At 70.5% G+C, this 57,671-nt stretch carries 48 protein-coding genes and 2 tRNA genes (2 of these 50 running past the window's edge); 10 read left to right on the top strand and 40 right to left on the bottom strand.

Annotated elements, in window-relative coordinates; translation table 11 throughout:
* The 4 genes from AB0G47_RS07730 to leuS form a co-directional block, all read right to left on the bottom strand.
* Positions 1-632: the 5' portion of a ComEA family DNA-binding protein gene (locus AB0G47_RS07730; RefSeq protein ID WP_360766518.1), read on the bottom strand. The gene continues 244 nt to the left of window position 1, outside the view; the window shows 632 of its 876 coding nt (coding positions 1-632); the start codon lies at positions 630-632; its stop codon lies beyond the left edge, outside the window.
* Positions 633-961: 329 nt separating this feature from the next.
* Entirely contained in the window at positions 962-1,807 is an 846-nt protein-coding gene (locus AB0G47_RS07735; protein WP_360765282.1) for a DegV family protein, read from the bottom strand.
* 62 nt (positions 1,808-1,869) lie between these two features.
* Positions 1,870-2,613, bottom strand: coding sequence for a hypothetical protein (locus AB0G47_RS07740; protein ID WP_360765285.1), 744 nt, complete (start codon positions 2,611-2,613; stop codon positions 1,870-1,872).
* A 119-nt stretch (positions 2,614-2,732) separates the two neighbouring features.
* Entirely contained in the window at positions 2,733-5,633 is a 2,901-nt protein-coding gene (gene leuS, locus AB0G47_RS07745) for a leucine--tRNA ligase (protein WP_360765288.1), read from the bottom strand.
* Between the two features lie 423 nt (positions 5,634-6,056).
* Between leuS and AB0G47_RS07750 the strand changes: the two genes are divergently transcribed.
* The gene (locus AB0G47_RS07750) at positions 6,057-7,346 is read left to right on the top strand and encodes a ferric reductase-like transmembrane domain-containing protein (RefSeq protein WP_360765291.1); all 1,290 of its coding nucleotides are present in this window, start codon (positions 6,057-6,059) and stop codon (positions 7,344-7,346) included.
* Positions 7,343-8,932, top strand: a complete 1,590-nt coding sequence (locus AB0G47_RS07755; protein ID WP_360765294.1) for an NADH-ubiquinone oxidoreductase-F iron-sulfur binding region domain-containing protein — start codon at positions 7,343-7,345, stop codon at positions 8,930-8,932. The genes AB0G47_RS07750 and AB0G47_RS07755 overlap by 4 nt, the downstream gene beginning before the upstream one ends.
* 49 nt (positions 8,933-8,981) lie before the next feature.
* Here the strand turns inward: AB0G47_RS07755 and AB0G47_RS07760 are convergent.
* Positions 8,982-9,054: transfer RNA gene (locus AB0G47_RS07760), tRNA-Ala, on the bottom strand.
* A gap of 113 nt (positions 9,055-9,167) precedes the next feature.
* Here AB0G47_RS07760 and AB0G47_RS07765 point away from each other — a divergent pair.
* The gene (locus AB0G47_RS07765; RefSeq protein WP_360765296.1) at positions 9,168-10,418 is read left to right on the top strand and encodes a glycosyltransferase 87 family protein; all 1,251 of its coding nucleotides are present in this window, start codon (positions 9,168-9,170) and stop codon (positions 10,416-10,418) included.
* Here the strand turns inward: AB0G47_RS07765 and AB0G47_RS07770 are convergent.
* The 3 genes from AB0G47_RS07770 to AB0G47_RS07780 form a co-directional block, all read right to left on the bottom strand.
* Positions 10,387-10,620, bottom strand: coding sequence for a hypothetical protein (locus tag AB0G47_RS07770; RefSeq protein WP_006137425.1), 234 nt, complete (start codon positions 10,618-10,620; stop codon positions 10,387-10,389). The genes AB0G47_RS07765 and AB0G47_RS07770 overlap by 32 nt on opposite strands.
* A 3-nt stretch (positions 10,621-10,623) precedes the next feature.
* Entirely contained in the window at positions 10,624-10,815 is a 192-nt protein-coding gene (locus tag AB0G47_RS07775; protein ID WP_266867040.1) for a hypothetical protein, read from the bottom strand.
* Between the two features lie 86 nt (positions 10,816-10,901).
* Positions 10,902-12,410 (bottom strand): MFS transporter, encoded by a 1,509-nt coding sequence (locus AB0G47_RS07780; protein ID WP_360765301.1) that lies wholly within the window; start codon positions 12,408-12,410, stop codon positions 10,902-10,904.
* A gap of 112 nt (positions 12,411-12,522) precedes the next feature.
* On the opposite strand from AB0G47_RS07780, the gene AB0G47_RS07785 reads away from it, so the two are divergent.
* Positions 12,523-13,416 (top strand): helix-turn-helix transcriptional regulator, encoded by an 894-nt coding sequence (locus tag AB0G47_RS07785; RefSeq protein ID WP_360765303.1) that lies wholly within the window; start codon positions 12,523-12,525, stop codon positions 13,414-13,416.
* Positions 13,417-13,477: 61 nt separating this feature from the next.
* On the opposite strand, the gene AB0G47_RS07790 is transcribed toward AB0G47_RS07785, so the two are convergent.
* The 7 genes from AB0G47_RS07790 to AB0G47_RS07820 form a co-directional block, all read right to left on the bottom strand.
* Positions 13,478-13,550, bottom strand: a tRNA-Ala gene (locus tag AB0G47_RS07790).
* Positions 13,551-13,654: 104 nt separating this feature from the next.
* Positions 13,655-14,296, bottom strand: a complete 642-nt coding sequence (locus tag AB0G47_RS07795) for a histidine phosphatase family protein (protein ID WP_360765306.1) — start codon at positions 14,294-14,296, stop codon at positions 13,655-13,657.
* Positions 14,293-14,736 carry a ribosome silencing factor gene (gene rsfS, locus AB0G47_RS07800; protein WP_266867032.1) on the bottom strand — a complete coding sequence of 148 codons (444 nt, stop codon included), beginning with the start codon at positions 14,734-14,736 and terminating at the stop codon, positions 14,293-14,295. Before rsfS ends, AB0G47_RS07795 begins: the two co-directional genes overlap by 4 nt.
* Before the next feature lie 145 nt (positions 14,737-14,881).
* On the bottom strand, positions 14,882-16,624 hold the full coding sequence (locus tag AB0G47_RS07805; RefSeq protein ID WP_360765308.1) for an LCP family protein: 1,743 nt from the start codon (positions 16,622-16,624) through the stop codon (positions 14,882-14,884).
* Positions 16,625-16,640: 16 nt separating this feature from the next.
* Positions 16,641-17,279 carry a nicotinate-nucleotide adenylyltransferase gene (nadD, locus tag AB0G47_RS07810; protein ID WP_266867029.1) on the bottom strand — a complete coding sequence of 213 codons (639 nt, stop codon included), beginning with the start codon at positions 17,277-17,279 and terminating at the stop codon, positions 16,641-16,643.
* A gap of 62 nt (positions 17,280-17,341) precedes the next feature.
* Complete coding sequence (locus AB0G47_RS07815; RefSeq protein ID WP_266867027.1) at positions 17,342-17,506, bottom strand: hypothetical protein; 165 nt, start codon at positions 17,504-17,506, stop codon at positions 17,342-17,344.
* An 86-nt stretch (positions 17,507-17,592) separates the two neighbouring features.
* Positions 17,593-17,880 (bottom strand): hypothetical protein, encoded by a 288-nt coding sequence (locus AB0G47_RS07820; RefSeq protein ID WP_360766622.1) that lies wholly within the window; start codon positions 17,878-17,880, stop codon positions 17,593-17,595.
* Positions 17,881-17,979: 99 nt separating this feature from the next.
* Between AB0G47_RS07820 and AB0G47_RS07825 the strand changes: the two genes are divergently transcribed.
* Positions 17,980-19,092 carry a M48 family metallopeptidase gene (locus tag AB0G47_RS07825; protein WP_360765311.1) on the top strand — a complete coding sequence of 371 codons (1,113 nt, stop codon included), beginning with the start codon at positions 17,980-17,982 and terminating at the stop codon, positions 19,090-19,092.
* Positions 19,093-19,128: 36 nt separating this feature from the next.
* Here AB0G47_RS07825 and AB0G47_RS07830 read toward each other — a convergent pair whose 3' ends face one another.
* From AB0G47_RS07830 to proB, 5 genes are all read right to left on the bottom strand, one after another.
* A complete protein-coding gene (locus AB0G47_RS07830; RefSeq protein WP_360765314.1) occupies positions 19,129-20,217 on the bottom strand; it encodes a hypothetical protein in 1,089 nt (362 codons plus the stop codon).
* A gap of 66 nt (positions 20,218-20,283) precedes the next feature.
* Positions 20,284-20,862 (bottom strand): hypothetical protein, encoded by a 579-nt coding sequence (locus tag AB0G47_RS07835; RefSeq protein ID WP_360765316.1) that lies wholly within the window; start codon positions 20,860-20,862, stop codon positions 20,284-20,286.
* Positions 20,863-20,938: 76 nt separating this feature from the next.
* Positions 20,939-22,231 carry a glutamate-5-semialdehyde dehydrogenase gene (locus AB0G47_RS07840; protein WP_360765319.1) on the bottom strand — a complete coding sequence of 431 codons (1,293 nt, stop codon included), beginning with the start codon at positions 22,229-22,231 and terminating at the stop codon, positions 20,939-20,941.
* A 74-nt stretch (positions 22,232-22,305) separates the two neighbouring features.
* Entirely contained in the window at positions 22,306-22,812 is a 507-nt protein-coding gene (locus AB0G47_RS07845; RefSeq protein WP_360765322.1) for a hypothetical protein, read from the bottom strand.
* A 227-nt stretch (positions 22,813-23,039) separates the two neighbouring features.
* On the bottom strand, positions 23,040-24,146 hold the full coding sequence (gene proB / locus AB0G47_RS07850) for a glutamate 5-kinase (protein WP_360766521.1): 1,107 nt from the start codon (positions 24,144-24,146) through the stop codon (positions 23,040-23,042).
* 334 nt (positions 24,147-24,480) lie between these two features.
* Here proB and AB0G47_RS07855 point away from each other — a divergent pair, with 334 nt between their 5' ends.
* Positions 24,481-26,574, top strand: coding sequence for a hypothetical protein (locus AB0G47_RS07855; RefSeq protein ID WP_360765325.1), 2,094 nt, complete (start codon positions 24,481-24,483; stop codon positions 26,572-26,574).
* A gap of 123 nt (positions 26,575-26,697) precedes the next feature.
* Here the strand turns inward: AB0G47_RS07855 and obgE are convergent, their stop codons facing one another.
* The 18 genes from obgE to AB0G47_RS07945 all read right to left on the bottom strand — a co-directional run bounded on the left by obgE (position 26,698) and on the right by AB0G47_RS07945 (position 50,133).
* Positions 26,698-28,137: a GTPase ObgE gene (gene obgE, locus AB0G47_RS07860; RefSeq protein WP_360765328.1), complete on the bottom strand. Its 1,440-nt coding sequence runs from the start codon at positions 28,135-28,137 to the stop codon at positions 26,698-26,700.
* Positions 28,138-28,280: 143 nt separating this feature from the next.
* Entirely contained in the window at positions 28,281-28,535 is a 255-nt protein-coding gene (gene rpmA / locus AB0G47_RS07865) for a 50S ribosomal protein L27 (protein WP_030362615.1), read from the bottom strand.
* Positions 28,536-28,549: 14 nt separating this feature from the next.
* On the bottom strand, positions 28,550-28,870 hold the full coding sequence (rplU, locus tag AB0G47_RS07870) for a 50S ribosomal protein L21 (RefSeq protein ID WP_223774625.1): 321 nt from the start codon (positions 28,868-28,870) through the stop codon (positions 28,550-28,552).
* A gap of 183 nt (positions 28,871-29,053) precedes the next feature.
* Positions 29,054-30,403 (bottom strand): phospholipase D-like domain-containing protein, encoded by a 1,350-nt coding sequence (locus AB0G47_RS07875; protein ID WP_360765331.1) that lies wholly within the window; start codon positions 30,401-30,403, stop codon positions 29,054-29,056.
* Positions 30,404-30,671: 268 nt separating this feature from the next.
* On the bottom strand, positions 30,672-34,553 hold the full coding sequence (locus AB0G47_RS07880) for an Rne/Rng family ribonuclease (RefSeq protein WP_360765334.1): 3,882 nt from the start codon (positions 34,551-34,553) through the stop codon (positions 30,672-30,674).
* A 236-nt stretch (positions 34,554-34,789) separates the two neighbouring features.
* On the bottom strand, positions 34,790-35,593 hold the full coding sequence (locus tag AB0G47_RS07885) for a TIGR03936 family radical SAM-associated protein (protein WP_360765337.1): 804 nt from the start codon (positions 35,591-35,593) through the stop codon (positions 34,790-34,792).
* A 48-nt stretch (positions 35,594-35,641) separates the two neighbouring features.
* Positions 35,642-36,949, bottom strand: coding sequence for a hypothetical protein (locus tag AB0G47_RS07890; RefSeq protein WP_360765340.1), 1,308 nt, complete (start codon positions 36,947-36,949; stop codon positions 35,642-35,644).
* Positions 36,950-36,964: 15 nt separating this feature from the next.
* A complete protein-coding gene (locus AB0G47_RS07895; protein ID WP_360765343.1) occupies positions 36,965-37,564 on the bottom strand; it encodes a GNAT family N-acetyltransferase in 600 nt (199 codons plus the stop codon).
* Positions 37,565-39,487, bottom strand: a complete 1,923-nt coding sequence (locus AB0G47_RS07900; RefSeq protein ID WP_360765345.1) for a TIGR03960 family B12-binding radical SAM protein — start codon at positions 39,485-39,487, stop codon at positions 37,565-37,567.
* Between the two features lie 52 nt (positions 39,488-39,539).
* Positions 39,540-41,096 carry a CYTH and CHAD domain-containing protein gene (locus AB0G47_RS07905; RefSeq protein ID WP_360765348.1) on the bottom strand — a complete coding sequence of 519 codons (1,557 nt, stop codon included), beginning with the start codon at positions 41,094-41,096 and terminating at the stop codon, positions 39,540-39,542.
* A 60-nt stretch (positions 41,097-41,156) separates the two neighbouring features.
* On the bottom strand, positions 41,157-42,362 hold the full coding sequence (gene rodA, locus AB0G47_RS07910; protein ID WP_360765350.1) for a rod shape-determining protein RodA: 1,206 nt from the start codon (positions 42,360-42,362) through the stop codon (positions 41,157-41,159).
* Positions 42,362-44,536 carry a penicillin-binding protein 2 gene (gene mrdA, locus AB0G47_RS07915; protein WP_360765352.1) on the bottom strand — a complete coding sequence of 725 codons (2,175 nt, stop codon included), beginning with the start codon at positions 44,534-44,536 and terminating at the stop codon, positions 42,362-42,364. The genes rodA and mrdA overlap by 1 nt, the downstream gene beginning before the upstream one ends.
* A 46-nt stretch (positions 44,537-44,582) precedes the next feature.
* Positions 44,583-45,251: a rod shape-determining protein MreD gene (mreD, locus tag AB0G47_RS07920; protein WP_360765355.1), complete on the bottom strand. Its 669-nt coding sequence runs from the start codon at positions 45,249-45,251 to the stop codon at positions 44,583-44,585.
* A gap of 13 nt (positions 45,252-45,264) precedes the next feature.
* A complete protein-coding gene (gene mreC / locus AB0G47_RS07925; RefSeq protein WP_360765357.1) occupies positions 45,265-46,218 on the bottom strand; it encodes a rod shape-determining protein MreC in 954 nt (317 codons plus the stop codon).
* Positions 46,219-46,423: 205 nt separating this feature from the next.
* Positions 46,424-47,443 (bottom strand): rod shape-determining protein, encoded by a 1,020-nt coding sequence (locus AB0G47_RS07930; RefSeq protein WP_030362602.1) that lies wholly within the window; start codon positions 47,441-47,443, stop codon positions 46,424-46,426.
* Between the two features lie 315 nt (positions 47,444-47,758).
* Entirely contained in the window at positions 47,759-48,172 is a 414-nt protein-coding gene (gene ndk / locus AB0G47_RS07935) for a nucleoside-diphosphate kinase (protein WP_360765360.1), read from the bottom strand.
* Positions 48,173-48,244: 72 nt separating this feature from the next.
* A complete protein-coding gene (locus AB0G47_RS07940; protein ID WP_266866989.1) occupies positions 48,245-48,607 on the bottom strand; it encodes a DUF4233 domain-containing protein in 363 nt (120 codons plus the stop codon).
* A 5-nt stretch (positions 48,608-48,612) separates the two neighbouring features.
* Positions 48,613-50,133: a folylpolyglutamate synthase/dihydrofolate synthase family protein gene (locus AB0G47_RS07945; protein ID WP_360765363.1), complete on the bottom strand. Its 1,521-nt coding sequence runs from the start codon at positions 50,131-50,133 to the stop codon at positions 48,613-48,615.
* Between the two features lie 143 nt (positions 50,134-50,276).
* Here AB0G47_RS07945 and AB0G47_RS07950 point away from each other — a divergent pair, with 143 nt between their 5' ends.
* Positions 50,277-51,290 (top strand): rod shape-determining protein, encoded by a 1,014-nt coding sequence (locus AB0G47_RS07950; protein WP_360765366.1) that lies wholly within the window; start codon positions 50,277-50,279, stop codon positions 51,288-51,290.
* A 268-nt stretch (positions 51,291-51,558) separates the two neighbouring features.
* On the opposite strand, the gene AB0G47_RS07955 is transcribed toward AB0G47_RS07950, so the two are convergent.
* Positions 51,559-52,713 carry a histidine kinase gene (locus AB0G47_RS07955; RefSeq protein WP_360765368.1) on the bottom strand — a complete coding sequence of 385 codons (1,155 nt, stop codon included), beginning with the start codon at positions 52,711-52,713 and terminating at the stop codon, positions 51,559-51,561.
* 211 nt (positions 52,714-52,924) lie between these two features.
* Here AB0G47_RS07955 and AB0G47_RS07960 point away from each other — a divergent pair, with 211 nt between their 5' ends.
* Entirely contained in the window at positions 52,925-53,506 is a 582-nt protein-coding gene (locus tag AB0G47_RS07960) for a hypothetical protein (RefSeq protein ID WP_360765370.1), read from the top strand.
* 95 nt (positions 53,507-53,601) lie between these two features.
* Here the strand turns inward: AB0G47_RS07960 and AB0G47_RS07965 are convergent, their stop codons facing one another.
* On the bottom strand, positions 53,602-56,226 hold the full coding sequence (locus tag AB0G47_RS07965; protein ID WP_360765372.1) for a valine--tRNA ligase: 2,625 nt from the start codon (positions 56,224-56,226) through the stop codon (positions 53,602-53,604).
* A 136-nt stretch (positions 56,227-56,362) separates the two neighbouring features.
* On the opposite strand from AB0G47_RS07965, the gene AB0G47_RS07970 reads away from it, so the two are divergent.
* Positions 56,363-57,286 (top strand): hypothetical protein, encoded by a 924-nt coding sequence (locus tag AB0G47_RS07970; protein WP_360765375.1) that lies wholly within the window; start codon positions 56,363-56,365, stop codon positions 57,284-57,286.
* A 105-nt stretch (positions 57,287-57,391) separates the two neighbouring features.
* Positions 57,392-57,671 carry the 5' end (the start) of a hypothetical protein gene (locus tag AB0G47_RS07975; RefSeq protein WP_360765378.1) on the top strand. 710 nt of this gene lie beyond the right edge of the window, so only the first 280 of its 990 coding nucleotides appear in the window; the start codon lies at positions 57,392-57,394; its stop codon lies beyond the right edge, outside the window.

Here is a 57,671-nt window from a genome sequence, read left to right on the forward strand (position 1 = left end):
GGTGGTGCCGTCGCCGGTGCGCCCACCACCACCTGTTCGCCGTCGATGAGCAGCCGGGCGCGATTGAGGCCGTCCAGGTCCGCGCCGGGGCGGACCCCGCCCGCCGCCTTCAGCGCGTCGGCGACCCTGGATCCCGCGGGCAGCCGCAGAATGCCGGGACTGCGGACCTTCCCGCTGACGTCCACGACGACGCCGCCACCGACCTCGCCGTCCGCCGCGCCCCCTGAGCCAGCCGCCGGTGGACCGCCGCCCTCCGGAGGCGGAACCCCGGGGGACGGAGACGGCTCCGCCTCGCCGCCCGACGCCGCCCGCACCACCTCCGGCGCCCGCACCGGCAGCGTGCGCCCCGCCCAGAAGTGCTGGGCGGCGAGCACTGCGGCGAGGACGAGCACGGCCACCAGCGCGATCAGGCTCCGCCGCTCAAGCCCACACCTGAGTTGCAGCCACAGCGGAAGCCGCTCCCGCACGGCAAGACCCACCCGCCCCCGCACCGGCGACTCCGCAACAGGCCCCACCGGTTCGGCGACAGGCCGCCCCGCCGGCCGCGCATCCGGAGGCGCTCCCGACCTCAACCCGACGCCGCCGCCCGCCCGTTCAGGCTCGGCGAACAGCGCCTCCGCGCGCAGCCGCAGCGCCTCCGCCGAAGCATGCCGCCGGACGGCCCGTCTGCGGGCGTGCCGCTGACCCCCGCGACCATCCGAAGCGCGACCGTCGGAACCACGACCCCGCCCCGGCCCACTCGTAGCGCCAGACGCCCGCGGAAGAGACGACCGCGAGAGTGATGTCCGCGAAGGTGAGGCCTGTGAAGGTGAGGTCTGCGAACGTGATGCCTGTGAAGGTGATCGAAGTGCCATGCCGACGACGCTAGGCAGTGCACCAAAATTATGTTGATCTTGGTCAATTCCCGTGGATTACCCACGAGTTGTGGATAACTCCGTCACCCACAGGCGCACCGACCGCCTCAGCGAGGCGAGACCACGGCCCCCAACAGCCCCGGCCCCGTGTGCGCCCCGATCACCGCGCCCACCTCGCTGACATGCAGTTCGGCCAGGTCCGGCACCCGTTCCCTGAGCCGCTCGGCGAGCGCCGCGGCCCGCTCCGGCGCCGCCAGGTGATGCACCGCGATGTCGACGCGGTTCGCCCCGGCCCGCTCGACCACGATCTCCTCAAGGCGGGCGATCGCCTTCGACGCCGTCCGTACCTTCTCCAGCATCTCGATGCGTCCGCCGTCCAGCTGGAGCAGCGGCTTCACGGCGAGCGCGGAGCCGAGCAGCGCCTGTGCCGCACCGATCCGCCCGCCCCGGCGCAGATAGTCCAGCGTGTCGACGTAGAAGTACGCGGACGTGCCCGCGGCCCGCTTCTCCGCGGCGGCCACCGCATCGTCCACCGAACCGCCGGACTCGGCCGCCTCCGCCGCCGAGAGCGCACAGAACCCCAGGGCCATCGCGACCATCCCGGTGTCCACCACCCGCACCGGCACCGGCGCGTCCTGCGCCGCGAGGACCGCCGCGTCGTACGTGCCGGAGAACTCGGCGGACAGATGCAGTGAGACGATCGCCGTCGCGCCCGCCTCCGCGACCTTGCGATAGGTCTGGGCGAAGAGTTCGGGGCTCGGCCGGGAGGTGGTCACCGGCCGCCGTTTCTGCAGCGCCAGGGCGAGCGAGCGGGCGGAGATCTCCGTGCCCTCTTCAAGCGCCTGATCGCCGAGGACCACGGTCAGTGGCACCGCTGTGATGCCGTGCCGCTCCATCGTCCGCTGCGGCAGGTAGGCCGTTGAATCCGTGACGATCGCGACATGACGGGACATGCGCTGGAGATTACCTGCCTGGACCCGGAGGCGGCAGCCCGACCCCTTTGTAGACGGGCCCGTCAGGTCGTGCTCTCGGGCCTGGCCTTCTTCTGCCAGGGGTAGACCGGCTGCGGCGCCGGCGGGTTGATCGCGGGCTGCTCGGGCTCCTGTTCGGACGTCTTGGACGGCTCCGCCCAGGTCTGCTCGGCGTCCTGGTCCGCGCCGGCCTGCGGCTCGGGCCAGGAACTCTCAGAGGCCGGGGTCTGCGTCGACGACGGCTCCGTCGTCCAGTGCCGCAGCGCACCCGCCTCCATGTCGATCTGCGTGCTCAGCGAGTCCAGGTCGTCGTCGGCGAACCTGCGGGCGCGGTCGCGCGCCGACCACCGCAGGGAGTCCGCCGCCTTGGTGATCTGTTCCGTGCGCTCCCGCAGCCCGGGGAGCCGCTCGGCCAGGCTGCCCTTGTCCGGGTCCCGCTCGAGCCGCCTGAGTTCGTCGTCCAGCTCATGGCCATGGGCGCTCAGCCGCTCGAAGAGCCCCAGGGACTCCTTCAGCGAGGCGTCCTCGACCACGCCCGCCTGCAGCGTCTCCTGCGTGGCGCGCATCGAGGTGCGCAACGAGAGCCGCAGCTGGGCCAGTTCGCCCGCGGGGCCGATCTGTCCGAAGCTCTTCGCCCGGAGCGTCGTGTCCTCCACCGTCCGGCGCGCCTGCGAGATCGTGCGGTCCACGCCGCGCTTGGCCGCGCCGACCACCTTCACCGTCGCGTACGCACCCAGGGCCAGGAACAGCACGACGAGCAGCGCCACGACTGCGATCACGGCTTCCATGACGCTCCTCTCAGGTCCTGCGGCGGGTTCCGCACCGACCCTTCAACGGTAAACGCAAAGGGCAGGCCGAGGGTTCCAGCAGAACCCCCAGCCTGCCCGTAAGGGAAGACCCCTATGTGCTACGCCGGGACGATGTTCACCAGCTTCGGCGCCCGCACGATGACCTTGCGGATCCCGGCGCCGTCCAGCGCCGCCAGTACCCGCTCGTCGCCCAGGGCCACCTTCTCCAGCTCATCGTCCGAGATCGACGGGGAGACCTCCAGGCGCGCCTTGACCTTGCCCTTGATCTGCACGACACAGGTCACGGTCTCGTCCACGACGAACGCCGGGTCGGCGACGGGGAAGTCCTGGTGGACCACCGAGTCGGTGTGGCCCAGCCTGCGCCACAGCTCCTCGCCCACGTGCGGGGCCAGCGGCGCGATCAGCAGCACCAGGCGCTCGGCGACCGAGCGCGGCAGCGCGCCGCCCTCCTTGGTCAGGTAGTTGTTCAGCTCGGTGATCTTGGCGATGGCAGTGTTGAACCGCATGCCGCCCAGGTCCTGGCGCACCCCGTCGATCGCCTTGTGCAGGGCGCGCAGGGTGCCCTCGGCGATCTCGGTCTCCGCGACGTCCGCGACCGTGACCTCACCGGTCGACTCGTCGACGATCAGGCGCCACATGCGCTGCAGCAGGCGGTACTGGCCGACCACCGCGCGGGTGTCCCACGGGCGTGAGACGTCCAGCGGGCCCATCGCCATCTCGTACAGACGCAGGGTGTCCGCGCCGTACTCCTCGCAGATCTCGTCCGGAGTGACCGCGTTCTTCAGGGACTTGCCCATCTTGCCCAGCTCGCGCTTGACCGGCTCGCCCTCGAAGAAGTACCGGCCGTCGCGCTCCTCGACCTCGGCGGCCGGGACCGGGAAGCCACGGCTGTCGCGGTACACGTAGGCCTGGATCATGCCCTGGTTGAACAGCTTGTGGAACGGCTCGGCGGACGAGATGTGCCCCAGGTCGAACAGCATCTTCGACCAGAAGCGGGCGTACAGCAGGTGCAGCACGGCGTGCTCGGCGCCGCCCACGTACAGGTCGACACCGCCGGTCGGCTGGCCCGCGCGCGGGCCCATCCAGTACTGCTCGATGGCCGGGTCGACCAGCTTCTGGTCGTTGTTCGGGTCCAGGTAGCGCAGCTCGTACCAGCAGGAACCGGCCCAGTTGGGCATGGTGTTGGTCTCGCGGCGGTACTTCTTGGGCCCGTCGCCCAGGTCCAGGGTGACGTTGACCCAGTCCTCGTTGCGGGACAGCGGCGTCTCCGGAGAGGTGTCCGCGTCGTCCGGCTCGAAGGTGCGCGGGCTGTAGTCGTCGACCTCCGGCAGCTCCAGGGGCAGCATCGACTCGGGCAGCGCGTGGGCGATGCCGTCCTCGTCGTAGACGATCGGGAAGGGCTCGCCCCAGTAGCGCTGGCGGCTGAACAGCCAGTCGCGCAGGCGGAAGTTGACGGTGCCCTCACCGATGCCCTTGCGGGCCAGCCACTCCGTGATGCGCGCCTTGGCGTCGACGACCCCCAGGCCGTCCAGCGAGATGCCTTCTCCGGAGGAGTTGACCAGCTTCGCTTCGTACGAACCGAACGCGTCCTCCCACGTCGACGCGTCGGTCCCGCGGTCGTCCGAGGGCTGGACCACGCACCGCATGGGCAGCTCGAAGGCGCGGGCGAAGGCGAAGTCGCGGCTGTCGTGCGCCGGAACGGCCATGATCGCGCCGGTGCCGTAGCCCATCAGTACGTAGTCGGCGATGAAGACCGGGACCTGCTCGCCGCTGACCGGGTTGGTGGCGTAGACGCCGGTGAAGACGCCGGTCTTCTCCTTGGCGTCGGCCTGGCGCTCCACGTCGGACTTGGCGGCGGCGAACGCGCGGTACTTGGCGACGGCCTCGGCCGGCGTCGCGTGCCCGCCGGTCCACACGTCGTGGGTGCCCTCGGGCCAGGCGGCCGGGATCATCTTGTCGACCAGCTCGTGCTCGGGCGCCAGGACCATGTAGGTCGCGCCGAACAGGGTGTCCTGACGGGTCGTGAAGACGGTGATCGCGTCGTCGCCGGAGCCGACCGGGAAGTCGACGCGGGCACCTTCGGAGCGGCCGATCCAGTTGCGCTGCTGCAGCTTGATGGCCTCGGGCCAGTCCAGGGCGTCCAGGTCGTCCAGCAGCCTGTCGGCGTACGCGGTGATGCGCATGTTCCACTGGCGCAGCTTGGCCTTGAAGACGGGGAAGTTGCCGCGCTCGGAGCGGCCGTCGGCGGTGACCTCCTCGTTCGCCAGGACGGTGCCCAGGCCGGGGCACCAGTTGACGGGGGCGTCGGAGGCGTACGCCAGGCGGTACTCGCTCAGGACGTCGGCGCGCTCGTTGGCGCTCAGCTCGTGCCACGCGCGCGTGGAGTTCGGTACGGCGCGCTCACCGGTCTCGAACTGCGCGACCAGGTCCGCGATCGGACGGGCCTTCTTCGCCTCGTCGTCGTACCAGGAGTTGAAGATCTGGACGAAGATCCACTGGGTCCACTTGTAGTAGTCCGGGTCGATCGTCGCGAAGGAGCGGCGCTTGTCGTGGCCCAGGCCCAGACCGCGCAGCTGCGACTTCATGTTCTCGATGTTGGCCTCGGTGGAGACCCGGGGGTGGGTGCCCGTCTGCACGGCGTACTGCTCGGCGGGCAGGCCGAAGGCGTCGAAGCCCAGGGTGTGCAGGACGTTGTGGCCCGTCATGCGCTGGAAGCGCGCGTAGACGTCCGTGGCGATGTACCCCAGGGGGTGACCGACGTGCAGGCCCGCACCGGAGGGGTACGGGAACATGTCCATGATGAACTGCTTGGGCTTGGCGACCAGTGCGGCCTGCGCGGCGTCGCCCGCTGCCATGTCGCCGCTCGGGTTCGGCGCCTCGTACGTGCCGTCGGCGTCCCAGAAGTCCTGCCAGCGTGCCTCGATCTCGGCGGCCAGGACGGCCGTGTAGCGGTGCGGCGCGGCCACCTCGGAGGCGGCAGCAGAATTCGTCTCGCTCATGATCCTCAAAGCTCCATCGATCGTCTCTGCCTGCGGAATTGACCGTCCCGGCCAAATAAAAATGCCCCTCGCACAGGAGGGGACGCCGCGCCGATGCCGACCGCGAATTACCGGCGGTCGGGACTGATCAGCGCGGCCCGCTAAGCAGAAGGCGTACGGCACGCATGGCGTCAGGGTACCGCAGCCCCCGCGCGGCCCGCGACGAGCCGGGCCGTGACGCTCGATCACGCCTCATGACGCTCCGGAGGCCCACCGGAAGCCCGGACTCCACCTTTGGCCAAGGGTTACTCCGCGTACCGACCACTATCGGGGCAACACCAAGATCGCGTCGCGGTTTTATAACAACGCAATAACTCAAACCCCGTACTCGCTGGTATGAGGCGACTTAGCATGCGGCGATCGAGCCATCTCGGAGTCGCCCCCATGAACCCTCTGAATCCTCATCACAAGAGCCGCGCAAGCCGCACCGATCGCAAGAGCCGCACCACTCGCACTCGCACGGCCCGTTCGCCCCGTTCGGGCCGCAAGAGCCGCACTGATCGCGAAAGCCGCACGTTCCCGGCGTTCCCCGAACCCAGCAGAGCCACCCGCGGAGTCCTGTCCACGGCGGCGCTGCTGCTGATACCCCTGCTCGTCATAGCCGGGAGCGACGCCTTCCGCGCCGCCCTCGACTTCACCACCGGCGTCCTGTCCCTGGTCAGCCTGACCGCCGCCGTGGTCTGGGGCCTGGTCGCCACGGACCGCCTTTTCCTGCACTCCCGTCAGCGACTGCTCGCCCAGGCCGTGCACCGGGCCACGGCGGTCGCCTCCATCGGCTTCCTGCTGCTGCACGTCACCGTCAAACTCGCGCTCGACCATGTGTCGCCGGTCGGCGCGCTCATCCCCTTCGGCCTCGGCTTCTCCGGAAGCGACGGGCTCATCGGCCTCGGCTCGCTCGCCGGGCTCCTCATGGTGACCACGGGCATCACCGGGGCCCTGCGCAGCGCCTTCGCGTCACCGGCCCAGATCGCCTCGCGCTGGCGTGCGCTGCACATGCTCGCCTACCCCGCCTGGTGTTCGGCGCTGATCCACGGCCTGTACGCGGGACGCGCGCCCAAACCGTGGGTGATCGCCCTCTACTGCCTGTGCCTGATCGCCGTCGCGGGAGCCGTCGCGCTGCGCGCCGCCCCGCTCCCGGTCAAGCGGAAGGTCGCCGCCCGGATCCTGGCCGTCCTCGAACCGGATGAGCGGAGCAGGCCCGCCCGCAGGGACACCGCCGAATCGCCGCTCCCCGGCACGACCGCCGCTCCCGGCCGTGCCCCCTACCCCGAAGCCGAGCCCGATCCGACCCCCGTGGTCGGCATCGCCGCGGCCTACCGCGTGCTCGCATCCGACAACAGGCCCACGGAGGTCCTGCCCGTCACCGACCCGCCGCCCCGCTGGCCGTCCCCGTCTCCACCGCCTCCCGCCGAGGCTCCCCGTATGCCGTACGACTCCTCCCATGACTCCTATGACACCTACGACACCACGCACGACACGGCGTACGTCTCCGAAGAGGCCGCCTATCGCTCCCACGACACCTCGTACGGCTCCACGTACGAACCGGCGTACGACCCCACGCCCACGTACGAAGCCCCGTACGACAGCGGTCCCGCCACCGAACCGCTGCCCCACACCTTCCAGGCGCCGAGTCCTGGCGAACCCTGGAACGCCGCCACCGGAGGCCCCAAGTGAACGCGTCGCTGCCCGATGTCCCCGAAGTCCGCGTGGTCGGACTTCCGCTCCTGACCTCGGGCTTCGACCTGGTCGAGCGTCTTGATCTGGCGATGCACCTGAAGGTGCACGGGCCCCTGGAACCCATGGCAGGCGAGTCCCTGGCCACCCTCTCCGAAGACATCTCCTTGCGCGGCAGGGGCGGCGCGGGCTTCCCCTTCGCCCGGAAGCTGCGCGCGGTCGCCGACTCCGCGATACGTCGTGGGGTGCGCCCCGTGGTCGTCGTCAACGGAAGCGAGGACGAACCGGCCTGCCGCAAGGACACCGTCCTGATCAACCGCGCCCCCCACCTCATCCTGGACGGCGCGCTCCTCGCAGCCGAGGCGCTGGGCGCCCGCACCCTCGTCATCGGCGTGACCCGCGACTCCACGGAGTCCTCCATGCGGTCGGCGCTCGCCGAGCGCGGCCTGACCAACCGGCGCGGATCGGGCATCCGCGCGCGCGTGCAGCGCAATCCGGTGCGCATGGTGACCGGCGAGTCGTCGGCCCTGGTCCGCTCGGCGGACGGCGGCCCGCCGCTGCCCCCGGGGCGCAAACTGCGGACCTCCGACTCCGGGGTCGGCGGCGCGCCCACGCTGCTGTCCAACGCGGAGACCTTCGCCCAGCTCGCGGTCGCCGCCCGGATCGGCGCCGACCGCTACCGCCGCACCGGCCTGCGGGACGAGCCGGGCACGGTGCTGCTCACCGTCTCCGGAGCGGTCGCCCGCCCCATGGTGGTGGAGGTCCCCACCGGAGTGCCCTTGCGGTACGTCCTGCAGCTGGCCGGCGCGCCGCCGCTCCCCCAGGGCGTCCTGACGGGCGGCTATCACGGCAAGTGGCTCGACGCGATCACCGCCCATGACGCGGTCGTCTCACGCGCCTCCCTGGAGGCCTGCGGGGGCGCGCTCGGCGCGGGCGCCATCCTGCCCATCGGCCCGGGCACCTGCGCCCTCGGGGAGTCGCTGCGCGTGGCGCACTGGCTGGCCGCCGAGAGCTCGGGCCAGTGCGGCCCCTGCTATCTGGGGCTTCCTGCGGCGGCGCGCGGCCTCGCGGACATCCTGGACGGCGGCGGGCCGACGGCCCTTGAGGCGCTGCGCGAGGTGACCCGGGCCGTGAAGCGGCGCGGCGCCTGCAAACACCCGGACGGCTCGGCGGCCTTCCTGGACTCGACGATCTCGGCGTTCACGGACGACCTCGCCGCGCATGTCCTTGGCGGCGGCTGCGGCCGCCCCGTGGAGGGTGTCCTGCCGCTCCAGGCGGAGGCTCCCCAGGGAGAGGTGCCGAGCGGCCGCAAGCTCGCCGTCGACTGGACGCTCTGCCAGGGCCACGGCCTGTGCGCGGACATCGTCCCGGAGCTGATCCAGCTGGGCCCCGACGGCTTCCCCGGCGTCGCGGAGGCGCCCGTACCGCAGTACTCCGAAGCGCGCGCCGCGCGTGCCGTACGCCGCTGCCCGGCGCTCGCGCTCCGCATCGAGGAGGACCCCTCGGTGGCACCACCGCGCCCGGCACTGCCGCCCGCACTGCCGCCGGGCCGCGGCCGCAGGGCACTGGGAAGCGGGCGCTCCTAGACACACGAAAGCGGGCCACCCGATCCGGGTGGCCCGCTCTCATCTTCTGTGGAGCTAAGGAGAATTGAACTCCTGACCTCCTGCATGCCATGCAGGCGCTCTACCAACTGAGCTATAGCCCCTTGCTTGCTTCCGCCCGGTTCCCCCGGCGGCTCCGCCAACATTACACGGTCCTCCCCGTGCTCCACCAAATCGTTTCCCTTCTGTACGGATACGGCCGGTACTGTCTGCCTTCGTGACCGTGATCGCGCTCGCCGCCGCCCGTCGCCGCGTTCCCCCCGCCGCCTGGGGCTGCCTGCTGTCCTTCACGGCCTTCTGGCTCGCGCAGCGTGCCGCCGACGTCTCGATGATCGACCTGATGGTCTACCGCGCCGAGGGCGAGACCGTGCGCGCGGGCGGCGACCTCTACGCGCTGCGCACCACCGAGGCCCATCTGCCCACCACCTACCCGCCGTTCGCCGCCCTCCTCTTCACGCCGCTGACGCTCCTGGACACGGCGGACATGCGCACCCTGGCGACGCTGGGGAACCTGCTGCTGCTCGTGGTGCTCGTCCGCCTCTCCCTGCGCCTGATCGGAGATCCGCGGCACGCGGGCGTGGAGAGCGCGTTGTGGGTGGCGGCGCTCGCGATCTGGGCGGAGCCGGTGTGGACGACGCTGCGGTACGGCCAGATCAATCTGCTGCTCGCCGTCCTGGTCCTGTGGGACCTGTCCCGGCGACCGGGCCACCGCTGGGCGGGCGTGGGCATCGGCATCGCGGCGGCGATCAAGCTCACGCCCGCGCTCTTCGCGGTGTTCCTGCTGCTGACCGGTGCCACCGAGGCCGTGCGGCGGGGGCAGTGGCGGGTACCCGTGCGGCACGCGTGCGTGGCCGCCGCCTCGTTCGCCGGCGCGACGCTGCTCGCGGCCGCCGTCCTGCCGTACGACTCCTGGCGCTTCTGGACCCGGATGGTCTTCGAGGCGGGCCGGGTCGGGCTCGCCGAGGACACCGCGAACCAGTCGCTGCGCGGGGTCATCGCACGGCTTCTGCACACCGAGGAACCGGGCCTGCGGTGGGCGGTGACCGCGGCAGCGGTCGGCGCGCTCGGCCTCGCCGTCGCCGTCGCCGCCGAGCTGCGCGGCGAGCGCGCCCGCGCGGCGGTGACCTGTGCGGCGACGGCACTCCTGGTCAGCCCGGTGTCGTGGTCGCACCACTGGGTGTGGTGCGTACCGATGGCGCTGCTTGCGTGGACGGCGGCGGTGCGCCGGGGCGGCCGGGCCAGATGGGCGGCGACCGGAGCCGTCACGCTGGTCTTCTGCTCGTACGCCCTGTGGTGGGTGCCGCATGGCGTGGGACGGCTTGAACTCGGCCAGAATTATGGCCAGATGACGCTGTCCGCCCTCTACGTAGTGACCGCTTTCGCGTTCCTCCTGCAAGGGATGCTGCAAGGGATCGGACGCCGGGCCCGACCGGCGGTCAAGCCGTGGCGAAGGAGTAGAAGCGCTTGAGCGTGCAGTGCTCGTCGAGCAGCCGACCGTAGATCGGCTCCCCTTCGAGCTCGCGGTACGTCTCGATGGGGTCGCCTTTTATGATCAGCGCCCGCGCGCATTCCTCGCACCAGTACTGGTAGTCCTGGTTGACCGGTTCCATGTCGCGGACGATCGGCGTACCACTGCCGCACCAGTCGCACTTCCGCCTGTGTGCACCCATCGATCAGCTCCAGCTGTGGCCGCAGGCCGTGCACACGTACGAGACACCGCCGTTGTCGCCGAGCACTTGGGCGACATGGGACGAACCGCAGGACGGACAGGTCAGGAGGGCGATCGCCGCGAAGGGAGCGGCAGCGCGGCGCGGCGCGGCCACATCGATGAGGCCTTCGGCCCCTTCGAGGATGCTCGCAGGCATCGCTCTCCCTTCCGTCGGGTCACATTCGGTGATCTGGTGCGGTCCCCTTCCGGCCGTCCGATTCTGCCACGGTCTGAGCGAACCGGTCAGCGACGCATTCGTACCAGTCCGGACACGGCGCCCAGTGCGGCCGCCCCTGCCAGTGCGTACGAGCACACCAGGAGCGCGTCCGCGGATGAATACGCCCCCGGAGCCCCTTGTGACTCAAGCCGGTTGAGGAAAAGTGCGCCGAAGGCCGCGACACCGGTCAGCTGGCCGAGCTGAGCGACCGTCGAGAGCAGGCCGCTGGCGTCCGCGGCGTCCTCGGGCCGCACCGTGGAAAGCGCCCGGGTGAGCGTCGGGCTGAAGCCGAGGGCGAGGCCCACGCCAATGCCCACGAAGGCCGCATACAGCCACGGGCTGCCCTCCCCGCCGTCGCGAAGGACCAGGCCCACGGCGAGCGCCGACACCGCGGTGAGCGCGAACCCACCGGGAATCAGCGCGCGTTGGGCCGCCGCGGGCCAGCGCCGCCAGGTCAGGCCGACCGCGCCGAACACCACGGCGGTCGGCGCGAACGTGAGCCCGGCACGCAACGCGCTGTAGCCGAGACCGCCCTGGATGTGCAGGGTGAGAACGAAGAGGAAGCCCGCGTTGACCGCCATCACCACCGCGATCCGGAAGACCGCGAGGCCCATGCCCGGGATGCGCAGGACCCGCGGCGCGATCAGCGGCGCCCCGCCACCGCGGGAGATCCGGGACTCGTAGCCGCAGAAGAGCGCGAAGACGACCGCTGCCGCACCGAGGGAGAGCCATGACCACAGCGGCCAGCCCTTCTCCTGGCCGAGCACCAGCGGCACGGTGAACAGCGAGACCGCGGCGCCAAGCAGCACAAGCCCCGGCAGATCGAGCCCGCGGGCCCGCTCCGCCGCCGCCTCCCCGGCCCGCTCCCTCGCCGTCTCCCCGGCCCGCCCGGCGCCACCGCCGCCGTCGCGCGGCAGCACCCGCCCCGCCACGACGAGCAGGGCCACGCCGACCGGCACGTTCACCAGGAACACCGGGCGCCAGCCGGTGCCGAACAGATCGGCGCTGACCAGGATTCCGCCGAGCACCTGGCCCGCCGCGGCCCCGATCGCGAGGACCGCCGAGTACGCGCCGAGGGCCCGCGTGCGCGCCTCGCCGGTGAAGTTGCGCTGGATCAGGCTGAGCACCTGCGGGATGAGCAGCGCCGAGCCCGCGCCCTGCAGCAGCCGGAAGGCGATCAACTCGCCCGTGCCCTGGCTGAGTCCGCAGGCGAGTGAGGCGACGGTGAAGACCGCGAGCCCCACGAGATACATCCGCCGGTGACCGACGCGGTCGCCGAGCCGCGCGCCGGTGATCAGCAGCACCGCGTACGTGATGGTGTAGCCGGCGATCACCAGCTGCAACCCGGCGCCGGACGCGCCGAGTTCGTCGCGGATGGTGGGGGCGGCGACATTGACGATGAAGACGTCGAGCAGCGCCATGAACTGGGCCGCGATGACGACCGCGAGCAGCCGTCCGGGGCGGTTGTCAGTGCCAGGGGCTTTACTGAGTAGGTGACTTGGACCAGTGGGATCGGTCGGAGTTGCCGTTGCCATGGCAGCGAGCCTGCGTGCGGCTCGGTACGGGTAACGAGAGCCTGCCGATGCTGGTACTGACAGCACCTGGCAGCGCTCGGCGCGGGCACGGACGATGGGGGATGTGACGACGATGGGGACGACTCAGCGACGGCGGCCGGAGCTCGCCGCCTTCCTGCGCAGCCGCAGGGCCCGGGTGACACCGGCCGATGTGGGCATGCCGCCCGGCCTGCGCCGCCGCACCCCGGGCCTGCGCCGCGAGGAGGTCGCGCAGCTCTCCGGGGTGGGCGTCACCTGGTACACGTGGCTGGAGCAGGGCCGCCCCATCAACGCCTCCGCGCAGGTCCTGGACGCCGTGGCGCGCACGCTGCGTCTGGAGCAGCCCGAGCGCGAGCATCTCTACCACCTGGCCGAGGTGCCCTATTCGCCGGACCCGGAGTGCGCCGCCAAGGCCGTCGGCCCGGAGATCCAGGGCATCATCGACGCCCTCGATCCGCACCCGGCGGTGGTCTACAACGCGCGGTACGACATCCTCGCCACCAACCCCGCCTACCGCGACCTCTTCTTCGTCCCGCAGGTCGCGGCCCTCGGCGTACCGAACGTGCTGTGGACGCTGTTCATCGTGCCCGACCCCGTGTGCCCGCTGGTGTACCGGGAGACGGAGCTGCCGGTGATGGTGGCGACGCTGCGCAGTGCGTACGGCCGGCATGTGGGCGAGCCCGCGTGGGAGGCGTTCATCCGCCGCCTGTCCTCCGCGAGCCCGCTCTTCGCCGAGTTGTGGGAGAGCGGGAACGTGGCGCCGCCGGGACCCCGTGTGAAGACGTTCCGGCACGAGGCGGTCGGCGAGCTGCGGATGACGTCGGTCTCGCTGTCCATCAACGGCATGCCGGAGTGCCGGATCGTCGCGTACACACCGGACGACGAGGAGAGCAGGCAGCGGACGGCGCGACTGCGCGAGATGCGGGAGCCGCTGTGGCCCATAGAACCGATAGAACCGATGGGCCCCATGGAACCGACGGACCGATAGCGGCCCCAGGGGCCCCGGGAACGGAAAATCCCGCCCTCTGATGAGGACGGGATCCGGATTGTGGAGCTAAGGAGAATTGAACTCCTGACCTCCTGCATGCCATGCAGGCGCTCTACCAACTGAGCTATAGCCCCTTGCGTTCTCCCCGCTCGGCGGGCGAACAAGAAGAACTTTAGCCTGCGACCAGCCGGAATGTGAAATCCGGGTCCGGCCGCCCGCCGAAGCGGCTCCGGGGCGCTCAGTCGTCGTCGCCGAGCACCGGTTCCGGCAGCGTTCCCGCGTTGTGTTCCAGGAGGCGCCAGCCGCGCGCGCCCTGGCCGAGGACGGACCAGCAGCAGTTGGAGAGCCCGCCGAGGCCCTCCCAGTGGTGGGACTCCAGGCCGAGGAGGCGGCCGATGGTGGTGCGGATCGTGCCGCCGTGACTGACCACCACGAGCGTGCCGTTGTCCGGCAGCTTCTCGGCATGGCGCAGGACGATGGGCGCGGCCCGGTCGGCGACCTCGGTCTCGAGCTCGCCGCCGCCGCGGCGCACCGCTTCGCCGCGCTTCCACGCGGCGTACTGGTCGCCGAAGCGGGCGATGATCTCGTCGTGCGTCAGGCCCTGCCACTCACCGGCGTACGTCTCCTGGAGACCCTCATCGTGCGTGACGGGGAGGTCGGTGATGGCGGACAGCTCATCCGCCGTGGCCGCGGCCCGCTTCAGGTCGGACGCCACGATCGCGTCCGGCTTCAGCGAGGCGAGCAGCCGGGCGGCGCGCCTGGCCTGCGAGACGCCGGTGTCGGTCAGCTCGATGTCCGTGGAGCCCTGGAAGCGACGCTCCAGGTTCCACGCCGTCTGGCCGTGCCGCCACAGGATGATCCGGCAGCCGCGGTTGCTCACCGAAGCTCACCGTCCAGGTCGGCCTCCTCCGCGGCCCGCTGCTCGGCGTGCTCGGCGGCCTTGCCGCGGGTCGCCTTGGCGTCCTCGGGCAGGTCGATCTCGGGGCAGTCCTTCCACAGCCGCTCGAGGGCGTAGAAGACACGCTCCTCGCTGTGCTGGACGTGCACCACGATGTCCACGTAGTCGAGGAGGATCCAGCGGGCGTCGCGGTCCCCCTCGCGGCGGACCGGCTTGGCGCCGAGCTGCTTGTTCAGCTGCTCCTCGATCTCGTCGACGATCGACTTGACCTGGCGGTCGTTGGGCGCGGATGCGAGCAGGAAGGCGTCCGTGATCGACAGCACGTCGCTGACGTCGTACGCGATGATGTCGTGCGCGAGCTTGTCGGCCGCCGCCTGCGCGGCGGTGGTGATGAGCTCGATGGAGCGGTCCGTGGCGGTCACAGTTGAGCTTTCCTTCGGAGGGCAATACCTCCCCAAGGGTCTCACGGACCGCCGACAGCACCCCCGGCGTTTTTTCGATCACCCTGTCTGCTGCGTCACCCCGGCGGTGTTCCCGGCCGGGGCGACGCAGCGGACAGCGCTCGTCTCAGCCCGTCTTGTAGTCCTGGCCGAGCACCACCGAGACATCCGCGTTCGGTGCGGTCTTGCCCTTGCGGACCGCGCTCTCCGGCAGGCCGAGGGTCTTGGCGACCTCGGCGGCCTGCGCCTTCTTGGCCGCGTCGGCGTACGTGACCTGCGACGCCGCCTGGGCGACCGAGCCCGCGCCGCTGTCGACGAAGGTGTAACCGCCGTTGACCAGGGAGATCCGTGCGTCCTGTCCCGCGCCCTTGGTCCCGGAGGCGTTCTTGACGCCGACCCGCAGGGCCGCGTCCTTGTCCGGGCTCTTGACCGCGCCGCCCAGGACGTTCTCGACGACGCTCTCGCCGGCCTTCTCCGACAGCGTCCCGTCCTGCTGGACCGGGAGCAGCTGCGTGGCGTAGTCGCCGCCCTTGGCGCGGTCGGCGAGCTTGGCGAGGAAGGCGCCCAGGTCCTTCTCCTTGAGCGAGGGGTCCAGGATCTGGGCGAGGGACTGCACAGTGGTCGTCGCGGCCTGCGGGTCGGAGGACAGCTTCCGCAGGACGCCCTGCATGACCGCGCCGAACCGGCCGAGCTGGTCCGTCTCGGACTCGCCGGATGCCCGGTAGGTGGCGTACGCGACGGCCATCGGGCCGCTCAGGGTCTGCTGCTCGCCCTTCTTGACGAGCGGGGCCTCGCCCTTCTTCGCCTTGGGGTCGGGCACATTGGCGTTCGTGTCGATGTCGATGTTGCCGACGAGCTCGACGAGGTTGTTCAGGTAGGGGGTGTCGAGGCGCCAGGTGCCCTCGACCCGGGTGCCGAGCAGCGCGTCGATCGACTCGCGCGTACCGGTCGAACCGTCGTCGTCGACCGACTTGCCCAGGGTCGTCCCCGTACCGTCGTCGTCCGTCACGGAGAGGGAGTTGGGCAGCAGCACGGTGGTGCCGCGCTTGGCGGTGGTGTTGTTCACCAGGAGCGCGGTTGAGGTGCCGCCGCCCTTGGTGTTGTGCAGGTGGACGACGATCACGTCGCGGTTCTGCGGTCCTGCCGCGGCGCCGCCGCCACCGGTCTTGTCGTCCGAGAGGCCGGGCAGCTTGCCCGCGTACCAGAGATAGCCGACGCCGCCCGCGATGACGAGCGCGAACACCACGATCAGCACGACGACCCGGGAACGCCCGCGCCGCTTGGCCTCCTCGCGCCGCTCGGTGCGGCTCTCGGTGAACTTCAGCCAGTCGATGACGTCTTCGGATTCCTCGTCCGGCTCCTCGATGAACGAGAACTGCTGCGTCTCGTACGCAGGCTCGCGCTCGCGCTCGGGCGCCGGCTCCCGCTCGGGCACCGGCCGCCGCGGCTGCGGCGGTACGGCCTCCGGGGGCTGCCGCGGAGGCTGTTGCTGCTGCGGGATCCAGCCGGTCTGGGTCTGCTGGGGGGCCTGCTGCGACTGCGGCTGCTGCTGCGGCGCCTGCCGCTGGTCGTACGGCGGGTACGAACCGGTGTCGTACGCCCCGGAGTCGTACGGCGGCACGGGAGGCTGCTGCCCCGTCGCGTACGGGTCGTAGCCGTAGCCCTGCGGCTGCTGTTGCTGGTGTTGCTGCTGTTGCCGCGGAGGCTGTTGCTGCTGAGCCCCGTACTGGTCGTACGAAGCCGAGGGCTGCACCTGCTGGTACACCGGCTGCCCGTACTCGTCGTACCCGACGACCTGGTACTGGTCAGCCGCGTACTCGCCCGCATACGGGTCGCCGCCCGCGTACGGGTCGTACTGTCGGTCGTTCACCGGTGCCCCTCTCGGCTCAGTCGCCGCGGTACAGCTCGCGCTTGTCGATATAACGCACCACACCGTCCGGCACCAGGTACCAGACGGGGTCCCCCTTGGCGACCCGTGCACGGCAGTCCGTGGACGAGATGGCGAGAGCGGGCACCTCCACAAGGGAGACACCGCCTTCGGGAAGCCCGGGGTCGGCCAGCGTGTGGCCGGGCCGGGTGACCCCGATGAAGTGCGCCAGGGAGAAGAGCTCCTCCGTGTAGCGCCAGGTCAGGATCTGGCCGAGGGCGTCGGCGCCCGTGATGAAGAAGAGGTCCGTGTCCGGGTTGAGCGTGCGCAGATCGCGCAGCGTGTCCGTGGTGTACGTCGGTCCGCCGCGGTCGATGTCGATGCGGCTCACCGAGAACTGGGGGTTCTCGGCGGTCGCGATGACCGTCATCAGATAGCGGTCCTCGGCCGGGGACACCACCTTGTCGCTCTTCTGCCACGGCTGCCCGGTCGGCACGAACACCACCTCGTCGAGGTGGAACTGCGCGGCGACCTCCTGGGCCGCCACCAGGTGTCCGTGGTGGATCGGGTCAAACGTTCCGCCCATGACGCCCAGGCGGCGCTTGCCCTTGCTGGCCGGGCCGGTACCGGGACCGGTAGGCATGTCCTGCTCTCCCATGCGTGCAGACCCTACCGGCCCGGCGGACGGGCTCCGTTTCAGCGTCCGTTCAGCGGGACCGCTCAGCGGTCCCGGTTGAAGCGCGTGGTGATCCACAGGAGCAGGAGCAGCGCGACGAACGCGCCGCCGCCGGTGATGAGAGGGTTGAGGCTTTCGTGGTTGCCGCCGTGCTCGCCGCCCTCGGAGGCGAGAGTGACCAGCTGGGCGGCGGTGCTGTGGAGGCTCATCTCAGGCAGGACCTATCCGGGGGTGGGATGGACATAAAGACTTCCGGGCCATCGTATGCGGGGGCCACGGCGGAGCTCACGCCGACTCAGCCGTCCCGGTCGGCGCGCTCCTCGGCCTGACTCTGGCTCTGGCCCGGGCTCTCGCCCTGACTCTGGCCCGGCGCCTCGCCTCGGCCCTCGTCCTGGCCCTTGCCCTCGTCCTGACCCTGCCGGTATCCCCGGAGCAGGAACCACCCCACCAGGACACAGCCGACGACCATGACGATCAGCACGACGCGGAGCAGATTGCCCGCCCCCTGCTCCTTGGCGGCCAGGCCGGCCGCCTCCGTGACCCAGTGATGGGCTGCGGCGCTGTGCTCCATGACGGACGACATGACGGACGACTCCATTCGCTGTGCTGCCCTGTCACGGTAACTCCGCCTACGCTGGGACCCACCTCGGGGGCATGACTGGACGAGCATGGGGGATGGGGCATGACCGACGACAACGACCACGGCCACGCGAACGGCGGCCAAGAAAACAGCGGTCACGAGAACGTGCCGAGCCGGCAGCGCAGGCGCTTCCCCGGCATCTCGTCACGGGCGTACGAACACCCGGCGGACCGTTCGGCCCTGGTGGCCCTGCGCAAGCTCAGCGGCTTCGACACGGTCTTCAAGGCCCTCAGCGGACTGCTCCCCGAGCGGAGCCTGCGGCTGCTCTTCCTTTCGGACTCCGTACGGGTCTCCGACGCACAGTTCGCGCACCTCAACACCATGCTGCGGGACGCCTGTTACATCCTGGACCTGGAGAAGGTCCCACCGATGTACGTGAACCAGGACCCGAACCCGAACGCGATGTGCATCGGCCTCGACGAGCCGATCATCGTGGTGACCACGGGCCTGGTCGAGCTGCTCGACGAGGAGGAGATGCGGGCGGTCATCGGCCACGAGGTGGGGCACGCGCTGTCCGGCCACTCGGTGTACCGGACGATACTGCTCTTCCTCACCAACCTCGCGCTCAAGGTGGCGTGGATCCCGCTCGGCAATGTGGCGATCATGGCGATCGTGACCGCCCTGCGCGAGTGGTTCCGCAAGTCCGAGCTGTCGGCGGACCGCGCGGGGCTCCTGGTGGGCCAGGACCTCAAGGCGTCGATGCGCGGCCTGATGAAGATCGCGGGCGGCAACCACCTGCACGAGATGAACGTGGACGCGTTCCTGGAGCAGGCCGCGGAGTACGAGGCAGGGGGCGACCTGCGCGACTCCGTACTGAAGATCCTGAACATGCTGCCGCGGACGCACCCCTTCACCACTGTGCGCGCCGCCGAGCTGAAGAAGTGGGCCGAGACCCGCGACTACCAGCGGATCATGGACGGCCACTACCCGCGCCGCGACGAGGACAAGGACACCTCGGTCTCGGACTCCTTCCGCCAGTCCGCATCCAGCTACGCGGACGATGTGCGGCAGAGCAAGGACCCGCTGATGAAGCTGGTCAACGACATCGCGGGCGGCGCGGGCGACCTGGGCGGCAAGCTGCGCGGGAAGTTCACCGGGGGCGGCGGGCAGGGCGGGCAGAGCGGGCAGGACCGCGGCCCCACCGAGGACAAGTAGCCCTCACATCACAGCCAGCCCCCGCGCAGCCAACCCTCACAGCGAAGGCTGGGCAGTCGCCGCGAGCGACCCGCACAGCGCCGTGGCATCCCCCGTCGCGTACGGATCGGTGCCCGCGGGGCCGCCCGCCTTCGCCTTCTGCCCGGCGAGCAGCGGCCGCAGCTGGTCGGCGGCGTCTGCGGAGCAGGTGAGCGGTCCTGCCTGCATGTGCGAGACGATCAGCTCGGTCTGGCGCATCCGCAGGTCTTCGCGGTCGAAGCGGAACTGCAGCTCGCGGCGGACGGTGAACAGCGAGGCCTTGGCGTGCTCGTCCTTGGCGTCCTTGGCCTCCTTGCCGACGGGCCGCAGGGCGTAGACGAAGGTGTGGTCCGAGGTCACCTCAAGGGTGTCCTTGTCGGTCTCGGTGGCGTGCAGCGTGCCCTGGACGCGGATTCCGGGCGAGGCCAGGGCCACCTTCGTCGGGTCGAACCGCACCAGCCAGCCGGTGGGCGCGTGCCGCCCGTCCGCGGCGGGGTGCGCGAAGCTCTGGTCGAACTGGTCGAGCTGCCGCGGGTCGAGCAGGATCCGCGCGGACCGCACGGTGCCGCCGGTGAGCACGTCCGGGTCGAGCGAGGACTCGACGAGATAGTCCTTGGCGGTGGTCAGGGCGGTCATGACCTGGCCGTCCGAGAAGTGTGAAGTGCCGCGCGACGAGGGCAGGTTGATGCCGGACGCGCCCACCCGGAACTGCGCGGCGGGGCTGTGCGCGTACAGCTCGGCGGGCTTCTCGGCACCCGGCACGGCGCCCTGCGGGGCGAGCGGTATGACCGTCATCCGCAGTGGTTCGGGGCGCTGGGCGACCGGGGCCTGATACGGGTGGCGTACGCCCATGTAGATCGCGGTGCCGAAGGCGACGGCGATCAGCAGGAAGAGGATCACGGCCTGCTTCGAGTAGCTCCGGCGGGCCGCGGCGGGGCGGCGGCGCACCGCACGTGCGTGATCACCCATGCGCTCCTGCGCGGAGTACTCCTGGAGCCGTGCGGCGCGGACGAACGACTCGTCGAAGACGACGGATCGGTACTCGTCCTCGCCACCGGCGGGAGCGCCCTCGGGTGTCCCCTCAGGTGGTTCTCCTGGCCCGGCCATACTTTCAGGGTAGGTCTCCTGGCTGTCAGGTAAACGCGCTGGTGCGCGACAACTTCTGACAAGTTCCTACGGGGTGCGCGGCGCCGCCGAGACCGGCGGCTGACCGTACTCCGCGGAGGCCGAGGGCTCCGTCGATGCGGGCGGCGGGATGCGGTCCTGGCGGCCCGACGAGGCTCCTCGGTAGACCGCGGTGAAGGCGAGGGCGACCATGCCGACGCCCATCAGGAGGGCGAGCATCCAGGCGACGGGGCGGTGCCAGCGGGCCTGGCCGGTGTAGCCGCCAGGACGGCCGTAGCCGTCCTGCGCGAAGTCACGGTCGTAGACGTCGTCGAGGTCGGGGTCGTGGCCGAACTCTCCGCCGTCGTCCGGGCCGAAGCCGTCTTCGTAGAGATCGTCGTCCGGCGATTCGCGTCCTGGACCACGGGTGCGGGCCCGGCGGGCCTCGGCCTCGGAGGCCTCGGCGCGCGCCTGGGCGGCGGCCAACAGCCGCTCCACCGCGGTGGGTTCATGAACCTCGGCGGCCTTGACGAAGGCCTCGTCGAAGACCACGGAGGCGAACTCTTCGTCCGCACCCCCGCGGTCGCGGTCGTCGTCGGGCTCCCCGCCGTCAGGAAACGACGGCGTGCCCCCCACGTCCTCCGGCACCCTTCCAGCGTAGCCCCGGAAGGGGCAATCTGGGCAGACGGTACGGGAATTCAGCCGATGCTCCGCGGGGGCGGCTTCAGCGGATGTGACCGTCGCCGGTGACGATGTACTTCGTCGAGGTCAGCTCGGGCAGCCCCATCGGGCCGCGGGCGTGCAGCTTCTGCGTGGAGATGCCGATCTCGGCGCCGAAGCCGAACTGGCCGCCGTCGGTGAAGCGCGTGGAGGCGTTCACGGCGACCGTCGTGGAGTCCACGAGCTGCGTGAAGCGGCGCGCGGCCTGCTGCGAGGTGGTGACGATGGCCTCCGTGTGCCCCGAGGTCCACAGCCGGATGTGCTCGACCGCCTGCTCCAGGGAGTCGACGATGCCCGCCGCGATGTCGTACGAGAGGTACTCGGTCTCCCAGTCCTCGGTGGTCGCGGGCACGACGGTGGCCTTGGACGCGTCGGCGTAGGTGAGCACACGCTCGTCCGCGTGCACGGTGACGCCCGCCTCGGCCAGCGCGTCCAGGGCGCGCGGCAGGAACGCGTCGGCGATGTCCGCGTGCACGAGCAGCGTCTCGGCGGCGTTGCAGACGCTGGGGCGCTGCGCCTTGGAGTTGATCAGGATGTCGACGGCCATGTCGATGTCGGCCTTCGCGTCCACGTAGACATGGCAGTTGCCGGTGCCGGTCTCGATGACCGGGACGGTGGACTCCTCGACGACGGTCTTGATCAGCGAGGCGCCGCCGCGCGGGATGAGCACGTCGACGAGGCCGCGGGCGCGCATCAACTCCCGTACGGAGTCACGGCTTTCACCCGGGACGAGCTGGACGGCGTCGGCGGGAAGTCCGGCGCCGTGCACCGCGTCGCGCAGCACCCGCACGAGCGCCGTGTTCGACTCGTACGCCGATGACGAGCCGCGCAGCAACACCGCGTTGCCGGACTTGAGGCAGAGGGCGGCCGCGTCCACGGTGACGTTCGGACGGGCCTCGTAGATGATCCCGACGACGCCGAGCGGGACGCGGACCTGGCGCAGGTCGATGCCGTTGGGGAGCGTCGAGCCGCGGACGACCTCGCCGACCGGGTCGGGCAGGGCGGCCACGTCGCGCACGTCGGCGGCGATGGCACGGACCCGCTCGGGGGTGAGGGTGAGCCGGTCGACGATCGACTCGCTGGTGCCGGCCTCACGGGCGCGCGCGGTGTCCTTGCCGTTGGCCTCGACGATCTCGGCGGTGCGCACCTCGAGCGCGTCGGCGATCGCGAGCAGCGCGTCGTCCTTGGCGGCGCGCGGCAGTGGCGCGAGCGTGGCGGCGGCGCCGCGGGCGCGGTAGGCGGCCTGGGCGACCGGCGAGAGGTTGTCGTAGGGCGAGACGGGCGAGAGGGACGTCATGTCCGCAGGGTAATGCGCGGCGGGCGCGGTCCACCCCCTGTTTCAGCAGCCGAGACCGCGGTGCTCACGACGGCTCAAAAAGGGTGGACGCCCACCGGGGTCGCGGGCAGGGGGCCGTACCCTTCCGCGATCCGCTGGTGATAGGTGTCGCGGTCGATCACTTCGAGCCCCACGATCTCCCACGGCGGGAGCTGCGCGCTCTGCCGGTGCTCGCCCCAGAGGCGCAGCGCGACGGCGGCCGCGTCGTGCAGGTCCCTGGCCTCTTCCCAGTAGCGGATCTCCGCGTGGTCGGGCGCGTACCTGCTGGTCAGCAGAAAGGGATGGTCGTGGGCGAGCTGTTCGAGGCCGCGTCGGACCTCCTTGAGGGGGGCCTCGGCTCCCGAGACGCTCAGCGTGACGTGCCACAGACGGGGCGCCTCCACCGTCTCGCCCTCCCTCTCGTCCGTCTCGGGCAGCTCATCCGTCCCGTCCGTCTCGCCCGCCGCTCGCGTGCCACCCGCGTACGTCGCCCCCGCGGCGACGCTCGTCAGGGCCCGCTCGGCCGACCCGCGGGACGCCGCCCCTGGGCGCACTCGTCTCACGACGGCCTCCTTTACTCAATGGTGGTGCCGATACGCAACGGTCGTGCGGAAGTGTCTGGAACAAAGTTGAGCAGGCCAAGCGCCCCCGCGGGGCGGTTTTGGGGAGTTTCACCTCGCAGGGGCCGGTCGGCGCGGCGCGTTCGCGCCTGTTTTCGGCCGAGGCCCCCGAGGGCTTCTGTGGCTGCTGGTACGGCGGAACCACCGACCGCCCGGGGGCGTGCGAGAGGCTAGTGGTGCAGCAGGACCAGGTCGTCGCGGTGCACGACCTCCCGCTCGTACGCCGGTCCGAGCTCCCGCGCGAGCTCCCGCGTGGAACGGCCGAGCAGCTGCGGCAGCTCCTTGGCGTCGAAGTTCACCAGGCCGCGCGCGACGGCACGCCCCGCGGCGTCCCGCAGCTCCACCGGGTCGCCCGCGGAGAAGTCGCCCTCGACGGCCGCGATGCCGGCGGGCAGCAGCGACTTGCGCCCCTCGACCACCGCGCGCACCGCCCCTTCGTCGAGGATGAGCGCGCCCTGCGGCTCGGATGCGTGCTGCAGCCACAGGAGACGGTCGGCGGAGCGGCGTCCCGTGCGGTGGAAGTACGTCCCCGTGTCGCGGCCCGCCAGGGCGTCCGCGGCCTGGCTCGCGGAGGTCAGGACGACCGGGATCCCGGCGGCCGCGGCGATCCCCGCCGCCTCGACCTTGGTGACCATGCCGCCGGTGCCGACGCCCGCCTTGCCGGCGCTGCCGATCTGGACGTGCGCTATGTCGGCGGGCCCTGTGACCTCTGAGATCCGGGAGGTACCCGGCTTGGCCGGGTCACCGTCGTAGAGGCCGTCCACGTCGGAGAGCAGCACCAGCAGGTCGGCGCGGACCAGATGGGCGACGAGGGCGGCGAGCCGGTCGTTGTCGCCGAAGCGGATCTCGTCGGTCGCCACGGTGTCGTTCTCGTTCACCACGGCAAGCGCGCCCATCGCCAGGAGCTGGTCGAGGGTGCGCGAGGCGTTGCGGTGGTGCGCGCGCCGCGCCATGTCGTCGGAGGTGAGGAGCACCTGCCCGACGCGTACGCCGTAACGCGCGAAGGAAGCGGTGTAGCGGGCCACGAGAAGGCCTTGCCCGACGCTGGCGGCCGCCTGCTGCCGCGCGAGGTCCTTGGGCCGCCTGCGAAGCCCCAGCGGCGAGAGCCCGGCGGCGATGGCGCCGGACGAGACGAGCACGATCTCGCGCTCGCCGCCGCTGCGGCTCTTGGCGAGCACGTCGACGAGGGCGTCGACACGGTCGGCGTCCAGACCTCCCGCCGCGGTGGTCAGGGACGAGGACCCGACCTTGACGACAACCCTGTGGGCCTCTGCGATGCCCGCCCTTCTCCCACCACCACCCTCAACCGAAGCCCTTCGGGCAGCCCCTTCATCCATACTTGCCCCTGCCACGTCTACCCCAATGGTCCCTGCGCGCTTGGACCTGCAATCTACGCGAGTGCGGACAGCCGGTGCCCGCTTGTTCCGAAGGGCGGACCCGCACCCCTGAGGGGAATCAGGCCTCTCAGGTTCCGTTACCTTTGCCCCTGTATCCGGTGATTGTGATCACGGAAGATTGCTACAGAGCCGCCGCACGTCATACGGTCAGTGGTCGACCTCCCCCCGTCCGATCCCCCCGATCCCCCCGATCCCCCGCCAGGAGCCCAAGCCCGTGCCCTCTGCCGGACTCGCCCCACGCCGCATCGCACAGCTCTCCGCGCTGTTCTCGATGTTCGCGCTCTTCACGGCCCAGCTCGTCAGCGCGCTGGTCCCGTATGTCCCGGTGTTCGTCGCCGCGTCGGCAGCGAACCTCGCGCTCGACGTCTATCTGCAGTACAAGCAGCCGGGGCTCCTCTCCCTCCTTGGCAAGATCCGCTTCGACGTCACGGTGCGGCAGCTCCTGCGCGACATGCTGATCCTGGTCGGCCTGCTGCGCATCGACGGCATCGAGCCGCTTGCCGAGCAGTCGCCGCTGACGATCTCGCTGCTCGCCTTCTACTTCCTGCACTTCGGCTGCCAGGCCACCGCCATACTGGTGCGCCGCAGCCGCCAGCTGCCGATCGTCACGCGGAACATCGACGCCTCCCCGCTGCACCTGACCGCGGCCCCGCCGCGGATCCTGGCCCGCCGCCAGGCGCACCGCCTCCTGACGTTCTCGATCCCCACCACGGTCGGCCTGGTGATCACCGCCGCCACGACGGACGCCTACTGGGGCGGCATCGGCCTCGGCGTCTCCATCGCCATGATGGGCATCGGCGCGATCTACCTCGCCACCTGGCTGCTTCCCAAGAAGCGCGCGAAGAACGACCAGCGGGTCATGGAGTGGCTCGACGAGTGGCTTGCCGAGTACCAGCCGACCGTCGCCATGTACTTCTCCGGCGGCACGACGTCCGCGTACCAGGCCAACATGTGGCTCTCCACGCTCTCCAAGCTCGACGGCAAGCCGCTGATCGTGCTGCGCGAGCGGTTCATGGTGCAGAAGATCGACGCGACGGACGTCCCGATCATCTGCTTCCCGAAGGTCGCGACGATGTTCTCCCTGGAGACCTCGACGCTGAAGATGATGCTGCACCCGGCGAACGCCGCGAAGACCTCGCAGGTCCTGCGCATCCCCACGATCAAGCACGCCTTCATCAACCACGGCGAGAGCGACAAGCTGTCCTCCTGCAATCCGTACGCGAAGGCGTACGACGAGGTGTGGGTGGCGGGCCCCGCCGCGCGCGACCGCTACCAGGCCGCCGACGTCGGCGTCGAGGACAAGGACGTGGTCGAGGTCGGCCGCCCCCAGCTGTCCCCGATCCTGCCGTACACGGGCGCCCCCCAGGGCACGTACACGACCGTTCTGTACGCCCCCACCTGGGAGGGCTGGGACGGCAACCCCGGCAACACGTCGGTGACCCTCGCGGGCGAGAACATCGTCCGGAACCTCCTCGCCGACGACGGCGTACGCCTCATCTACAAGCCGCACCCGATGACCGGCTCGCAGGACCCGCGCGCGGGCGCCGCCAACGAGCGCATCAAGGCGATGATCCGCGAGGCCGCCGCCCGGCGTTCCGGTCCCCGCCCGGGCCCGGAGGCCGCGGCCGAGCTCGAACTCCGCGCCGCCGAGCTGGACAAGCTGACCTCCACCGCGTTCCGCAAGGGCGTGGACGAGATGGAGCGGATGATGGTCCAGGGCACGCCCGACGGTGACCAGCAGGCCGCGGTCGCCGAGGCGACGGCGGCCTGGGAGGCGGCGTACTGGGCGTCGTTCCCCGAGTGGGAGCACCAGATCATCACGACCGCGCGTCCGGCGATCTTCTCCTGCTTCAACCAGGCCGACCTGCTGATCAGCGATGTCTCCTCGGTGGTCTCGGACTGGCTGTCCAGCGAGAAGCCGTACGCCGTCGCCAACACGTCCGGCATGTCCGAGACGGACTTCCGCACGAGCTTCCCGACGGTGAGCGCGGCCGCCATCCTCACCCCGGCCGCCGAGGAAGTCCCGGCCCTCATGGAGTCCGTCCGCTCCCCGGAGAAGGACACCCACGCCGAGGCCCGTGCCGCCCTCAAGGAGCACCTCCTCGGCCCCTCGGACCCGCCGTCCCTGGTCCGCTTCAACGAGGCGGCGCTCGCCCTGTCGGCCAAGGCCGACGAGCGACGGCTCCGGATGGCCACCCGCATCGACGCGGAAATCCCCGGCCAGCGGGCCGCGGAGGACGCGGCGGAGGAAATGGAGTCCGAGGCTCCTGCCGAGCAGAATGGCGCGGAGGACTCAGTCACGGCTTAGTGCCCCGTAAGGGGCGCGGGGAACTGCGCGACAAGCCCCAACGCACCTGCACGGTACGGAACAAGAGGAGGGCCCCGGAGCCAAAGCTCCGGGGCCCTCCTCTCACTGCTTAAGGCGCACCGCCTAGAACGGCTCGAAGTCGTCGTACTCGGCGTCCGCGTCATCCCGCTCCGCGTCCCGGTCCCGGCGGCGCTGAGCGGCCGGACGGGGCGCCTCCAGGCGGTGGTCCTCGCCACGCCGGCCCAGCATCTCCGCGCCCGCCATGACGGACGGCTCCCAGTCGAAGACGACCGCGTTCTCCTCGGGGCCGATGGCGACGCCGTCGCCCGTGCGCGCGCCCGCCTTCATCAGCGCTTCCTCGACGCCGAGCCGGTTCAGCCGGTCCGCGAGGTAGCCGACGGCCTCGTCGTTGTTGAAGTCGGTCTGGCGCACCCAGCGCTCCGGCTTCTCGCCGCGCACGCGGTAGATGCCGTCGTCGCCGAGCGTGACGGTGAAGCCCGTGTCGTCCACGGCCTTGGGCCGGATGACGATGCGGGTCGCCTCTTCCTTCGGCTTCGCCGCACGGGCCGCGCCCACCAGCTCGGCGAGCGCGTACGACAGTTCCTTGAGGCCCTTGTGGGCGACCGCCGACACCTCGAAGACGCGGTAGCCGCGCGCCTCCAGGTCGGGCCGGACCATGTCCGCGAGGTCCTGTCCGTCGGGTACGTCGATCTTGTTCAGGACGACGATGCGCGGACGGTTCTCAAGGCCCGCGCCGTACTGGCGCAGCTCCTCCTCGATGATGTCGAGGTCGGAGACGGGGTCACGGTCGGACTCCAGCGTCGCCGTGTCCAGGACGTGCACCAGGACGCTGCACCGCTCGACGTGCCGCAGGAACTCCAGGCCGAGGCCCTTGCCCTGGCTTGCGCCCGGGATCAGACCGGGCACGTCGGCGATCGTGTAGACGGTCGAACCGGCCGTCACCACACCGAGGTTGGGGACCAGCGTCGTGAAGGGGTAGTCCGCGATCTTCGGCTTGGCCGCGCTCAGGACCGAGATCAGCGAGGACTTGCCGGCGCTCGGGTAGCCAACGAGGGCGACATCGGCGACGGTCTTGAGCTCCAGGACGACATCACCCGCGTCGCCCGGCTCACCGAGGAGCGCGAAGCCCGGCGCCTTGCGGCGGGCCGATGCGAGCGCCGCGTTGCCGAGGCCGCCGCGGCCGCCCTGCGACGCCACGTACGTCGTGCCCTGGCCGACCAGGTCGGCGAGGACGTTGCCGTCCTTGTCGAGGACGACGGTGCCGTCCGGCACGGGCAGGACCAGGTCCTGGCCGTCCTTGCCGGAGCGGTTGTCGCCGGCGCCGGGCATGCCGTTGGTGGCCTTGCGGTGCGGCGAGTGGTGGTAGTCGAGCAGCGTGGTGACCGACTGGTCGACGACCAGGATCACGTCACCGCCACGGCCGCCGTTGCCGCCGTCCGGGCCGCCGAGCGGCTTGAACTTCTCACGGTGGACGGAGGCACAGCCGTGGCCCCCGCTACCCGCGGCGACATGCAGCTCGACGCGGTCCACGAAGGTGGTCATGGGATGTGCCTCCAGAAACGTACGAAAGGTTAAGGGCGAAATGCCCTAGGTGTAACACGCGAAAGGCGGACCCGCTTCCCATACGGAGTCCGTACGGGAAGTGAGGTCCGCCTCGCGAAGAACGTGTTCTACAGAAGCCTGATTCAGGCGACCGGAACGATGTTCACGACCTTGCGGCCACGGTGGGTGCCGAACTCCACCGCACCGGCGTCCAGCGCGAACAGGGTGTCGTCCTTGCCGCGGCCGACGCCCGTGCCCGGGTGGAAGTGGGTGCCGCGCTGGCGGACCAGGATCTCACCGGCGTTGACGGTCTGACCGCCGAAGCGCTTCACGCCGAGCCGCTGAGCATTGGAATCGCGCCCGTTCCGAGTGGACGATGCGCCCTTCTTGTGTGCCATCTTGTCTCAGTCCCTTACTTCGCAGCCGTGGGGATACCGGTGACCTTGATCGCCGTGTACTGCTGGCGGTGACCCTGGCGACGGCGGTAGCCGGTCTTGTTCTTGTAGCGAAGGATGTCGATCTTCGCGCCCTTGTGGTGGTCCACGACCTCGGCCGTGACCTTGATACCGGCAAGCACCCACGGGTCGCTCGTCACGGCGTCGCCGTCGACAACGAGCAGGGTCGAGAGCTCGACCGTGTCGCCAACCTTGGCGGTGGGAATCTTGTCAACCTCAACGATGTCGTCGACAGCAACCTTGTGCTGGCGACCACCGCTGCGCACGATGGCGTACACGCGGATCTCTCTTTCGCTCGGAACGGTGCCCCCGCAGTCCAGCCGTCCACGAAAGCGGGCGGCCTCTCCCGAGCCCGAAGCCGGGAGGAAAAGGTTTACAGGGGGTGGCGGTGCATAGGAACACGCCGACGGTCAAGGTTACGGGGCTCGCCCGGAAGGGTCAAACCGGCCCCGTACCGCCCCTCACGTCGTCGTCTTCTCACCGTCCGGCGGCAGCGGCTTGACGCCCTTGCACAGGTCGGTGGTGTCGGCGCTGCCCGGCCAGGCGACAGTGCGTACGCGGTCGAAGTGGGAGCGGTACGTGTCGTGCACCGAGTCGTCGTCGACCTTGACGATCGCCTCGTCGTTCTCGCGCAGGGCCGGTGCCGTGTAGTTCTGCGAGCCGGTGAAGGAGAGCTTGTTCCGCTTGCCGTCGTACACGCCGTCGATGAGCAGGTACTTCGAGTGGATGATGTAGGGCGTGACCAGCTTGGTGCCGGGATTCAGCGGGTCCCGGTCGTCGTTGAAGCAGCGCACGGAAGGCCCGCCGGACTTGTGCAGCGCCTCCCAGGTGCCGGGCGTGCCGCCCTGGCTCTTGGCGCTGTCGGTCTCGGCGTAGACGATGCTCACCGAGCAGCCGGCCTTCTTCAGGGAGACGAGCTTGTCGGCGATCTGCTGCCGGGTGATCTTGAATATCGAGGCGCGGACCTTGGTGCGCTGGGTCACCCCGGCCGAGTCCTTGTAAGTGCACTGCACGTTGTTCAGGACCGAGTACATCGTGTCGGTCTCGTTGACCGTGCCGGCGCGCGGGAAGAAGTACGCCTTGAAGAGGCCGCTGCTGACCGTGCGGTAGTCCCAGTTCCGCCAGTCCTTGCCGAGCATGTCGGTGAAGTAGTCGGCGTACGCGTCGTACAAGGTCGGGTTGTCCGGCAGCAGCAGCGCGTCGTTGAAGAACTTCGTGTGCGCCGACGGAGTGGAGTTCGACGTGGTCTGTACGACGACGTCCCTGGCCCCCTCGACCTCCGAGAACAGCCAGAACTTGTTGTGCATGATCGACTGGCCGTACTTGGGATCACCCAGGCAGGACTTGCCTGCCGGGCAGAGCGACACGAAGGACGGCTGGCTCTTGTCCGTGCCGAGCGCCGCGGCGAGCGTGCTGTAGGACGTGTTCGCGGGGCGGTCGCTCCTGCTCGACTCGTCGAGCAGGATCTGTACGCGGACGCCGCGGTCGTTGGCTGCCACGAGCGCGTCCACGACCGAGGCCTCCCAGACGTGGTAGACCGCGACCTTGATCGTCGATCCTGGCACCGCGGAGTCCGTCAGCTCGATCAGGCGGGTGCGGATCGCGTACTGCTCGTCGGCGCTGCCCAGCGGATCGTTGAAGATCGGGCCCTCGGTCCACATCGGCGTGTCCGCGGCCGCCGTGCCCATGGCGCTGACGGTCTGGATCCCCGCAGCCGAAAGGACGGTGGCCAGCGCGACGGCCTGGCGTCCGCCCTTGATCTGCTTCACGGCACGGTGACGTCCCGTGCCTCTCAGGCGCTTGTGCGCCATCGGCGCTCCCTCCCCTTTCACGAACCCGACGTTTCCCCAAACGTCACGTTCGCGTGTTCCTCCATCAACCGCATGAGTTTTACAGGTACTTCACCGCCCCCCAAGAGGGCGGGTGGCACGAACGTGGCTGCCGTGACGCTTCGGTGATCTTACGTACGAAGGTCCGTCCCACCTGTGCGACGTGCTGGAACGCCAGTGCCCCCGGCTCGGCGGAATGCGCCGTGCCGGGGGCACAGGGTCGTGCGTACGTGCGGACCGTGACGGAGGGTCAGCCCTCGTCGCCCGCGGAGGCGTTGACGCCGGACGGCGCCTGCTCCGCCGCTGCGGTCTTCTTCGTCGCCTTCGACGCCTTCTTGGCCGTCGTCTTCTTGGCGGCCGTCTTCTTGGCCGCGGTCTTCTTGGTGGCGGCCTTCTTCGCGGTCGCCTTCTTGGCCGTCTTGCGCGCCGCCTTCTTGGCCGGAGCCGCTTCCTCGGCGGGGGCCTCGGCCTCCGCCTGCTCGGCAGGCTTCTCGGCGGCCTTCTCTGCGGCCTTCTCCGGCGCCGGGACGACCAGGAAGGCAGCGTCCTCGGACGCGGTCGGCGCCGTGGCCTTGCGCACCGCACGGCGGCGCGGACGGGCCGGGGCGGCGTCGGCAGGGGCCTCGGCCACCGGCTCGGCGACGACCGGCTCGGGGGCCGGCTCAGCGACCGGCTCGGCCTTGGGCGCCTCGGTGACGATCACCTCGGCGGCCTCCGGCTCGGCGCTCTGCGCGGACTTCGGCGAACCGGCCGGCGACGTCGCCTTGCGGGTCGCACGACGGCGCGTACGTCCCTTCGGGGCGGCGTCATCGGCAGGTGCCTCGGCCTCGACGACCGGGGCTTCCACGACCGGGGCCTCGACCACAGGGGCCTCGGCCTCCGGAGCGACCTCGACCTCGACCTCGGCCTCCGCCTCGGCCTTGGCGGCCTTCGACCTGCCACGCCGCTCCGACCTGGGCGCGGTCTCCGCCTTCGGGGCACCGGCCGGAGCCGACGCACGCCGGGTCGCCCGGCGCCGCGAACGGCCACGGGAAGCGGCGGCCTCGGCCTCGTGCGCGCTGCTGTAGAGCTCCTCGTCGGGCACGAACTCCGGCTCGGGAAGCGCCACCGGGGCGGCGACCTCCGCGGCGACCTCGGCCTCGGTCTCGACAACCTCGGCGCTCTCGACGACCTCGTGCTCGTGAGCGTGGTCCTGCTGCTCGGCGCCGCCGCGCCCGCGCTTCTTGCGCTTGCCGCCGCCACCGGCGGAGGTCGGCTGCTCCATGTGCACGATCACGCCACGGCCGTTGCAGTGGACGCAGGTCTCGGAGAAGGACTCGAGCAGGCCCTGGCCGACGCGCTTACGGGTCATCTGCACGAGACCCAGCGAGGTGACCTCGGCGACCTGGTGCTTCGTACGGTCGCGGCCCAGGCATTCGAGCAGCCGCCGCAGGACCAGGTCCCGGTTGGACTCCAGGACCATGTCGATGAAGTCGATGACGACGATGCCGCCCAGGTCGCGCAGGCGCAGCTGGCGCACGATCTCCTCGGCCGCTTCGAGGTTGTTCCTCGTCACGGTCTCTTCGAGGTTGCCGCCCTGGCCGGTGAACTTGCCGGTGTTGACGTCGACGACGATCATCGCCTCGGTCTTGTCGATCACCAGCGAGCCGCCGCTGGGCAGCCAGACCTTGCGGTCGAGCGCCTTGGCGAGCTGCTCGTCGATCCGGTACGTCGCGAAGACGTCGACCTCGGAGGTCCACTTCGAGAGGCGGTCCGCCAGGTCGGGGGCGACGTGCGAGACGTAGCCGTGGATGGTCTCCCACCCCTCGTCACCGCTGACGATGACCTTGGAGAAGTCCTCGTTGAAGATGTCGCGCACGACACGGACGGTCATGTCCGGCTCGCCGTACAGCAGGCTCGGCGAGCTCGTCGAGGTCTGCTTCGCCTTCTTCTGGATCTCTTCCCACTGCTGCTGCAGACGCTCGACGTCACGACGCAGCTCGTCCTCGCTCGCGCCCTCGGCGGCGGTGCGCACGATGACGCCCGCGTCCTCGGGGACGATCTTCTTGAGGATGGTCTTCAGACGCGCGCGCTCGGTGTCGGGCAGCTTGCGGCTGATGCCGGTCATCGAGCCCTCGGGGACGTACACGAGGTAGCGGCCCGGCAGCGAGACCTGGCTGGTCAGACGCGCGCCCTTGTGGCCGATCGGGTCCTTCGTGACCTGCACGAGGACCGACTGGCCCGACTTCAGGGCCGACTCGATGCGGCGCGGGCCGTTGGCCATGCCAAGAGCCTCGAAGTTGACCTCACCGGCGTAGAGCACCGCGTTGCGGCCCTTGCCGATGTCGATGAACGCGGCCTCCATGGACGGCAGCACGTTCTGGACCTTGCCCAGGTAGACGTTGCCGACGTACGAGGTGGCCTGCTCCTTGTTGACGTAGTGCTCGACGAGCACGTTGTCCTCGAGGACGCCGATCTGGGTGCGCTCGCCGCTCTGACGGACGACCATCACGCGCTCGACGGCCTCGCGGCGGGCCAGGAACTCGGCCTCGGTGATGATCGGGACGCGGCGACGGCCCTGCTCGCGGCCCTCGCGGCGGCGCTGCTTCTTGGCCTCGAGGCGGGTCGAGCCCTTGATGGACTGGACCTCGTCGGCGCCGGTGCCGGGCTCGCGCTCGGCATCCTTCCCTCGCCGTTCCCTGGGCTCCCGGACCTTGACGACCGTACGCTCCGGGTCGCCGTCGGCGGCGGACTCGGCCTCACCGGAGTCACCGGCACGGCGACGACGGCGGCGACGGCGACGGCTGCTGCTGGAACCGGCACCCGATCCGTTGTCCTCGGCGCCGTTCTCCTCGGCCTGCTCGGCGTCGGACTCGGCCTCTGTGTCGACGGCCCGCTCCTCCTGCTCGGCGCCCTCGTCGGACTCGGTGTCCTGCTGCTCGCCCTCGGCGTCGGCGGACTCACCGCGGCGGCGGCGACGGCCACCACGACGGCGACGACGGCCGTGCCGCTCACCGGCGTCCTCGGCATCCTCGCTGTCGCCGGTGTCCTCGGCCTCGGCCTCGGCGGGCTCCTCCGCAGGCTCCTCGGCCTTGGGCGCGGCCTTGGCGGGCTCGCGCTCGGCGGCGGGCTGCTCGTCGGCGGCCCGACGGCGGCGGCGACGGCGCGGTCCCGTCTCCTCCTCCGCCACGGGCGCGGCGACGGGCTCGACCTCGACCTCTTCCTCGACGGGCTCCTCGGCCTGCGCGGCGGCGGCAGCGGCGGCCGCCCGCTCCGGGGTCTGGAACATCGGCTCGGCGAACACCGGCGCCTGGAAGACGGCCACGGCGGGCCGCGCGGGCTTCCGGCCGGAGTCCTCGTCGGTGTCGGCCTGCGCCTTGCGGGTCTTCTGCGGGGCGGGCGCCGAGAAACCGGCGGCGGCCTTGCGGGTGGCGCGACGGGGCCTGCGGCCACGGGGCGCCTCGTCCTCGGCGGGCTCGGCGGCCGCGCTCTCGGCGGGTTCGGCGGCCTTCGGCTCTGCCACGGGCGCGGCCTCGGCGGCAGGTGCGGCCTCGGCGGCGGGCGCGGACGTGGAGCGGGTCGCTCGGCGGCGGGCGCGGCGCGGGGCGGCGTCACCGGCCTCCGGCTGCGGCTCGGGCTCGGCGGCGGTCACGGGCTCCTCGTCCTGCGAGGCGGCCGGCTCGGCGGCGGGCGCCTCGACGGCGGCCTGCGGCGCACCGGCCGGTGCGGAGGCACGGCGCGTCGCACGGCGACGCGGACGGGCGGCGGCCGGAGCGGCCTCCTCGGCCTCGGTCTCCACGGCCTCGGTCTTCGCCGGCTCGGTCTTCGCCGGCTCGGTCTTCGCGGGCTCGGCGGCGGGAGCCTCGGCCTCTGCGGCCTGCGGCGCACCCGCGGGTGCGGAGGCACGGCGAGTGGCGCGACGGCGCGTACGCGGGGCGGGCTCGGCCACCGCGTCGGCCGCTACGGCCGCATCGGTGGTCTCTTCGGTCTCATCGGCGGCGGGGGCGGCCGGTATGGCCGGCGCCGAGGCCTTGGCGGCACCCGCGGGCGGGCCCGCGGGACGCGACGCCGCACGGCGCCTGCGGCGCGGCGGCAAGGTGTCGCTGGGGGTGTTGTTGTCCGAGCCCTCAGTGGGTTCGTTCGGCTCAAGCATGCGGGCGGTTCTCCCGTCAGGCCCCCGGGCGCCGCGCCTGGTCCGGTGATGTCCGCGGCCCTCGCTATGTCCTACGCGGGGCCGCCATCCGGGGGCGTGGGCGCCGCACGGGAGCTCTATGTGTCTGTCTCGCCGGTTCCGTACGCCCAAATGCGAACGGCCTGGCGAAAGTCTCGGTCAGTGCGCTGCCCGACCCAGGTGGCTCCCGAGTACGAGGGCTGCGCTACGACGTGTCCCTACGCGGGACCTTCCGGCGCCGACACCTTCGCGGCGGCAGCGGCTGCCCCTTCGTTCACAGGTGGGGCGGTGGCTGCCTCGCGGTCGGGCGCGAGCGGGTCGGTCACCGTGCCGGTCTCTTCGTCAAGGAGCCCCTGCGCCAGCCTGGTCACCGCTGCGGGGACCGGCGGCGCCAGGTCGGCCACAGCTCGGAGACCGGACAGGACGTCGTCGGGTCGTACGGCAGGTGTCACGTGCCGAACAACCAGCCGCAGTATCGCACAGGGCTGGTCGGTCGGCCTATCAGTGTCGTGAGCAAGCGCTTCGTCAGCCGCGACCGCCTGGAGACTCACGACGGCCTCGCGGGCGTCGAACGTCCGCATGCCGTTCTTCGTGCGGCGCTGGACCTCGACGCTCGAAGCCGCCCGGAAGGCCTCGGCGGCCCGCTCGGCGTCCGCGGGCTCCACGCCGTCGAGGCGCAGCTCCCAGATGGACGCGGTGAGCCGGTCGGCGAGCCCGGAGGTGTGCGACTCGACGGCGTCGATGATGTCGAGTCCGACCGGCATCGACTCGTCGAGCAGCTCGCGCAGCTTGTCGGGGTCACGCTGCTCGGTGAGCGCGATCTCCAGGTACTCGGCCTCACTGCCCGTGCCGGTGGGTGCGGCATTGGCGTACGACACCTTCGGGTGCGGGGTGAACCCCGCCGAGTACGCCATGGGCACCTCGGCGCGGCGCAGCGCCCGCTCGAAGGCGCGCTGGAAGTCACGGTGGCTGGTGAACCGGAGGCGGCCGCGCTTGGTGTAGCGCAGGCGGATGCGCTGCACCGCGGGAGCGGGCGGCGGGCCTACGGGCTGTCGCTTGCCCAGTGTCGTTCAGTCCTTCGTGAGTGCGGTCGTACTGCTACCTAGAGTACGTGCCGCGGCCGGATGTGGTTCCCGCCGGGCCTCGGGCACCGGCACCGGTTCGGGCTCGCGCGGCGCCCCGAACAGCATCCGCCGTACGTCGGCCCGTGCCTCGCGCACGCTGCGGCGCGCCGATGCGATGGCCTGCCGGGTGGCGCGTCCGGCCTCCTTCGCGGCCTGGACTGCGGGCCGCCAGACCCCGTCGCGCAGGACGTGCCCGACGGGGGTGAGGACGGAGCGGTAGACCCAGCGCACCGGGTCGACGAAGACCCACCGCAGGAGCCTGCCGATGAACCGCCACACGGCCCGCGACACATGTCCCGCGACCCGCCAGGCGTGCCCGAGCGCCGCTCCGATCTCGTGCAGGACGACACCGATGGCACGCCCGACGGGCACCAGCACCCAGCGCCACACGGCGACGGCGGGCACGACGAAGATCCAGCGCAGTACGGTCCCGATGCCGCGCCCCAGCCACGCGATGCCGTGTCCGATGGGCGTGAGGACGGACGCGTACAGCCACATCGCGGGTACGACGACGAGCACGCGCCCCAGCCAGGCGAGACCCCGGCCGGCCGGCACGAGCGCATACCGCCAAAGACCCACCCACGGCCACACGAACAGCGCCTTGAGCAGCCACACCGTGCCGATGCCGATGCCGCGCCCCGTGGCCGCGAGCCCGGCGCCGATTGCCCGCGCGAGCCAGGTGACGCCGTGCCCGAGCGGCGTGAGCACCGACCGGTACAGCCACACGGCCGGGATCACGAAGAGCGTCCGCCCCAGCCACGCCAGCGCGGCGCCCGTGCCGCGCACACACCAGGCGATGCCGTGCCCGAGCGGGGTGAGGACGGACTCGTACAACCACACGGCGGGTACGACGACGAGCACGCGGCCCAGCCAGCCGAGACCCCGGCCGACCGGCACCACCACATACCGCCAAAGACCCACCCACGGCCACACGAACAGCGCCTTGAGCAGCCACACCACACCGATGCCGATGCCCCGCGCGACCGGCGTGAAGACGTACTCGTTCAGCCACACCAGCGGCGTCACGATCAGCGTCCGCCCCAGCCAGGCGAAGGCGCGGCCCACGGGTCGCAGCCCTCTGAAGTACACGAAGCGCCCGCAGGCGGCGAGCGCGTCCCACACCAGACGCACCGGGACGACGAGCACCAGCACGACGATCCGCACCGGAATGCGGATCGCGACCGCGAGACATCCCTCGGCCTGCCTCGGCTCCGGCGCACTCTCTTGCCGGGGAGGCCGTTTTTCCAGGTCCATGCCGTCCTAGACGTGTCAGTGCGGGTGCTGGTTCGGTGAATTGGTCCGCGAGCCGGTCCGGACCCAGTAACGGAGCTTTCCGCCCCGCTCGTCCTCGAAGACGCCGCCCGCGGCCTCGATCACCTTGCGCGAACCGGTGTTGTCGGTGTCGCAGGTCACCAGGACGGATTCCAGGCCCAGTTCACGGGCGTACGGAAGTGAGTCGATCAGCATCGCCGTGGCGTGGCCGCGGCGGCGGGCGGTGGGGCGTACGTCGTAGCCGATGTGACCGCCGTACTCACGCAGGAAGCGCGTGCCGACGTGGTGCCGGATGGCGAGGCGGCCGAAGTAGTCGGTCCCGTCCGCGTACCAGAGGGTCGTGACGGGGACGGAGAGCGGCTCGGCGGGGCGGGCGGCGGCGCGGACTTCGCTGACGTAGCGCTCGAAGACCACCGGGTCGTGCCACTTGTCGCCGTAGTCGCGCAGGGTGCGGCCGAGCGTGGTGTCGTCGTCATCGCCGCCGCGCCCTTCGGCGCGGAACTCCTCCATCGCGGCGACGAAGGAGAGATGCACGAGGCCGGTGGGCAGGGCGAGTCGAGGACCAACCGCCCTGTCCACCGGCCTCGGGTGCGTCATTTACTTCACTACCGACAGCGGAAGCAGCTTCTTGCCGGTCGGGCCGATCTGGATCTCGGTCTGCATCTGCGGGCACACGCCGCAGTCGAAGCACGGGGTCCAGCGGCAGTCCTCGACCTCGGTCTCGTCGAGCGAGTCCTGCCAGTCGTCCCAGAGCCAGTCCTTGTCGAGACCGGAGTCCAGGTGGTCCCAGGGCAGGACTTCCTCGTACGTGCGCTCACGCGTCGTGTACCAGTCGACGTCCACGCCGAAGTCGGGCAGCGTCTTCTCGGCGCAGGCCATCCAGCGGTCGTAGCTGAAGTGCTCGCGCCAGCCGTCGAAGCGGCCGCCGTCCTCGTACACGGCGCGGATGACCGAGCCGATGCGGCGGTCACCGCGCGAGAGCAGGCCTTCGACGATGCCGGGCTTGCCGTCGTGGTAGCGGAAGCCGATCGAGCGGCCGTACTTCTTGTCGCCGCGGATCTTGTCGCGCAGCTTGGTGAGGCGGGCGTCCGTCTCCTCGGCCGAGAGCTGCGGGGCCCACTGGAAGGGCGTGTGCGGCTTGGGCACGAAGCCGCCGATGGAGACCGTGCAGCGGATGTCGTTGCCCGCGACCTCGCGGCCCTTGGCGATGACGTTCGCCGCCATGTCCGCGATCTGCAGGACGTCCTCGTCGGTCTCGGTGGGCAGGCCGAGCATGAAGTACAGCTTGACCTGGCGCCAGCCGTTGCCGTACGCCGTCGCGACGGTGCGGATCAGGTCCTCCTCGGAGACCATCTTGTTGATGACCTTCCGCATCCGCTCGCTGCCGCCCTCGGGGGCGAAGGTCAGGCCCGAACGGCGGCCGTTCCTCGTGAGCTCGTTCGCCAGGTCGATGTTGAAGGCGTCGACGCGGGTCGAGGGGAGGGACAGGCCGATCTTGTCCTCCTCGTACCGGTCGGCGAGGCCCTTGGCGACGTCGGCGATCTCGGTGTGGTCCGCGGAGGAGAGGGAGAGAAGCCCGACCTCTTCGAAGCCGGTGGCCTTGAGGCCCTTCTCGACCATGTCGCCGATGCCGGTGATGCTTCGCTCCCGCACGGGGCGCGTGATCATGCCGGCCTGGCAGAAGCGGCAGCCGCGGGTGCAGCCGCGGAAGATCTCGACGGACATGCGCTCGTGGACGGTCTCCGCGAGCGGCACGAGGGGCTGCTTCGGGTAGGGCCACTCGTCCAGGTCCATGACGGTGTGCTTGGACACGCGCCACGGGACACCCGACTTGTTCGGTACGACGCGGCCGATCCGCCCGTCCGGGAGGTACTCGACGTCGTAGAACCCGGGGACGTACACCGAACCGGTCCGCGCGAGCCGGAAGAGGACTTCCTCGCGGCCGCCGGGGCGGCCCTCGGCCTTCCACTCGCGGATGATCGCCGTCATGTCGAGCACGGCCTGCTCGCCGTCGCCGATGACCGCGCAGTCGATGAACTCCGCGATCGGCTCGGGGTTGAAGGCCGCGTGCCCGCCGGCGAGGACGATCGGGTCGTCGACCGTGCGGTTCTTGGACTCCAGGGGAATCCCGGCCAGGTCGAGGGCCGTGAGCATGTTCGTGTAGCCGAGCTCGGTGGAGAAGCTGAGCCCGAAGACGTCGAAGGCACCGACGGGGCGGTGGCTGTCCACGGTGAACTGCGGGACCTTGTGCTCCCGCATCAGCTCCTCGAGGTCGGGCCACACGCTGTACGTGCGCTCGGCGAGCACGCCATCGCGCTCGTTCAGTACCTCGTAAAGGATCATGACGCCCTGGTTGGGCAGCCCGACCTCGTACGCGTCGGGGTACATGAGCGCCCAGCGGACGTCGCAGGCGTCCCAGTCCTTGACGGTGGAGTTGAGCTCTCCGCCGACGTACTGGATGGGCTTCTGGACGTGCGGGAGAAGCGCTTCCAGGCGTGGGAAGACGGACTCGACAGGCATCTCGGCGTCTCTCATGAGCTGGCAGGGGTGACCATCAAGCGTACCCCGGCGCTCAGCTTCCCAATGCCGCCCGAAGTTTCGGCCGCGAGGCCCGGTCCCACACCTCCGGCAGCTCCCGCTCGCGTTCGGCGGCGGTGGCCTCCTCCTGGCCGTACAGGAGTCCCCAGGTGAAGGCCGTCTCGCCCGCCGCGTGCGCCTGGATCGCCAGGTTCCGCAGCGCCTCGCGGGCCACCACGCTGTCCTGGTGGTCGCCGAGCACGCTCTGGACGGCCTTCATGCGCTTGGCGAACCGCTTGGCGGGCTTGCCGAGCGCGGGCCTCGCCGCCTCGCCCGCGTACCGGGCGCGCTTGGCGGCCTTGCGGGCCTCGTGCATCGCCAGGTCGCGCTCCTCGCCGGGCGGCAGCGCGAGGGCGTGCTCGATGCGGGCCGCGAGGCGGTCGTAGTCCTTCAGGACCGCCTTGGGGAGGGCGTCGGCCGGGGACGCTGCGGCGGCCTTGCGCAGCGGGGGGTCGGCGAGCAGCGCGTCGACGGACTCCAGGAGCGCCAGGTACCGCTTCCCGTCGAGCACGGCGACGGTCCTGCGCCGCGAGCCGCTGCTGCGGGCGGCGGTCCAGATGCGCAGGCGTCCGCGCACGGGGCCGAGCAGGAGCGTGCGGGGCAGCGCGCCGATGCGGGCCGTGAACCGCTCGGTCAGGACCTCCTGGTCACGGTCGACGCCGAGCTCACCCGCGAGCCACTTCAGCTCGTCGCCGATCGGGTCGGTGACGGTGCGGTCGACGATCTTTCCGTACGAGCGGAAGGCGCTGCGCATGCGTCGCGTGGCGACCCGCATCTGGTGCACGGAGTCCGGCAGGTCGCGGCGCACGGCGGGGTCGAGGGCGACGAGGGCATCGCGCTGGGCACGGAGATAGGCGAGGACGTGGTCACCGGCGGTGACGGGGTCGGCGACACCCTCGGAGGCCTCGCCCTTCTTCCCGGACTTCTTGGTCTTACGCCCCTTCGGCGCCGTCGCCGCGACCGCCTTGGCCAGCTTCGACGTCGACGCCGAGCGCTCCACCCCCGTCTTGCGCAGCTTCTTCTCGACCTTGTCGAGCAGCGCGGGGTCCGCGTCGTCCGCCAGTTCCACCTCGATCTCGGCCCACTCGGCGGTGCCGCCGCCCTCGGTGAGCCGCTCGGCGCGTACGCGGTCGATGCTGAGCTCGGCGAGCAGTACGCCCCTGTCGTCCACGAGGTGGCGCAGGTCCCGCGCGGACAACAGGCGTACGACGGGGACGAGTTCGGCCTCGCGGACCCGGGAGCGCACCAGGCCGGACAGCGCGCGCGGCACCGTCTCGGAGAGCGGGGCGTGGATCTCGTCCCGTACGCCTTCGGCGAGCGACACCGGCAGCTTCAGGTGCCAGCCCGCGTCGTCGCCGCCGGAGCGGCGGCGCAGGGTGATCGAGTCGGCGAGCAGGAGCTGGTCGGCCGTGTCGTAGTAGACGGCGTCCAGGTCGACGACACCTTTGTCGACGACGTTCGCGATCCCGGCGACGCCGGTCAGGTCGGGCAGCGCCGGGTGCGGCGCCGCGACGTCGTACTTCCGCTCGATCTCCCGCTTCGTCTGCCCCATAAACCGAATCTAGACGCGATCCGGGGCTCTGGGCAGTACCAAAGACGCCCCAGAGCGAGGCTACGCCGACAACGGCCGCTGCACCTTGATCGACTGGAGCAGTCCGACGGCCACCCAGACCGCGAACATCGATGATCCTCCGTACGACACAAAGGGCAGCGGAAGCCCCGCCACCGGCATGATGCCGAGCGTCATCCCGATGTTCTCGAAGGACTGGAAGGCGAACCAGGCGATGATCCCGGCGGCGACGATCGTGCCGTACAGCTCGGTCGTCTCGCGGGCGATGCGGCAGGCCCGCCAGAGCAGGACGCCGAGCAGGGCCAGGATGAGGCCCGCGCCCAGGAAGCCGAGCTCCTCGCCCGCGACGGTGAAGACGAAGTCCGTCTGCTGCTCGGGCACGAACTGGCCGGTGGTCTGCGAGCCCTTGAACAGGCCGGTGCCGGTCAGGCCGCCTGAGCCGATCGCGATGCGCGCCTGATTGGTGTTGTAGCCGACGCCCGCCGGGTCGAGCGCGGGGTTGGCGAAGGCCGCGAAGCGGGCGATCTGGTAGTCGTCCAGGACGCCGAGCTGCCAGACGGCGATCGCGCCCGCCGCGCCCGTGCCGAGGAGTCCGAAGACCCAGCGGTTGGAGGCGCCGGACGCGAGCAGCACGCCGAGCACGATCATCGCCATCACCATGACCGACCCGAGGTCGGGCATGAGGAGCACGATCAGTATCGGTACGGCGGCCAGACCGAGGGCCTGGACGACCGTGCGGTGGTCGGGGTGGACCCGGTCGCCCGCGTCGACCCGCGCCGCGAGCAGCATCGCCATGCCCAGGATGATCGTGATCTTCACGAACTCGGAGGGCTGCAGCGAGAAGCCGCCGCCGATCACGATCCACGCGTGCGCGCCGTTGATGGTCGCGCCGAGCGGGGTCAGCACGAGCAGCACCAGGAAGACGGAGATGCCGTAGAGGATCGGCACGGCCGTGCGCAGCGTTCGGTGGCCGAGCCAGACCGTGCCGGCCATCAGGACGAGGCCGATGCCGATGTTCATGAGGTGCTTGAGCAGGAAGGCGTACGGGTCGTCGCCGACCAGCTCGGTGCGGTTGCGGGTGGCCGAGTAGACGAGCGCGGAACCGATCACGGAGAGCGCGAGCGCCGAGAGCAGTATCGGCCAGTCGAGCCTGCGTACCAGCGAGTCGCGGGCGAAGACGCGGGCCAGCGACATCTTCGAGCGCTCGGGCCCGTAGCCGGGGACGGAGAAGCCATTGTTGCCGGCCACTAGTCACGCCTCCAGTTCGCGGGCGGGCCCGCCAGTTCCTGCTGTTCCTTCGGCTTCTTGGGGGCCTCCGGCTTGTACGGCTTGATCTTCGGGGAGTCGATCGAACCGTCCTTCTCGATCTTCGGCAGGCTCTTCTGCGGCTGCGGAAGCAGCGCCTTCTTCAGGTCCTGCTTGCCGTCCTCGTCCAGGCCGTAGATGCCGTCGTAGATCTTGCGGACGGCGGGTCCCGAGGCTCCCGAACCCGTACCACCCTGGGAGATCGTCATCACGATCGTGTAGTCCTTGGTGTACGTCGCGAACCACGAGGTGGTCTGCTTGCCGTAGACCTCCGCCGTACCCGTCTTGGCGTGCATCGGGATCTTGTCCTGCGGCCAGCCGCCGAACCGCCAGGCGGCGGTGCCCTTGGTGGCGACGTCGGCGAGAGCACCGTCTATGTCGACGCGCGTCTTCTCGTCCATGGGCAGCTTGCCGTGCGACTTCGGCTTGATCTCCTGGACCTGCTTGCCGTCGGCGCTGATGATCGCCTTGCCGACGGTGGGGTCGTACATGGTGCCGCCGTTGGCGATGGCGGAGTAGATCGTCGCCATCTGTATCGGCGTGACGAGGGTGTCGCCCTGGCCGATGGCGTAGTTGACGGAGTCACCGGCGCGCATCTTCATGCCTTCGAGGCAGTTCTCGTACGCGATCTTCTGGACGTAGTCGCCGTCCTTCTTGCCCTGCTTGCACCAGCCGTCCTTGTTGTCCCTCCAGTAGTCCTTCTTCCACTGGCGGTCCGGGACGCGTCCGGTGACCTCGTTCGGCAGGTCGATGCCGGTCTCCTTGCCGAGGCCGAACTGGTGGGCGGTCTTGTAGAACCAGTCCTTGGCGTCCTTCTTCGGCTTGATGCCGCCGTCCTTGATCCACTGGTCGTGCGAGAGCTTGTAGAAGACGGTGTCGCAGGAGACTTCGAGGGCCTGGCCGAGCGTGATGGAGCCGTGGCCCTTGGACTCGAAGTTCTTGAAGACCTGGCCGCCGACGGAGTACGAGCTGGGGCAGGGGTAGCTGCCGTTGAAGTCGTAGCCCGCGTTGACCGCCGCCGTGGTCGGGATGACCTTGAAGATCGAGCCGGGGGCGGCCTGGCCCTGGATGGCGCGGTTCAGGAGCGGGTAGTTGGACTTCTTGCCCGTCATGCGCGTGTAGTCCTTGCCGGAGATGCCACCGACCCAGGCGTTCGGGTCGTAGTCCGGGTTGGACGCCATGGAGACGATGCGTCCGGTCTTGTTCTCCATGACGACGACGGCGCCCGCGTCGGCCTTGTAGTTCTCGTTGGTGTTCCTGTCGAGCTCCTTGCGGGCCTTCTTCATCGCGTCGTTGAGCCAGTACTCGGACAGGGCCTGCACGCGCGCGTCGATGCTGGTGACGACGTTCGCGCCGGGCTCGGTCGGGTCGTCCTTGGCCTTGCCGAGGACGCGGCCGAGCTTGTCGACCTCGTAGCGGGTGACGCCCGCCTTGCCGCGCAGCTGCGCGTCGTACGTCCGCTCAAGGCCGGAGCGGCCGACCTGGTCGGAGCGGAGGAACGGCGAGTCGGTGTTCTCGGCCTTCTTGATCTCCTCGTCGGTGACGGGCGAGAGATAGCCGAGCACCTGCGCGGTGTTGGACTTGCCGGGGGCGGCGTAGCGGCGGACGGCGGTGGGCTCCGCGGTGATGCCGGGGAAGTCCTCGGAGCGCTCGCGGATCTGCAGGGCCTGCTTGGGCGACGCCTCGTCGGTGATCGGGATCGGCTGGTAGGGCGAGCCGTTCCAGCAGGGCTGCGGGGTCTCGGAGTCGCAGAGGCGGACCTTCTCGCCGACGTCCTTCGCGCTCATGCCCAGGACGTCTGCGAGCTTGGCGAGGACCGCCTTGCCGTCGTCCTTCATCTTCATCAGGTCGGTGCGGGACGCGGAGACGACCAGACGGGTCTCGTTGTCGGCGATCGGGACGCCGCGGGCGTCGAGGATCGAGCCGCGCACGGCGGGCTGGACGACCTGCTGGACGTGGTTGCCGGAGGCTTCCTTGGCGTACTCCTCGCCGTTGCGGACCTGGAGGTACCAGAGGCGGCCGCCGAGGGTCAGCAGGAGGGAGAGTACGAGGATCTGGATGACGATGAGGCGGATCTGGACCCGTGGGGTCCGTCCGGTCTCCGGGATGTTGGTCACTTCTCCCCTCCCCTGAGGCTGAAGCCGGGTGTGAAGTTCCGTGCCCTCACAGGCGCTTGACCCCCTTGATCCGTCCGGCGCGTGCGACCCGGGCCTTGGCCGCCTTCATCCGCAGGCCGCGCTGGTTGCCGATGCGCAGACCGGTGCCGGAGGAGAGCCATCCCTCGGATACGTCGGTGGCCTTGGCGCCAGAGGAGGTCTCCCCCAGCGGATCGTTGTCGGCGCGCCGGGCGAGCGCGATGATCAGCGGCACCGTGAACGGCGCGAGCAGCAGGTCGTACAGGGCGGCCGTGAAGAGCAGCCCGCCCAGGCCCACATGGCGGGCGGCGGTGTCCCCGACGAGGGCGCCCACGCCCGCGTAGAGGAGGGTCGATCCAATGGCTGCCCCCACGACCACGACCAGCGGACCGGTGGCGGACCGGAGCCGTCCGGTCTCCGGCTTGGCCAGGCCCGCGAGATAGCCGACGACGCAGAGCACCAGGGCGTACCGCCCGGCGGCGTGGTCGGCCGGCGGCGCGAGATCGGAGAGCAGTCCGGCCCCGAAGCCGATGAGGGCGCCGCCCACATGGCCGTAGACCAGGGCGAGGCCGAGCACCGTGAGCAGCACCAGGTCCGGGACGGCGCCCGGCAGTTGCAGCCGCGCGAGGACGCTGACCTGGATGACGAGGGCCACGACGACCAGGGTGCTGGAGAGCAGGATTCGGTTGAAGCGCATGGGTCCGGATCTCCTACTGCTCGTTGCCGTTGTCGACGCCGTCGGCCGGGGGCTGCCCCGAGGGGGTGGCCGTGACGGTCACCGTCGGGGTCGGCTTGGGCTTCTCGGGCTTCTTCGGCAGGACCGTGTCGCGCGGGTCCTCGCGGGGCGCTTCGACGACGACGCCGACGATGTCCAGCTTGGTGAAGCCGACATACGGCTTGATGAAGATGTTGCGGGTCAGGTCGCCGCCCGAGGGGTCGACGCGGACGACCTCGCCGACCGGGACGCCCGGCACGAACGGCTTGTCCTTCTGCGAGCCGAAGGTGACCAGGCGGTCGCCCTTCTTGATCTCCGCCTTGCCGTTGAGCATCTGCACCGAGAGCGGGCGGTCGCCCTGTCCGGTGGCGAAGCCGAGCTCGTCGGTCTTCTCCATACGGGTGCCGACGGTGAAGTCGGGGTCGTTGGCGAGCAGGACGGTCGCGGTGCCGGGGCCGACGGTGGTGACGCGGCCGACCAGACCGTCGCCGTTCAGGACGGTCATGTCGCGCTTGATTCCGTCGTTCGCGCCGGCGTCGATCGTCACGGTCCAGGAGAAGCCCTGGGCCGCTCCTATGCCGATGACCTCGGCGCCCTTGATGCCGTACTGGCCGGCGCCGGCCTTCTTCAGCATGCTGTCCAGCTGTCTGACGCGGCTGCGGTTGCGGTCGTCGTTGCCGAGCTTCGCCTTCAACGCGGCGTTCTGACGCTCGAGTTCGGCGATCCGGTCATGCCGGTCGCCGGAGTCCCGGACCGCGCCGATGGCGTTGCCGATCGGGTCGACGGCGGTGGAGACCCCCTCCTCGACCGGGCCGAAGACCGTGGCGGCGGCCTGGCGGGCACCGTCGACCGGCGAGTCCTCGCCACCGCGGATGTCCACCGTGATCAAAGCGAACGCGATGGCGATCAGCAGCACCAGGAGCAGCCGGCTCTCTCGTGTGTCCCTCACGTGCGGCGGCCGTGCCTTCCTCAGTTGGAAATCCTTGGAATTCTGAGCAACTGTGCGGAGCAAGTGTGCGTAACTCTGCACAAATCTAAGCAATCGGAATCCGCGGCGTCTGCGGACGCCGCGGAATTGTTATGCCTTGCCTCTATATCAACGATCCGCCGCACGAGATGGCAGGCACTCGTACGGCGGACCTTTTTGCGTCAGATCATCTGCGCGGCTGGGCGTCAAGCACCTGCTGGAGCGCCTCGAACTCCTCGACGCACTTGCCGGAGCCGAGCGCCACGCTGTCCAGCGGGTCCTCGGCGATGTGGATCGGCATGCCCGTCTCGCGACGGAGCCGCTCGTCGAGGCCTCGCAGCAGCGCGCCGCCACCCGTGAGAACGATGCCGCGGTCCATCACGTCGCCGGACAGCTCCGGCGGGCACTTGTCGAGGGTCGTCTTGACCGCGTCGACGATCGCGTTGACCGGCTCCTCGATGGCCTTGCGGACCTCGGCGGCCGAGATGACGACGGTCTTGGGCAGCCCGGAGACCAGGTCCCGGCCGCGGATCTCGGTGTGCTCGTCGGCGTCCATGTCGTACGCCGAACCGATGGTGATCTTGATCTGCTCGGCCGTGCGCTCGCCGAGGAGGAGGGAGTACTCCTTCTTGATGTGCTGGATGATCGCGTTGTCCAGCTCGTCGCCCGCGACACGGATGGACTGTGCCGTGACGATTCCGCCGAGCGAGATGACGGCGACCTCGGTGGTGCCGCCGCCGATGTCCACCACCATGTTGCCGGTGGCCTCGTGGACCGGCAGGCCGGAGCCGATGGCCGCGGCCATGGGCTCCTCGATGATGTGCACCTGGCGCGCGCCGGCCTGCGAGGAGGCCTCGATGACGGCGCGGCGCTCGACTCCGGTGATGCCGGAGGGCACACAGACGACGACCCGCGGGCGGGCGAGATAGCGCCGCTTGTGGATCTTCAGGATGAAGTAGCGGAGCATCCGCTCGGTGATTTCGAAGTCGGCGATGACGCCGTCCTTCAGCGGACGCACGGCGACGATGTTGCCCGGCGTGCGACCGATCATCTTCTTGGCTTCGGCGCCGACAGCGAGGATGCCACCGGTGTTGGTGTTGATCGCGACGACGGACGGTTCGTTGAGAACGATCCCCCGACCCCTGACGTACACCAGCGTGTTGGCGGTCCCGAGGTCGACAGCCATGTCACGGCCGATGAACGACATGTTGTTCCCCATGAGGATGCGTCTGGCCTTCCCTGGAGCGTCTGATGGCTTTTTAGGTAGGCGAGGTGGGTGCTGTGTGGCGTGGAGGCTTCCATCGTAGTCTCGCCTGCACGAACACAGCGCTAGGGTCTTCGCCATTGTCAGCAGATGATGAGCCGTCCCGCTTCTGGAGACGTGCCATCGGAGGCACGGGTTCCCCCAATGGGGGTGCATATGCCAAGGGGCGGCCGATTTTTCCTCGGCCACCCCTGGTCAGGGCGGGCACCCTGCTGACGACGCGTCAGAAGTATTTACGCGATTCTTTACGCAACTGGGCTAGGCGACGCGCGGGAAGAAGATCTTCAGCTCACGCTCGGCGGAGTCCTCGGAGTCCGACGCGTGGATCAGGTTCTCCCGGACGATGGTGCCGAAGTCGCCGCGGATGGAGCCGGGGGCCGCGGCGATCGGGTCGGTCGGTCCCGCCAGGGCGCGCACGCCCTCGATGACACGCTCGCCCTCGACGACGAGCGCGACGACCGGGCCCGACGACATGAAGTCGACCAGCGGCTCGTAGAACGGCTTGCCCTTGTGCTCGCCGTAGTGCAGCTCCAGCGTCTCCTGGTCGAGCGAGCGCAGCTCGAGCGCGGAGATCGTCCAGCCCGCCTTGCGCTCGATACGGCCGATGATCTCGCCGATCAGTCCGCGCCGGACGGCGTCGGGCTTGAGCAGGACGAGAGTGCGCTGGGTCATGTGCGGCTCCAAGCAGTTAACTACGACGTGGGATGCCCGGCACGATACCGGGACCCACTACGCCGCGTTACCTCAGGCCCCGGCCTCGGCCCCGGCTTCCGCCTCGGCCTGCGCCGCGAACCGGGCCTTCGCCTCGTCGATCTTCTTGCCGAAGTGGATCGACGCCCACCACAGCACGGCGAACACCGCGCCCATGAAGAACATCGTCGGCACCACGAACCCGCTGGCGATCAGCGCGATCTGCAGGGCCCAGCCGAGCTGCACCCCGCCCGGCCGGGTGATCATTCCGCACAGCAGCACGCACAGCAGCATCGCGATGCCGCTGACCGTCCAGACCGTGCCCATGGACAGGTCCGGGTCCTTCATCGCGACCAGACCGGCGAAACCGATGACGAAGAACTCGCCGATCAGCGTGGAAGCACAGAGCGTACGCACAGGAGTCAGCCCCTCCCCAGGAGCAGTCGGGCCTCGCCGACCGTGATGACGGAGCCGGTGACCAGGACGCCACCGCCCGCGTACTCGCCCTCTTCCTCGGCGAGGGTGATCGCGGCTTCCAGCGCGTCCGGCAGGCGCGGCTCGACCTGGACGCGGTCGTCGCCGAAGACCTCGACGGCGATACCGGCCAACTCGTCCGCGTCCATGGCGCGATGGCTGGAGTTCTGCGTGATGACGACCTCGGCGAAGATCGGCTCGAAGGCTTCGAGCAGCCCCTTCATGTCCTTGCCGTCGCTCGCCGCGACCACACCGATCAGGCGGCTGAAGTCGAAGACCTCGCTGATCGCCTCGGCGGTGGCGCGGGCACCCGCAGGGTTGTGCGCGGCGTCCAGGACGATGGTCGGCGAGGTGCGCACGACCTCCAGGCGGCCCGGCGACGAGACCGAGGCGAAGGCCTTGCGGATGGTGTCGATGTCGAGCGGGCGCGCATGCTGCGAGCCGATGCCGAAGAACGCCTCCACCGCGGCGAGCGCCACGGCGGCGTTGTGCGCCTGGTACGCGCCGTGCAGCGGCAGGAAGACTTCCTCGTACTCCCCGCCGAGGCCGCGCAGGGTCAGGAGCTGGCCGCCGACCGCCACCGTGCGGGAGACGACGCCGAACTCCAGGCCCTCGCGGGCGACCGTCGCGTCGACCTCGACGGCCTTCTTCAGGAGCACCTGCGCCGCGTCCACCGGCTGCTGGGCCAGGATCACCGTCGCGTCCGGCTTGATGATGCCGGCCTTCTCCTTGGCGATCTCGCCGGGCGTGGCGCCCAGGCGGTCCGTGTGGTCCAGGTCGATGGGCGTGACGACGGCGACCGAGCCGTCGATCACGTTCGTCGCGTCCCAGCTGCCGCCCATGCCGACCTCGACGACGGCCACGTCCACCGGGGCGTCCGCGAAGGCCGCGTACGCCATGCCGGTGAGGACCTCGAAGAAGGAGAGCCTGTACTCCTGCTGAGTGTCGACCATCTCGACGTACGGCTTGATGTCGTTGTACGTCTCCACGAAGCGCTCGGCCTCGATGGGGGCGCCGTCCAGGCTGATCCGCTCGGTGATCGACTGGACGTGCGGCGAGGTGTAACGCCCGGTGCGCAGCTCGAAGGCGGAGAACAGGGCCTCGATCATGCGGGCCGTGGACGTCTTGCCGTTCGTGCCGGTGATGTGGATCGAGGGGTACGCGCGCTGGGGCTCGCCCAGGACGTCCATCAGGGCGGAGATACGGCTGACCGAAGGCTCCAGCTTCGTCTCTCCCCAGCGGCTCGCGAGCTCCGTCTCGACCTCGCGCAGCGCCTTGTCCACCTCCGGGTCGGTGGGGCGGGCCGGGATGTCGCCCTGCGGCGGGCCCGACTGGGCGCGCAGGGTGCGGCTGCCGGCCTCGATCACCGCGAGGTCGGGGTCGCGGTCGGTCTCGGCGGCGACGATCTCGTCGAAACCGTCGTTGTCGTCGTTGTCGTGCGGGCCGTCGTGCTGGGGGAGGTCACTCACGTACCTCAGTCTACGGAGCGCCACCGACAGCCGCCGTCGGGACCTGCCCAGGCGCCGCACGGGACCTGTGGGGACTTTGGGCCCTGCCGATTCAGGACCAAAGTCCCGCCCATCTCGCCGATCGCCGGGCAAACTTGGCGATCATGGACATAGGCATCGACCTCGGCACAGCGAACACCCTTCTCTACGTGCGGGGTCAGGGCATCGTGCTCAACGAACCGTCCGTGGTCGCCGTCAAGGAGGGGGCGCGTACGGCCCTCGCGGTCGGCACGGAGGCCAAGGAGACGATCGGGCGTACGCCGGGGTCCATCACCGCGATCCGGCCACTGCGGGACGGCGTGATCAGCGACTACGAAGCCGCCGAGGAGATGATCAGGCACTTCGTGCGCAAGGCGGTGCCGGGGCGCCGTCCCCGTACGCGGATGGTGGTGTGCGTGCCGAGCGGGGTCACTCCCGTCGAGCGGCGGGCGATCGTGCACGCGGCGCAGCGGGCGGGGGCGCGGGCCGTACATCTGGTGGAGGAGCCGATGGCGGCGGCGATCGGGGCGGGTCTTCCGGTCGCGGAGCCGCGGGGCTCGATGGTGGTCGACATCGGGGGCGGGACCACGGAGGTTGCCGTCATCTCCCTGGGCGGGATCGTCACGGCGCAGTCGCTGCGGGTCGGGGGCGACCGGCTCGACGCCGCCATCACGGACTACGTCCGCAAGGAGCACACGCTGCTCATCGGTGAGCGGACCGCGGAGGACATCAAGGTCGCGATCGGCTCGGCGTGGCCGGTGCCGGGTGAGGACTCGGCCGCCTTCGAATCACGGACCTTCACGGTACGGGGGCGCGAGAAGGTGGGCGGCCTACCCAAGACGGTGGAGCTGACGGTGCGGGAGGTGCGGGCGGCGCTCGACGAGCCGGTGGAGGCGATCATCTCCGCGGTTCGGACGACCCTTGAGGAGTGCCCGCCGGAACTGTCCGGCGACGTCATGGAACACGGCATCGTCCTGACCGGCGGCGGCGCCCTCCTCCCCGGCCTCGACCTCCGCATGGCCTCGGCCACCGGGATCCCGGTGTTCACCGCGGACGATCCCCTGGACAGCGTGGCGTTGGGCTGCGGAAAGTGCGTGGAGGACTTCGACGGCTTGGAGAGGGTGATGACAGCGGCGTAGCCCTCACCCGGCGACAGGTGCCCGCCCGGCCGCCCTCGCTGCGGGCAGGCGCTCCACACTCCCGCCCACCCCGGACCGGCCGTCTCCCTCGCTGTGGGCAGGCGTTCCGCGCTCCCACCCACCCGACCGTCCTTGCTGTGGGCAGGCGCTCCACACTCCCACCCACCCCGGACCGGCCGTCTCCCTCGCTGTGGGCAGGCGTTCCGCAGGGCGGAACGGGTGGGCACAGCCCCAGCTGCCGGGTGAGCGATGGAGCGGGGCGGTGGGGCTAGGCGCCGGCCGGGAGGGCGGCCAGGACCTCGTACATCGCGCCGCTCGGCCCCGCCGAGAAGCTGCCGCCCACCGTGTGGACCCGCTCGGCCATCCCCGCCGTCCCCGTCCCGGAGGACACCGGCGGCGCCACCGGCACGGCGCCGGGCAGCGCGTTGCGCACGCGTACCTGCAGCTCACCCTCCGCGAGCCGCACACGGACATCCACCCGCTCCCCGGGGGCGTGTTTGGCGGCATTGGTCAGACACTCCTGCACCACCCGATGCACGGCCGCCTGCCGAATCGGCGAAAGCCGGTACGCCGCGGCATCGACCAGCAGGTCGACCGGACTCCCGGCCCGCTCGCTCGCCGCGACCAGCGCCGGCAGCGCGTCAAGGCCGGGCGTGGGCGCACCGTCCACACCCCGCTGGACGATGATCTCGTTCAGCATCCGATGCGCCGACCGCGCCGTATCGGAAAGCTCCTCGAAGCCGTCCTCGAAGTCCCCGCCCGCGGCCCGCCGCGCCAGCACCTGAGAGCGCACGCTCAGCAGCGTCAGCTCACGCCCCACGAAGTCGTGCACGTCCCGCGCGATACGGGACCGCTCCCGCTGCACGGCCTGCAGCGCGTCCGTCTCGGCCCGCTGCGCCTGCAGCGCCCTGACGAGGTCCTGCCGGTTGGCCGCGACGCCGACCCCTGCCGCAAGCACGCCGATCGGGACGACCAGGCCGAGGAATGAGCTCAGGCTGTCGCCCCGGTGCACCGGCCAGCCGGGGAGGCTGAACATGACGTACGCGAACGCCACATAGCCGACCACACCCACCGCACCGGCGAGCCGCCCCCGGTATCTGCCCAGGGAGTACAGCGCGAACTGCGCCAGCGTCAGCTCGTGCAGCCAGGAGAGCAGGACGAGCGCGACCGCGTACGTCACCCACGGCGCCGAGCGGCGCAGCATCAGGGAGGCGGCGCCGAGCGCGAGGACCAGCGCTGCGAGCGGGCCGTTGAGCGAGTTGTCCGCCTCGGCGAGGCCAGGGATGTCCAGGCTCATCAGGGCCAGGCAGCTCAGCGCGGTGAGCGCGTCCTGGGCCCGGGGGGCCTGCGCCCAGCGCGCCGTGAGGCGACGGCCCGTGGCCGTCGCCTGGCGGATCGCCTGGGCGGCGGACAGGTCGTGCATGTTCTCCATCATCCAAGGTCTTCCGGCCCGATCCGTCGGGCGTATGTCACGAATTCAGTGATTTTGCGCACGCGGGGGCGGTATTTGGTTTATTGCTCAAATGGCAGACCGGGGCGGCCGAGGGGTCCGCACTCGACCGTCTCGGCGACGCCGAGCCTCCAACCCGGCGCGGCTGCCCCCGTGTTCCGCGTACCAAGGGTCAAATCGGACCATGTGGTATGCCCAGAATTACGGCCTCCGAGCCCGCCAGATCGCCGGCGACGGCGCGATCCTGCTCTGGATCGCGTTCTGGTCCACCGCCGCCGTCATCGTGTACCGGCTGGCCTCCAAGTTCGCCTTCCCAACGGCCGGATCCGCCACCTCGGCGCCCGCCCCCGGCTCCCCCGCCGCCCGGCTGCCCCTGGTCGGCCACCGGGTCGACGACGCGCTGCGGGGCGTCGCGGACGCCGCCGACACCGGCGACCCGGTGATCGTCCGCACGGCGGTGACCGCGGGCGCCGTCGCCGTCTTCCTCGTACCCGTCGGCCTCGTCCTGGGCAGCTGGCTCCCCCGCCGGCTGCGCTGGACCCGGCAGGCGGCGGCCGCCCACGAGCTGGCGGCGAGCGACGACGGCCGCGAACTGCTCGCCCTGCGCTCGCTCCTTCGCCCCCTGGACGAGGTGGCCGCCACCGCCGACGCCATCCCGGACGCGACTCCCGGCAGCCTCGCCGAGGGCTGGCGCAACGCCGACCCGGCGACCCTGGACGCACTCGCGGAGGCGGAGCTCGAGCAGCTCGGGCTGCGTACGGCGTGACAGGAAGCTGACGGGAAACTGACGGGAAAAGGGAGGACCCCGGAACCGTTCGTACGGTCCGGGGCCCTCCCCTTCGTATGACTACTGACTACTGACTACGCCTGCGGCAGCCCGTCCAGCTGGGCCTGCAGCCGGGCGATGTCGGCGTCCGCCTTGGTGAGGCGGCCGCGGATCTTGTCGACCACGTTGTCCGGCGCCTTCGCCAGGAACGCTTCGTTGCCGAGCTTCGCCGTGGCCTGCGCCTTCTCCTTCTCCGCGGCCGCAAGGTCCTTGGCCAGGCGCTTGCGCTCCGCCGCCACGTCGATCGTGCCGGACAGGTCGAGCGCGACCGTGGCGCCCGAGACCGGCAGGGTCGCCGTCGCCGTGAAGGCATCGCCCTCCGGCTGGAGGCGCAGGAGCTGGCGGATGGCCGCCTCGTGCGGGGCGAGCGCCGTGCCGTCCAGGGTGAGGCGGGCCGGGACCTTCTGGCCCGGCTGCAGGCCCTGGTCGGCGCGGAAGCGGCGGACCTCCGTGATGACCTGCTGGAGCGTCTCCATCTCCCGCTCGGCGGCGGCGTCGCGGAAGCCGCTGTCGACCGGCCAGTCGGCGATCACGATCGACTCGCGGCCGGTGAGCGCCGTCCAGAGGGTCTCCGTGACGAACGGGACGACCGGGTGGAGCAGACGCAGGGTGACGTCGAGGACCTCGCCCAGGACACGGCCGGAGACCCTGGCCGCCTCGCCGCCGCCCATGAACGTGGTCTTGGACAGCTCGACGTACCAGTCGAAGACCTCGTCCCACGCGAAGTGGAAAAGGGCGTCCGACAACTTGGCGAACTGGTAGTCGTCGTAGAACGCGTCGACCTCGGCGACCGTCGCGTTCAGCCGCGAGAGCACCCAGCGGTCGGTGGCCGACAGCTGTTCCGCGGGCGGCAGTTCGCCCTCGGTGGTGGCGCCGTTCATCAGCGCGAAGCGCGTGGCGTTCCAGATCTTGTTGGCGAAGTTGCGCGAGCCCTGGACCCAGTCCTCGCCGATCGGCACGTCCGTGCCGGGGTTGGCGCCGCGGGCCAGCGTGAAGCGCAGGGCGTCCGAGCCGTACTTGTCCATCCAGTCCAGCGGGTTGACCGCGTTGCCGAAGGACTTCGACATCTTCTTGCCGAACTGGTCGCGGACCATGCCGTGCAGCACGATCGTGTGGAACGGCGGGGTGCCGTCCATCGCGTACAGGCCGAACATCATCATCCGGGCGACCCAGAAGAAGAGGATGTCGTAGCCGGTGACCAGGACCGAGTTCGGATAGAACTTCTCGAGGCTCTCGGTCTGTTCGGGCCAGCCGAGCGTGGAGAACGGCCACAGGCCGGAGGAGAACCAGGTGTCCAGGACGTCCGAGTCCTGGTACCAGCCCTCGCCGGTCGGCACCTCGTCATCCGGTCCGACACAGACGACTTCGCCATTCGGGCCGTACCAGACCGGAATGCGGTGGCCCCACCACAGCTGGCGCGAGATGCACCAGTCGTGGAGGTTGTCGACCCAGTCGAAGTAGCGCTTCTCCATCTCCTGCGGGTGGATCTTGACCTGGCCGTCGCGGACCGCGTCGCCCGCGGCCTTCGCGAGCGGGCCGACCTTGACCCACCACTGCATCGAAAGACGCGGCTCGATGGTGGTCTTGCAGCGCGAGCAGTGGCCGACCGAGTGGGAGTACGGACGCTTCTCGGCGACGATGCGCCCCTCGGCGCGCAGGGCGCCGACGATGGCGGAGCGAGCCTCCAGTCGATCAAGCCCCTGGAAGGGACCCGGGACCGTGATGACCGCGTGCTCGTCCATGACCGCGATGTTCGGCAGGCCGTGGCGCTGGCCGATCTCGAAGTCGTTCGGGTCGTGCGCCGGCGTCACCTTGACGCAGCCGGTGCCGAACTCGGGGTCGACGTGCTCGTCCGCGACGACCGGGATGGAGCGGTCGGTCAGCGGCAGCTTGATGAGCTTGCCGACGAGGTGCTTGTACCGCTCGTCTTCCGGGTGGACGGCGATGGCGGTGTCACCGAGCATCGTCTCGGCGCGGGTGGTGGCGACGACGACGGTCTCGTCACCGTCCCCGTACTTCAGCGAGACGAGCTCGCCGTCGTCGTCCTGGTACTCGACCTCGATGTCCGAGATGGCCGTCAGACAGCGCGGGCACCAGTTGATGATGCGCTCGGCGCGGTAGATCAGCTCGTCGTCGTACAGCTTCTTGAAGATGGTCTGGACGGCCTGCGAGAGACCCTCGTCCATCGTGAACCGCTCACGGTCCCAGTCCACACCCTCGCCGAGGCGCCGCATCTGCCCCGAGATCTGGCCGCCGGACTCGCCCTTCCACTGCCAGACACGCTCGACGAACGCCTCGCGGCCCAGGTCGTGGCGGGACTTGCCCTCCTTGGCGAGCTCGCGCTCGACCACGTTCTGGGTGGCGATGCCTGCGTGGTCCATGCCCGGCTGCCACAGCGTCTCGAAGCCCTGCATGCGCTTGCGGCGGGTGAGGGCGTCGATGAGCGTGTGCTCGAAGGCGTGGCCCAGGTGCAGGGAGCCCGTGACGTTCGGCGGCGGGATGACGACGGTGTACGGCGGCTTCTCGCTCTTCTCGTCGGCGGCGAAGTAGCCCCGGTCTACCCAGCGCTCGTACAGCGTCCCCTCTACCTCGGCCGGCGCGTACTGGGTCGGCAGTTCGGAGGTGGGCGCTGGATTCTGCTGCTGAGTGTTCTCGGTCACGGGCTCAGTTTAGAGGTGTCACAGGCCCGTCCCGAAACCGGATTCTTCAGTAACGGTTGCGGCCCCGCGCCCCATGGCGCGTCTCCTTCGTACAGGATGTCGGGAACACATAAGCGTTCGGAGGGGAACCCACGCAATGAGCTACAACCAGCCGGGCCCGTACGGCGGGCAGCCGCAGCAGCCCGGACCGTACGGTCAGCAGCCGGGCCAGCCTGGCCCCTACGGCCAGCAGCCCCAGGCACCGCAGCCCGGCTATGGCTACCCCCAGCAGGCGCCGCAGGGTGTTCCTCCGCAGCAGGGCGGCTACAGCCAGCCCCAGCAGCCCGGCCCCTACGGCCAGCAGCAGGCCCCCTACGGGCAGGTTCCGCCTCCGCCGCCGCCCGCCGGTGGCGGCAAGAAGACCGGCCTCATCATCGGCGCGATCGTCGCCCTCGTCGCGATCGGCGGCGGCGTGTGGTGGTTCACGGCCGGCAAGGACGACAGTTCCGGGGGCAATTCGGCTGTGGCGGACGACGGGGCACACAAGCTCGTCACGCCCGAGACGGTGCTCTCCGAGTACAAGAAGCAGGCCTCGACCGACGAGGGCTTCGACGACGAGGACATGGAGAAGGCCGAGAAGGACGGCGTCAAGAACGGGAAGCCCGTGGACGCCCAGTACCAGTCGGGCGACAAGAGCAACCCGCTGGCCCAGAAGATGATCAGGTTCATGGGCGTCTACGGCGAGATCGACAACCCGTCCAAGGTGGTCGACGGCATGTTCGCCAAGATGAAGGAGAACGCCGCGGAGGACGAGTCCGACACGGGTGCACCGGTCGGCAGTCCCAAGAGCTTCGACGCGGACGGCGCGGTCCTCAAGTGCCAGGAGATGAAGGTCGAGGGCGGTGGTGGCTCCGGCCCCAAGGAGCTCCGCATGCCGGTCTGCATCTGGGGCGACAAGAGCACCGTCGGTCTCGTGATCCCGGTCGACATGGCGAGCGCCATGACGGGCAAGAGCCCCTCGCTCGATGACGCCGCCGACACAACGACCAAGTTCCGCAAGGAAGTCCGAGTCAAGGCCTGACGCCGCGAGGCATCGCGCGTCTCGCTCAGCAGCCCCGGTCGCATCGGCCGGGGCTGCTTCCGTCAGGATGTCTGATACGCATAAGCACGGAGGGAACCCCAGACAATGAGTTACAACCAGCCGGGCCCGTACGGTGGCCAGCAGCCCCAGCAGCCCGGACCGTACGGCGGTGGGCAGCCTCAGCAGCCCGGCCCCTACGGTCAGCAGCCCCAGGCCCCCCAGCCCGGCTACGGCTACCCGCAGCAGGCCCCGCAGCAGGGCAACTACAGCCAGCCCCAACAGCCGGGCCCCTACGGCCAGCAGCCGCAGGCCCCCTACGGTCAGGTCCCGCCGCCTCCGCCCCCGCAGGGCGGCGGCAGGAAGGTCGGCCTGATCATCGCCGCGG

The sequence above is a fragment of the Streptomyces sp. NPDC021622 genome, assembly GCF_040640795.1.
In the GTDB taxonomy this organism is placed as follows: Bacteria; Actinomycetota; Actinomycetes; order Streptomycetales; family Streptomycetaceae; genus Streptomyces.

Excerpts from the sequence above, each read along its gene's own strand:
- AB0G47_RS07775 (WP_266867040.1), bottom strand. The coding sequence starts at position 10,815 with ATGCCTGCGAGCATCCTCGAAGGGGCCGAAGGCCTCATCGATGTGGCC.
- AB0G47_RS07900 (WP_360765345.1), bottom strand. The coding sequence starts at position 39,487 with ATGCCTGTCGAGTCCGTCTTCCCACGCCTGGAAGCGCTTCTCCCGCAC.
- AB0G47_RS07950 (WP_360765366.1), top strand. The coding sequence starts at position 50,277 with ATGGACATAGGCATCGACCTCGGCACAGCGAACACCCTTCTCTACGTG.
- AB0G47_RS07890 (WP_360765340.1), bottom strand. The coding sequence starts at position 36,949 with ATGGACCTGGAAAAACGGCCTCCCCGGCAAGAGAGTGCGCCGGAGCCG.
- mreD (WP_360765355.1), bottom strand. The coding sequence starts at position 45,251 with ATGCGCTTCAACCGAATCCTGCTCTCCAGCACCCTGGTCGTCGTGGCC.
- AB0G47_RS07815 (WP_266867027.1), bottom strand. The coding sequence starts at position 17,506 with ATGAGCCTCCACAGCACCGCCGCCCAGCTGGTCACTCTCGCCTCCGAG.
- AB0G47_RS07735 (WP_360765282.1), bottom strand. The coding sequence starts at position 1,807 with ATGTCCCGTCATGTCGCGATCGTCACGGATTCAACGGCCTACCTGCCG.
- leuS (WP_360765288.1), bottom strand. The coding sequence starts at position 5,633 with ATGAGCGAGACGAATTCTGCTGCCGCCTCCGAGGTGGCCGCGCCGCAC.
- AB0G47_RS07770 (WP_006137425.1), bottom strand. The coding sequence starts at position 10,620 with ATGGGTGCACACAGGCGGAAGTGCGACTGGTGCGGCAGTGGTACGCCG.
- AB0G47_RS07905 (WP_360765348.1), bottom strand. The coding sequence starts at position 41,096 with ATGGGGCAGACGAAGCGGGAGATCGAGCGGAAGTACGACGTCGCGGCG.
- AB0G47_RS07840 (WP_360765319.1), bottom strand. The coding sequence starts at position 22,231 with ATGACGTCCCTCTCGCCCGTCTCGCCCTACGACAACCTCTCGCCGGTC.
- AB0G47_RS07740 (WP_360765285.1), bottom strand. The coding sequence starts at position 2,613 with ATGGAAGCCGTGATCGCAGTCGTGGCGCTGCTCGTCGTGCTGTTCCTG.
- AB0G47_RS07930 (WP_030362602.1), bottom strand. The coding sequence starts at position 47,443 with ATGTCGTTCATCGGCCGTGACATGGCTGTCGACCTCGGGACCGCCAAC.
- AB0G47_RS07820 (WP_360766622.1), bottom strand. The coding sequence starts at position 17,880 with ATGTCGTCCGTCATGGAGCACAGCGCCGCAGCCCATCACTGGGTCACG.
- AB0G47_RS07780 (WP_360765301.1), bottom strand. The coding sequence starts at position 12,410 with ATGGCAACGGCAACTCCGACCGATCCCACTGGTCCAAGTCACCTACTC.
- AB0G47_RS07955 (WP_360765368.1), bottom strand. The coding sequence starts at position 52,713 with ATGCACGACCTGTCCGCCGCCCAGGCGATCCGCCAGGCGACGGCCACG.
- AB0G47_RS07880 (WP_360765334.1), bottom strand. The coding sequence starts at position 34,553 with ATGCTTGAGCCGAACGAACCCACTGAGGGCTCGGACAACAACACCCCC.
- obgE (WP_360765328.1), bottom strand. The coding sequence starts at position 28,137 with ATGACCACCTTCGTGGACCGCGTCGAGCTGCATGTCGCCGCGGGTAGC.
- ndk (WP_360765360.1), bottom strand. The coding sequence starts at position 48,172 with ATGACCCAGCGCACTCTCGTCCTGCTCAAGCCCGACGCCGTCCGGCGC.
- AB0G47_RS07895 (WP_360765343.1), bottom strand. The coding sequence starts at position 37,564 with ATGACGCACCCGAGGCCGGTGGACAGGGCGGTTGGTCCTCGACTCGCC.
- AB0G47_RS07785 (WP_360765303.1), top strand. The coding sequence starts at position 12,523 with ATGGGGACGACTCAGCGACGGCGGCCGGAGCTCGCCGCCTTCCTGCGC.
- AB0G47_RS07875 (WP_360765331.1), bottom strand. The coding sequence starts at position 30,403 with ATGGCGCACAAGCGCCTGAGAGGCACGGGACGTCACCGTGCCGTGAAG.
- rpmA (WP_030362615.1), bottom strand. The coding sequence starts at position 28,535 with ATGGCACACAAGAAGGGCGCATCGTCCACTCGGAACGGGCGCGATTCC.
- AB0G47_RS07970 (WP_360765375.1), top strand. The coding sequence starts at position 56,363 with ATGAGCTACAACCAGCCGGGCCCGTACGGCGGGCAGCCGCAGCAGCCC.
- AB0G47_RS07825 (WP_360765311.1), top strand. The coding sequence starts at position 17,980 with ATGACCGACGACAACGACCACGGCCACGCGAACGGCGGCCAAGAAAAC.
- AB0G47_RS07750 (WP_360765291.1), top strand. The coding sequence starts at position 6,057 with ATGAACCCTCTGAATCCTCATCACAAGAGCCGCGCAAGCCGCACCGAT.
- AB0G47_RS07960 (WP_360765370.1), top strand. The coding sequence starts at position 52,925 with ATGTGGTATGCCCAGAATTACGGCCTCCGAGCCCGCCAGATCGCCGGC.
- nadD (WP_266867029.1), bottom strand. The coding sequence starts at position 17,279 with ATGGGAGAGCAGGACATGCCTACCGGTCCCGGTACCGGCCCGGCCAGC.
- AB0G47_RS07830 (WP_360765314.1), bottom strand. The coding sequence starts at position 20,217 with ATGGCCGGGCCAGGAGAACCACCTGAGGGGACACCCGAGGGCGCTCCC.